54 protein-coding genes (1 of these 54 running past the window's edge) are annotated in these 57,502 nt (G+C 58.8%); 23 read left to right on the top strand and 31 right to left on the bottom strand.

The window, feature by feature from the left end; genetic code table 11:
- Positions 1-84: 84 nt before the first annotated feature.
- The 6 genes from era to lptF all read right to left on the bottom strand — a co-directional run bounded on the left by era (position 85) and on the right by lptF (position 6,881).
- Complete coding sequence (gene era, locus AC19YQ_RS12365; RefSeq protein ID WP_019822047.1) at positions 85-987, bottom strand: GTPase Era; 903 nt, start codon at positions 985-987, stop codon at positions 85-87.
- Positions 980-1,669, bottom strand: coding sequence for a ribonuclease III (gene rnc, locus AC19YQ_RS12360; protein WP_003440162.1), 690 nt, complete (start codon positions 1,667-1,669; stop codon positions 980-982). The genes era and rnc overlap by 8 nt, the downstream gene beginning before the upstream one ends.
- Positions 1,670-1,887: 218 nt before the next feature.
- On the bottom strand, positions 1,888-2,742 hold the full coding sequence (gene lepB / locus AC19YQ_RS12355; RefSeq protein WP_019822043.1) for a signal peptidase I: 855 nt from the start codon (positions 2,740-2,742) through the stop codon (positions 1,888-1,890).
- Between the two features lie 5 nt (positions 2,743-2,747).
- A complete protein-coding gene (lepA, locus tag AC19YQ_RS12350) occupies positions 2,748-4,547 on the bottom strand; it encodes a translation elongation factor 4 (protein ID WP_133076278.1) in 1,800 nt (599 codons plus the stop codon).
- 161 nt (positions 4,548-4,708) lie between these two features.
- Positions 4,709-5,770 (bottom strand): LPS export ABC transporter permease LptG, encoded by a 1,062-nt coding sequence (lptG, locus tag AC19YQ_RS12345; protein ID WP_133076279.1) that lies wholly within the window; start codon positions 5,768-5,770, stop codon positions 4,709-4,711.
- Entirely contained in the window at positions 5,763-6,881 is a 1,119-nt protein-coding gene (gene lptF / locus AC19YQ_RS12340; protein WP_133076463.1) for an LPS export ABC transporter permease LptF, read from the bottom strand. Before lptF ends, lptG begins: the two co-directional genes overlap by 8 nt.
- Positions 6,882-7,190: 309 nt before the next feature.
- Here lptF and AC19YQ_RS12335 point away from each other — a divergent pair, with 309 nt between their 5' ends.
- The 5 genes from AC19YQ_RS12335 (at position 7,191) to rlmF (ending at position 13,718) form a co-directional block, all read left to right on the top strand.
- Entirely contained in the window at positions 7,191-8,681 is a 1,491-nt protein-coding gene (locus AC19YQ_RS12335) for a leucyl aminopeptidase (protein WP_326397407.1), read from the top strand.
- An 83-nt stretch (positions 8,682-8,764) separates the two neighbouring features.
- Positions 8,765-9,193 carry a DNA polymerase III subunit chi gene (locus AC19YQ_RS12330; protein WP_326398991.1) on the top strand — a complete coding sequence of 143 codons (429 nt, stop codon included), beginning with the start codon at positions 8,765-8,767 and terminating at the stop codon, positions 9,191-9,193.
- 7 nt (positions 9,194-9,200) lie between these two features.
- The gene (locus AC19YQ_RS12325; RefSeq protein WP_133076281.1) at positions 9,201-9,584 is read left to right on the top strand and encodes a DNA polymerase III subunit chi; all 384 of its coding nucleotides are present in this window, start codon (positions 9,201-9,203) and stop codon (positions 9,582-9,584) included.
- A 172-nt stretch (positions 9,585-9,756) separates the two neighbouring features.
- On the top strand, positions 9,757-12,603 hold the full coding sequence (locus tag AC19YQ_RS12320; RefSeq protein ID WP_133076282.1) for a valine--tRNA ligase: 2,847 nt from the start codon (positions 9,757-9,759) through the stop codon (positions 12,601-12,603).
- Between the two features lie 98 nt (positions 12,604-12,701).
- Positions 12,702-13,718 (top strand): 23S rRNA (adenine(1618)-N(6))-methyltransferase RlmF, encoded by a 1,017-nt coding sequence (rlmF, locus tag AC19YQ_RS12315; protein ID WP_133076283.1) that lies wholly within the window; start codon positions 12,702-12,704, stop codon positions 13,716-13,718.
- 174 nt (positions 13,719-13,892) lie between these two features.
- On the opposite strand, the gene AC19YQ_RS12310 is transcribed toward rlmF, so the two are convergent.
- Positions 13,893-14,174 (bottom strand): HU family DNA-binding protein, encoded by a 282-nt coding sequence (locus AC19YQ_RS12310; protein ID WP_003440137.1) that lies wholly within the window; start codon positions 14,172-14,174, stop codon positions 13,893-13,895.
- A gap of 386 nt (positions 14,175-14,560) precedes the next feature.
- On the opposite strand from AC19YQ_RS12310, the gene yejK reads away from it, so the two are divergent.
- Both yejK and AC19YQ_RS12300 read left to right on the top strand, forming a co-directional pair.
- Positions 14,561-15,565 (top strand): nucleoid-associated protein YejK, encoded by a 1,005-nt coding sequence (yejK, locus tag AC19YQ_RS12305; protein WP_133076284.1) that lies wholly within the window; start codon positions 14,561-14,563, stop codon positions 15,563-15,565.
- Positions 15,565-15,915: a glutaredoxin family protein gene (locus tag AC19YQ_RS12300; protein WP_133076285.1), complete on the top strand. Its 351-nt coding sequence runs from the start codon at positions 15,565-15,567 to the stop codon at positions 15,913-15,915. The genes yejK and AC19YQ_RS12300 overlap by 1 nt, the downstream gene beginning before the upstream one ends.
- On the opposite strand, the gene AC19YQ_RS12295 is transcribed toward AC19YQ_RS12300, so the two are convergent.
- The 4 genes from AC19YQ_RS12295 to AC19YQ_RS12280 all read right to left on the bottom strand — a co-directional run bounded on the left by AC19YQ_RS12295 (position 15,881) and on the right by AC19YQ_RS12280 (position 18,685).
- Positions 15,881-16,183 (bottom strand): GIY-YIG nuclease family protein, encoded by a 303-nt coding sequence (locus tag AC19YQ_RS12295; protein WP_133076286.1) that lies wholly within the window; start codon positions 16,181-16,183, stop codon positions 15,881-15,883. The two genes, AC19YQ_RS12300 and AC19YQ_RS12295, sit on opposite strands and share 35 nt — an antisense overlap.
- Positions 16,180-16,650 carry a nuclear transport factor 2 family protein gene (locus tag AC19YQ_RS12290; protein ID WP_133076287.1) on the bottom strand — a complete coding sequence of 157 codons (471 nt, stop codon included), beginning with the start codon at positions 16,648-16,650 and terminating at the stop codon, positions 16,180-16,182. The genes AC19YQ_RS12295 and AC19YQ_RS12290 overlap by 4 nt, the downstream gene beginning before the upstream one ends.
- 66 nt (positions 16,651-16,716) lie before the next feature.
- Positions 16,717-18,036 carry a CynX/NimT family MFS transporter gene (locus AC19YQ_RS12285; RefSeq protein WP_326397406.1) on the bottom strand — a complete coding sequence of 440 codons (1,320 nt, stop codon included), beginning with the start codon at positions 18,034-18,036 and terminating at the stop codon, positions 16,717-16,719.
- On the bottom strand, positions 18,026-18,685 hold the full coding sequence (locus AC19YQ_RS12280) for a FadR/GntR family transcriptional regulator (protein WP_133076289.1): 660 nt from the start codon (positions 18,683-18,685) through the stop codon (positions 18,026-18,028). Before AC19YQ_RS12280 ends, AC19YQ_RS12285 begins: the two co-directional genes overlap by 11 nt.
- Positions 18,686-18,848: 163 nt before the next feature.
- On the opposite strand from AC19YQ_RS12280, the gene AC19YQ_RS12275 reads away from it, so the two are divergent.
- Positions 18,849-19,160 (top strand): type II toxin-antitoxin system MqsR family toxin, encoded by a 312-nt coding sequence (locus tag AC19YQ_RS12275; RefSeq protein ID WP_500595191.1) that lies wholly within the window; start codon positions 18,849-18,851, stop codon positions 19,158-19,160.
- Positions 19,157-19,627: a type II toxin-antitoxin system MqsA family antitoxin gene (locus AC19YQ_RS12270; protein WP_133076291.1), complete on the top strand. Its 471-nt coding sequence runs from the start codon at positions 19,157-19,159 to the stop codon at positions 19,625-19,627. Before AC19YQ_RS12275 ends, AC19YQ_RS12270 begins: the two co-directional genes overlap by 4 nt.
- A gap of 40 nt (positions 19,628-19,667) precedes the next feature.
- On the opposite strand, the gene AC19YQ_RS12265 is transcribed toward AC19YQ_RS12270, so the two are convergent.
- The 4 genes from AC19YQ_RS12265 to AC19YQ_RS12250 all read right to left on the bottom strand — a co-directional run bounded on the left by AC19YQ_RS12265 (position 19,668) and on the right by AC19YQ_RS12250 (position 23,828).
- A complete protein-coding gene (locus AC19YQ_RS12265; protein ID WP_133076292.1) occupies positions 19,668-20,432 on the bottom strand; it encodes an amino acid ABC transporter ATP-binding protein in 765 nt (254 codons plus the stop codon).
- 9 nt (positions 20,433-20,441) lie between these two features.
- Entirely contained in the window at positions 20,442-21,539 is a 1,098-nt protein-coding gene (locus AC19YQ_RS12260) for an amino acid ABC transporter permease (protein ID WP_326397403.1), read from the bottom strand.
- A gap of 10 nt (positions 21,540-21,549) precedes the next feature.
- Positions 21,550-22,731, bottom strand: a complete 1,182-nt coding sequence (locus AC19YQ_RS12255; protein WP_133076294.1) for an amino acid ABC transporter permease — start codon at positions 22,729-22,731, stop codon at positions 21,550-21,552.
- A gap of 65 nt (positions 22,732-22,796) precedes the next feature.
- Complete coding sequence (locus AC19YQ_RS12250) at positions 22,797-23,828, bottom strand: amino acid ABC transporter substrate-binding protein (protein WP_133076295.1); 1,032 nt, start codon at positions 23,826-23,828, stop codon at positions 22,797-22,799.
- A 420-nt stretch (positions 23,829-24,248) separates the two neighbouring features.
- Between AC19YQ_RS12250 and AC19YQ_RS12245 the strand changes: the two genes are divergently transcribed.
- Positions 24,249-24,905 carry an alpha/beta hydrolase gene (locus AC19YQ_RS12245; protein WP_133076296.1) on the top strand — a complete coding sequence of 219 codons (657 nt, stop codon included), beginning with the start codon at positions 24,249-24,251 and terminating at the stop codon, positions 24,903-24,905.
- 84 nt (positions 24,906-24,989) lie between these two features.
- On the top strand, positions 24,990-26,492 hold the full coding sequence (gene rhlB / locus AC19YQ_RS12240; protein WP_219261661.1) for an ATP-dependent RNA helicase RhlB: 1,503 nt from the start codon (positions 24,990-24,992) through the stop codon (positions 26,490-26,492).
- A 7-nt stretch (positions 26,493-26,499) separates the two neighbouring features.
- Here rhlB and moaE read toward each other — a convergent pair whose 3' ends face one another.
- From moaE to moaC, 3 genes are read right to left on the bottom strand one after another with little or no spacing between them, the layout of a single operon-like run.
- Positions 26,500-26,949: a molybdopterin synthase catalytic subunit MoaE gene (gene moaE / locus AC19YQ_RS12235; RefSeq protein WP_133076298.1), complete on the bottom strand. Its 450-nt coding sequence runs from the start codon at positions 26,947-26,949 to the stop codon at positions 26,500-26,502.
- A 2-nt stretch (positions 26,950-26,951) separates the two neighbouring features.
- The gene (locus AC19YQ_RS12230) at positions 26,952-27,197 is read right to left on the bottom strand and encodes a MoaD/ThiS family protein (protein WP_326397400.1); all 246 of its coding nucleotides are present in this window, start codon (positions 27,195-27,197) and stop codon (positions 26,952-26,954) included.
- Complete coding sequence (moaC, locus tag AC19YQ_RS12225) at positions 27,194-27,667, bottom strand: cyclic pyranopterin monophosphate synthase MoaC (protein ID WP_326397399.1); 474 nt, start codon at positions 27,665-27,667, stop codon at positions 27,194-27,196. Before moaC ends, AC19YQ_RS12230 begins: the two co-directional genes overlap by 4 nt.
- A gap of 145 nt (positions 27,668-27,812) precedes the next feature.
- Here moaC and AC19YQ_RS12220 point away from each other — a divergent pair, with 145 nt between their 5' ends.
- On the top strand, positions 27,813-28,259 hold the full coding sequence (locus AC19YQ_RS12220) for a DMT family transporter (protein ID WP_133076301.1): 447 nt from the start codon (positions 27,813-27,815) through the stop codon (positions 28,257-28,259).
- Here AC19YQ_RS12220 and AC19YQ_RS12215 read toward each other — a convergent pair.
- From AC19YQ_RS12215 to AC19YQ_RS12205, 3 genes are all read right to left on the bottom strand, one after another.
- A complete protein-coding gene (locus tag AC19YQ_RS12215; protein WP_326397398.1) occupies positions 28,248-29,159 on the bottom strand; it encodes a LysR family transcriptional regulator in 912 nt (303 codons plus the stop codon). The genes AC19YQ_RS12220 and AC19YQ_RS12215 overlap by 12 nt on opposite strands.
- Before the next feature lie 230 nt (positions 29,160-29,389).
- On the bottom strand, positions 29,390-30,784 hold the full coding sequence (locus AC19YQ_RS12210; protein ID WP_133076304.1) for a PhoH family protein: 1,395 nt from the start codon (positions 30,782-30,784) through the stop codon (positions 29,390-29,392).
- Between the two features lie 259 nt (positions 30,785-31,043).
- On the bottom strand, positions 31,044-32,162 hold the full coding sequence (locus AC19YQ_RS12205; protein WP_326397396.1) for a polysaccharide deacetylase family protein: 1,119 nt from the start codon (positions 32,160-32,162) through the stop codon (positions 31,044-31,046).
- A 134-nt stretch (positions 32,163-32,296) separates the two neighbouring features.
- Between AC19YQ_RS12205 and yaaA the strand changes: the two genes are divergently transcribed.
- Positions 32,297-33,076: a peroxide stress protein YaaA gene (gene yaaA / locus AC19YQ_RS12200; RefSeq protein WP_326397395.1), complete on the top strand. Its 780-nt coding sequence runs from the start codon at positions 32,297-32,299 to the stop codon at positions 33,074-33,076.
- 48 nt (positions 33,077-33,124) lie between these two features.
- Here yaaA and AC19YQ_RS12195 read toward each other — a convergent pair whose 3' ends face one another.
- Entirely contained in the window at positions 33,125-35,983 is a 2,859-nt protein-coding gene (locus tag AC19YQ_RS12195) for an RHS repeat domain-containing protein (RefSeq protein ID WP_500595190.1), read from the bottom strand.
- 209 nt (positions 35,984-36,192) lie between these two features.
- Here AC19YQ_RS12195 and AC19YQ_RS12190 point away from each other — a divergent pair, with 209 nt between their 5' ends.
- On the top strand, positions 36,193-36,657 hold the full coding sequence (locus AC19YQ_RS12190; protein WP_133076308.1) for a multidrug transporter: 465 nt from the start codon (positions 36,193-36,195) through the stop codon (positions 36,655-36,657).
- Between the two features lie 10 nt (positions 36,658-36,667).
- Positions 36,668-37,492 carry an SDR family oxidoreductase gene (locus AC19YQ_RS12185; protein ID WP_326397393.1) on the top strand — a complete coding sequence of 275 codons (825 nt, stop codon included), beginning with the start codon at positions 36,668-36,670 and terminating at the stop codon, positions 37,490-37,492.
- Positions 37,493-37,523: 31 nt separating this feature from the next.
- On the opposite strand, the gene AC19YQ_RS12180 is transcribed toward AC19YQ_RS12185, so the two are convergent.
- Positions 37,524-38,408 (bottom strand): LysR family transcriptional regulator, encoded by an 885-nt coding sequence (locus tag AC19YQ_RS12180; RefSeq protein ID WP_500595189.1) that lies wholly within the window; start codon positions 38,406-38,408, stop codon positions 37,524-37,526.
- Positions 38,409-38,517: 109 nt separating this feature from the next.
- Here AC19YQ_RS12180 and AC19YQ_RS12175 point away from each other — a divergent pair, with 109 nt between their 5' ends.
- Positions 38,518-39,741, top strand: a complete 1,224-nt coding sequence (locus AC19YQ_RS12175; RefSeq protein WP_326397391.1) for an MFS transporter — start codon at positions 38,518-38,520, stop codon at positions 39,739-39,741.
- 13 nt (positions 39,742-39,754) lie between these two features.
- Positions 39,755-40,150, top strand: coding sequence for a DUF4440 domain-containing protein (locus AC19YQ_RS12170; protein ID WP_133076312.1), 396 nt, complete (start codon positions 39,755-39,757; stop codon positions 40,148-40,150).
- Between the two features lie 103 nt (positions 40,151-40,253).
- On the opposite strand, the gene AC19YQ_RS12165 is transcribed toward AC19YQ_RS12170, so the two are convergent.
- From AC19YQ_RS12165 to AC19YQ_RS12150, 4 genes are read right to left on the bottom strand one after another with little or no spacing between them, the layout of a single operon-like run.
- Positions 40,254-41,117 carry an efflux RND transporter periplasmic adaptor subunit gene (locus AC19YQ_RS12165; protein ID WP_133076313.1) on the bottom strand — a complete coding sequence of 288 codons (864 nt, stop codon included), beginning with the start codon at positions 41,115-41,117 and terminating at the stop codon, positions 40,254-40,256.
- A gap of 10 nt (positions 41,118-41,127) precedes the next feature.
- Complete coding sequence (locus tag AC19YQ_RS12160; RefSeq protein WP_016781859.1) at positions 41,128-41,328, bottom strand: DUF1656 domain-containing protein; 201 nt, start codon at positions 41,326-41,328, stop codon at positions 41,128-41,130.
- Entirely contained in the window at positions 41,318-43,504 is a 2,187-nt protein-coding gene (locus tag AC19YQ_RS12155) for an FUSC family protein (RefSeq protein ID WP_326397389.1), read from the bottom strand. Before AC19YQ_RS12155 ends, AC19YQ_RS12160 begins: the two co-directional genes overlap by 11 nt.
- 30 nt (positions 43,505-43,534) lie before the next feature.
- Entirely contained in the window at positions 43,535-45,046 is a 1,512-nt protein-coding gene (locus AC19YQ_RS12150) for an efflux transporter outer membrane subunit (protein WP_133076315.1), read from the bottom strand.
- Positions 45,047-45,266: 220 nt separating this feature from the next.
- Here AC19YQ_RS12150 and AC19YQ_RS12145 point away from each other — a divergent pair, with 220 nt between their 5' ends.
- Both AC19YQ_RS12145 and AC19YQ_RS12140 read left to right on the top strand, forming a co-directional pair.
- Positions 45,267-46,199 (top strand): LysR family transcriptional regulator, encoded by a 933-nt coding sequence (locus AC19YQ_RS12145; protein ID WP_133076316.1) that lies wholly within the window; start codon positions 45,267-45,269, stop codon positions 46,197-46,199.
- A gap of 164 nt (positions 46,200-46,363) precedes the next feature.
- On the top strand, positions 46,364-47,353 hold the full coding sequence (locus AC19YQ_RS12140; protein ID WP_133076317.1) for a 2-hydroxyacid dehydrogenase: 990 nt from the start codon (positions 46,364-46,366) through the stop codon (positions 47,351-47,353).
- Between the two features lie 109 nt (positions 47,354-47,462).
- On the opposite strand, the gene AC19YQ_RS12135 is transcribed toward AC19YQ_RS12140, so the two are convergent.
- Complete coding sequence (locus tag AC19YQ_RS12135; RefSeq protein ID WP_219261667.1) at positions 47,463-48,359, bottom strand: DMT family transporter; 897 nt, start codon at positions 48,357-48,359, stop codon at positions 47,463-47,465.
- A 134-nt stretch (positions 48,360-48,493) separates the two neighbouring features.
- Between AC19YQ_RS12135 and AC19YQ_RS12130 the strand changes: the two genes are divergently transcribed.
- A complete protein-coding gene (locus AC19YQ_RS12130; RefSeq protein ID WP_133076319.1) occupies positions 48,494-49,366 on the top strand; it encodes an AraC family transcriptional regulator in 873 nt (290 codons plus the stop codon).
- Positions 49,367-49,420: 54 nt separating this feature from the next.
- On the opposite strand, the gene AC19YQ_RS12125 is transcribed toward AC19YQ_RS12130, so the two are convergent.
- From AC19YQ_RS12125 to AC19YQ_RS12115, 3 genes are all read right to left on the bottom strand, one after another.
- Complete coding sequence (locus tag AC19YQ_RS12125; protein ID WP_133076465.1) at positions 49,421-51,838, bottom strand: TonB-dependent siderophore receptor; 2,418 nt, start codon at positions 51,836-51,838, stop codon at positions 49,421-49,423.
- A 125-nt stretch (positions 51,839-51,963) separates the two neighbouring features.
- Positions 51,964-52,950: a FecR family protein gene (locus tag AC19YQ_RS12120; protein ID WP_326397387.1), complete on the bottom strand. Its 987-nt coding sequence runs from the start codon at positions 52,948-52,950 to the stop codon at positions 51,964-51,966.
- Positions 52,947-53,507, bottom strand: coding sequence for an RNA polymerase sigma factor (locus AC19YQ_RS12115; protein ID WP_133076321.1), 561 nt, complete (start codon positions 53,505-53,507; stop codon positions 52,947-52,949). Before AC19YQ_RS12115 ends, AC19YQ_RS12120 begins: the two co-directional genes overlap by 4 nt.
- A gap of 176 nt (positions 53,508-53,683) precedes the next feature.
- Between AC19YQ_RS12115 and AC19YQ_RS12110 the strand changes: the two genes are divergently transcribed.
- The 3 genes from AC19YQ_RS12110 to fecA all read left to right on the top strand — a co-directional run.
- Positions 53,684-54,172, top strand: a complete 489-nt coding sequence (locus AC19YQ_RS12110) for a sigma-70 family RNA polymerase sigma factor (RefSeq protein WP_133076322.1) — start codon at positions 53,684-53,686, stop codon at positions 54,170-54,172.
- Positions 54,169-55,134: a FecR domain-containing protein gene (locus tag AC19YQ_RS12105; protein WP_500595188.1), complete on the top strand. Its 966-nt coding sequence runs from the start codon at positions 54,169-54,171 to the stop codon at positions 55,132-55,134. The genes AC19YQ_RS12110 and AC19YQ_RS12105 overlap by 4 nt, the downstream gene beginning before the upstream one ends.
- Before the next feature lie 109 nt (positions 55,135-55,243).
- A protein-coding gene (gene fecA, locus AC19YQ_RS12100; protein WP_133076324.1) for a TonB-dependent Fe(3+) dicitrate receptor FecA crosses the window boundary here: on the top strand, positions 55,244-57,502 show its 5' portion. The gene runs 78 nt beyond the window's last position; only the first 2,259 of its 2,337 coding nucleotides appear in the window; the start codon lies at positions 55,244-55,246; its stop codon lies beyond the right edge, outside the window.

The following is a 57,502-nucleotide window of genomic DNA, read 5'->3' as shown; positions in this document are numbered from 1 at the left end:
ATCTCAGAAGGCAAACACTGCCAGGAAGAACAGCACAAAACCAAAGTGGGAGCGGCGGTGCTCCCACAGGGGGTAGTGCCGTGCTTACAGGTCGCCGTAGCCCAGGGAACGCAGGGCGCGTTCGTCGTCGGACCAGCCGCCTTTGACTTTAACCCACAGGTTCAGCATGACCTTGGAGTCGAACAGCAGCTCCATGTCCTTGCGCGCTTCGGTGCCGATGCGCTTGATACGCTCGCCCTTGTCGCCAATGATGATTTTCTTCTGACCGTCACGCTCAACCAGAATCAAGGCATGGATATGCAGGGTTTTGCCCTGCTGCTTGAACTCTTCGATTTCGACAGTGATCTGGTACGGCAGCTCGGCGCCCATCTGGCGCATGATTTTTTCGCGCACCAACTCGGCAGCCAGGAAGCGGCTGCTGCGGTCAGTGATCTGGTCTTCCGGGAAGAAGTGATCGTTTTCCGGCAGGTGATCGGCGATCACGCGCTCCAGGGCTTCAAGGTTGTGACCATGCTGAGCGGAGATCGGAATGATCTGGGCGTTCGGCAGTTGCTCCTGAAGCCAGCTCAGGTGCGGCATCAACTCGGCCTTGTCTTCGATGCGGTCGGTCTTGTTCAGCGCTACGATCAGCGGTCCGGTCACATACTGCACACGCTCCAGCACCATCTGATCTTCGTCGGTCCACTTGGTGCGGTCGACAACGAAGATCACTACGTCGACGTCTTTCAACGCCGCCGAAGCGGTTTTGTTCATGTAGCGGTTAAGGGCCTTTTCGCCGCCCTTGTGCATGCCCGGGGTATCAACGTAGACCGCTTGCACGTTGCCTTCGGTCTTGATGCCCAGCATGTTGTGACGGGTGGTCTGGGGTTTGCGCGAAGTGATCGCCAGCTTTTGACCCAGAATGTGGTTCAGCAGTGTGGATTTACCCACGTTTGGTCGACCAACAATGGCAACGTAGCCACAGCGAGTTGCAGTTGTATCAGTCATGGCCATTCTCCACGCCAAGGGCTATCAGTGCTGCGGCGGCCGCTACCTGTTCGGCAATACGACGACTCACACCCTGACCTCGGCTTTTTTCATTCAATAGGGCAATTTCGCACTCAACGAAGAACGTGCGGCAATGCGGTTCGCCCTGGATATCTACCACTTCGTAACGCGGCAGATCGCAGGCACGCGACTGCAAGAACTCTTGCAGACGGGTCTTTGGATCTTTATTGGTGTCGACCAGGGTCAACGTCTCGAACTCGCTGGCAAGCCAGGCCAGTACACGGTCACGGGCGGCGTCCATGCCCGCATCCAGGTAAATGGCGCCAATCAGCGCTTCAAGGGCATCAGCCAGGATCGATTCGCGGCGAAAACCACCGCTTTTGAGCTCACCCGAGCCCAGGCGCAGGTACTCGCCCAACTCAAAACCACGGGCCAGTACGGCCAGGGTTTCGCCTTTTACCAGGCGTGCGCGCAGACGCGACAACTGGCCTTCTCGGGCCAACGGGAAGCGGTCAAACAGTGCTTCACCGGCAACAAAATTGAGAATGGCATCACCCAGGAACTCAAGGCGCTCGTTATTGCGCCCCGCGAAACTGCGGTGTGTCAGGGCCAGAATCATCAGTTCCTGGTCTTTGAAGGTGTAGCCGAGCTGACGCTCTAAACGTTCTAAAGAAAAACTCACGATTTACCCACGCTGAGTTCGTGGCCGAATGTCACCACCGGACCGATATTAGGGATCAGTGATGTTCGTTTATCGCATAGCAAATGGACAGGGAACAGGCTGTTCGCCGCCGTCACACTTAACGCTTTGTTCAAATCCACATCCTGAATACTCAGGCATACGACTTATTCGTACACCTGAAAAGCATTCGGCGCTGTTATTAACAGCGCCGTTTTTGGCTACTTGATCAGACCAACCCGCGAGAAGTTCGGCAGGTTGCTCGCCTTGGGCTCCGGCCAGCTCATCCAAACAGCGAAGGCCTTGCCGACAATGTTCTTGTCGGGGACCATGCCCAGCTCGTCTTTGGGAATGTTCGGATCATCCCAGTAACGGCTGTCGTTCGAATTGTCGCGATTGTCGCCCATCATGAAGTAATGCCCGGCCGGAACCGTCCACTCCTTGTCAGGCGGCGCACGATAGCGGCTCATTTCCTTGCGGATCATGTGCTCGACTTCGCCCAGCTTCTCTTTGTACAACTCGGCACTGCCCAGGGTGCCAGCTTCGACACCCACCAATTGCTCGGCTACCGGCTTGTCGTTGACATAGAGATGCTTGTCGCTGGTGTAGCGAATCTTGTCGCCCGGCAGACCCACTACACGCTTGATGTAGTTGACTGTCGGATCGCTTGGGTAACGAAACACCATCACATCGCCCCGCTTCGGATCACCCACTTCGATGATTTTCGTGTCCAGTACCGGCAAGCGGATCCCGTACGAAAATTTATTCACCAAAATGAAGTCGCCCACATCCAGGGTCGGCTTCATCGAACCGGACGGGATCTGGAACGGCTCAACCAGAAACGAACGCAGCACCAGTACGATGAACAACACCGGGAAGAACGACTTGCCGTATTCAACCAGCAGCGGTTCCTTGTTGAGCTTTTCGACTACCTGCATATCAACCGGAGTAACACTGGCTTGATAGTTGGCAATGGCCTTGCGCCGGCGAGGAGCCAGGAAGACCAAATCGAGCAGCGCCAGCAAACCGCACACGGCAACAGCAATGACCAGCAACAGCGGGAAATTTAGTGACATAGGACCTAGCTATCCAACCTGAGCACTGCAAGGAAGGCTTCTTGTGGAATTTCCACGTTACCCACTTGCTTCATGCGTTTTTTACCGGCTTTCTGCTTTTCCAACAGCTTGCGCTTACGGCTAACGTCACCACCGTAGCATTTGGCCAGTACGTTTTTTCGGAGCGCTTTAACAGACGAGCGCGCAATGATTTGGCCGCCAATAGCAGCCTGAATTGCCACATCGAACATCTGACGCGGAATCAGCTCTTTCATCTTCTCGGTCAACGCACGCCCTTTGTAGTGAGCGTTGTCGCGGTGAACAATCAGTGCCAGAGCATCAACTTTCTCGCCGTTGATCAGTACATCGAGCTTGACCAGATTGGCCGACTGATAACGGTTGAAATGGTAATCAAGCGAAGCATAGCCGCGACTGGTGGATTTGAGACGGTCGAAGAAGTCCAGAACCACTTCGTTCATCGGCAAATCGTAGGTCACTTGCACCTGAGAACCCAGGAACAACATGTCGTGCTGAACGCCGCGCTTTTCAATGCACAGGGTAATGACGTTACCCAGGTGCTCTTGAGGCACAAGGATATTGGCGCGCACGATTGGCTCGCGAATGTCTTCAATCGAAGAGACGTCTGGTAGCTTGGACGGGTTGTCGACGTAAATCGTTTCGCCCGTCTTGAGCAGCAGTTCGAAAATTACGGTTGGGGCCGTGGTGATCAGGTCCAGGTCGTACTCGCGCTCAAGGCGCTCCTGGATGATCTCCATGTGCAACATGCCCAGGAAGCCGCAACGGAAGCCGAAGCCCAGTGCATCGGAGCTTTCCGGGGTGTACTGCAGCGACGAATCGTTCAGCGTGAGCTTTTGCAGGGCTTCGCGGAAGTCTTCGAAGTCGTCAGAGCTGACCGGGAACAGACCCGCGTAAACCTGAGGCTGGATACGCTTGAAACCTGGCAGTACGTCGACGTCAGGCGTCGTGCTCAAGGTCAGGGTATCGCCCACTGGCGCACCGTGAATGTCCTTGATGCCGGCAATGATGAAGCCTACTTCACCGGCCTTCAGGTCAGTGGTAGCCGTGTGCTTGGGGTTGAACACACCCACGCTGTCTACCAGGTGCATCTTGCCGGTGGACTTGACCAGGATCTTGTCGCCCTTTTTCACGCGGCCGTGGCGCACGCGAACCAGGGACACAACGCCCAGGTAGTTGTCGAACCAGGAGTCGATGATCAACGCTTGCAGCGGATCTTCGTAGTTACCGGTTGGCGCAGGAATGGTGTGCACCAGGCGCTCAAGCACTTCGTCGACGCCCAGGCCGGTTTTGGCGCTGCAGGTCACGGCATCAGTGGCATCAATGCCAATGATTTTTTCGATTTCTTCCTTCACGCGATCAGGATCGGCCTGCGGCAGGTCGATCTTGTTCAGCACCGGCATGACCTCAAGGCCCTGCTCGATGGCGGTGTAGCAGTTGGCAACGGACTGGGCTTCTACGCCCTGCCCCGCATCGACTACCAGCAAGGCACCTTCACAGGCTGCCAGGGAACGGCTGACTTCGTAGGTGAAGTCGACGTGTCCCGGCGTATCAATGAAGTTCAATTGATAGGTAATGCCGTCTTTGGCCGTGTAATACAAGGTGACGCTGTGGGCCTTGATAGTGATCCCGCGCTCACGCTCGAGGTCCATGGAGTCCAGTACCTGGGCTTCCATTTCGCGGGCACTCAGGCCACCGCACATCTGGATGAAGCGATCGGCCAGCGTCGACTTGCCATGGTCAATGTGGGCGATGATGGAGAAATTGCGGATATGACTCAAATCACTCACGGGTCAACACTCAAAAAAGTCGCAGGCAGACTGCCCGCCGAAAAATAGCCGGGAATTGTACCTGATCCTCTCGCCAAGCGTCACGTTCACAGGCCAATGGACACCTACAAAAAAGCCCCTATCGCGAGATAGAGGCTCTTGATTGACTCAATGACCGCTCATCAACCCGCCCGGCGTAACAGCCAGAAACCGGCCAGAGCACAGATGGCAGCCGGCACCAGCACCGCGAACAGCGGCGAGAAACCGAACACCAGGCTCAATGGCCCCAACAGGTCTTGCGCGATCTTGAAGACGAATCCGACCAGCACCCCGGTAAATACCCGCTGACCCAGAGTAACAGAGCGCAACGGGCCGAAGATGAAGGATATGGCCATCAACACCAGCGCAGCCGTTACCAGCGGCTGCAACACCTTGACCCAAAAGGCCAGCCAGTAACGGCCATTATTCAGCCCCTGATCCTTGAGGTAATGGATGTAGCTCCACAAACCCGCGATCGACAGCGACTCGGGAGCCATGACCACGGTATTGAGCAACTGCGGGCTCAATGACACATCCCAGCGCTCTTCAGGGGTCTTTACAACTTCAGTGCTGTTACCGTGAAAAAGCGTGGTGCTCACGTCGCTCAACTGCCAGTTACCCTGGTCGAACTGCGCCTTTTTGGCGAAGCTGGCCGACTGCATCTGGTGATCTTTGTCAAAACGATACCGGGTCACGCCGTAAAGCAGGCCATTGGGCTGAACAGCGTTGATGTGGATGAACTCGTCACCCTGACGATGCCACAGACCGTGCTTGGAGCTTTGGGAATCACCGCCACCCTGCGCCAGCGCGCGATTGGCCTGAGCGATGTTCTCGGTGGCCGGAACCACGTACTCGCCAATCAGCACGCCCGCCAGCATCAGCACCAGCATCGGCTTCATGACGGCCCAGACAATGCGCCCCAGGGACACGCCCGCAGCACGCATGATGGTCAGCTCACTGTTGCTGGCAAGGCCACCCAGGCCAATCAGACAGCCAATCAACGCTGCCATCGGCAGCATTTCATACAAGCGGCGCGGCGCGGTCAGCATGACAAAACTGAACACATCCAGGATGGTGTAGCTGCTGCTGATACTGCGCATCTCATCGATCAACGCAAACAGCAGCGCCAGACCCAGAATAATCCCCAGCACGGCCAAAATCGCAAATAACACACTGCTACCAATGTAGCGGTCGAGCTTAACCACGGGCCATCTCCTCGGCACTACGGCGACTTGCCAGTTTCAAGCGCAGCGGCTCCCAATACATCAGCCCCAGGCCAATGACCAGGAACAGGCCATGCACCCACCACAAGCCCAGCGCCAACGGGATTTTGCCGCCTTCAAGCAGGCCTCGCCCCCAGGTCAGCATGCTGAGGTAGCCCATATAAAGCAGAATGGCCGGCAACAGCTTGAGGAAGCGCCCCTGGCGAGGATTGACCCGCGACAACGGCACCGCGATCAGGGTCACGATAAATACCAGCAGCGGGAAAGCTATACGCCATTGCAACTCGGCGACCGCACGGGGTGCCGGATTGCCGATAAGGTCCGGAGTCGGGATGGCGTCACGATCGGTCACATCATTGCTGACTTCCGGTTTTGGCAGCAATACACCGTAGGTGTCGTACTTGATAGCACGGTAATCGGCCTGCCCCGGATTGCCGTCATAGCGATAGCCATCGTCCAGAATCAACCAGCGACTGCCGTCAGGACGAATCTCCTGGCGACCCTTTTGCGCCAGCAGCACAGAAATACTGCGGTCCGCAGCATCCTCTCCGAGCTTCTTCTGAGTAATGAAGACGCCGGACAAAAGGCTACGGTTATTGCTCAGTTCTTCGGTGTAAGTCACCCGCGTGCCGTCACTCAAGGACTGAAAACGACCAGCCTCCAGGGTGTCGAACTCGGTCAGGGCATCTTGCTTATTGAGCAACAGCTGAAATTCATTGGCGCCCTGGGGTGCCAGGCTCAGGCTGAGCCAGGCCACGATCAGGGCAATCAGCGCAGCAGGAGCCATAGTGATGGCCAGCAAGCGCTGACGACTCATGCCGGTGGCCGACAGAACGGTCATTTCGCTTTCAAGGTACAAGCGACCGTAGGACAGCAGAATACCCAGAAACAGCCCCAGCGGCAGGATCAGCTGCATGAAGCCTGGCAGGCGGAACCCCATGATCAGGAACAATGACCCCGGATCCAGGGCACCCGAGGCGGCCTGAGCGAGATACTTGATGAAACGACCGCTCATGATGATGACCAGCAGCACAGCGCTGACAGCGCTCAATGTAAGCAGGACTTCGCGGGATAGATAACGGAAGACGATCAAACCAGACACTCCAGGGTCGTCAGGCTAAGGCGGCCAAACAAACAGCATAACGAGTCGGCCCATACCTCATCATAGATGAGACGGGCCGTCTAAAAAGATGGCGCATTATCCTGTGAATGACCGCCCCTGTCACTGCGCAGTCTTGAAAGTACCCCGCTGGCCAAATACCGGGGTTGTCAGGCTCCTGCGGCGGGGTTCAAACTGCCCGCCTTGACGCCAGCCTTAATCACAGGTGAAGCGCTTCATCTATCAAGCAAGCAAACAGCACTGTTTGTGCGCATGTTGACCATTTGATTCAGGGACCCCGACATGGAACTGGTTGTAAAAAGCGTTAGCCCAGAAACGTTGAAAACCGCCACTCTGGTGGTCGCCATCGGCGAAGGCCGCAAGCTGGGCCCTACCGCCACCATCATCGACGAACTCACCGGCGGCGCCATCAGCGCAGTACTCAAGCGCGGGGATCTGGCGGGTAAAACCGGTCAAAGCCTGCTGCTGCACAGCCTGCCCAACCTCAAGGCCGAGCGCGTGCTGCTGCTGGGCACCGGCAAGGATGACGAGCTGGGCGACCGCCCGTTCCGTAAAATCATCAGCGGCGCACTGGGCGTATTAAAAGGCCTGGGCGGCAGCGATGCGGTGTTTGCTCTCGACGAACTGGTGGTCAAGGGTCGTGACAGCTACAGCAAAAACCGCCTGCTGGCAGAAACCCTGATCGACGGCGGATACACCTTCGACCGTTTCAAAAGCCAGAAAGCCGAACCTCGTGCCCTGAAGAAAATCACCCTGCTGACCATTAAAGCAGCACAGGCTGAAGTTCAGCGCGCCGTGTCCCACGCCCAGGCGATCGCTTCGGGCATGTCATTCACCCGCGATCTGGGCAATCTGCCACCCAATATCTGCCATCCGATTTTCCTGGCCGAACAGGCCAAGGATCTGGGCAAGGAATTCAAAGGCCTGAAAGTCGAGATTCTTGATGAGAAGAAAATCAAGGATCTGGGCATGGGCGCGTTCTATGCCGTAGGCCAGGGCAGTGACCAGCCACCTCGCCTGATCGTAATGAACTACGCAGGCGGCAAGAAATCCGAAAAACCGTACGTACTGGTCGGCAAGGGCATTACGTTCGACACCGGCGGCATCAGCCTCAAGCCGGGCGCCGGCATGGATGAAATGAAGTACGACATGGGCGGTGCTGCCAGCGTGTTCGGCACACTGCGCGCCGTACTGGAACTGAAACTGCCGATCAACCTGGTATGCATCCTGGCGTGCGCCGAGAACATGCCGAGCGGCGGTGCTGCACGCCCGGGCGACATCGTGACCACCATGAGCGGCCAGACGGTCGAAATCCTCAACACCGACGCCGAAGGCCGCCTGGTGTTGTGCGATGCACTGACCTACGCCGAGCGCTTCAAGCCTCAGGCCGTGATCGACATCGCCACCCTGACCGGCGCCTGCATGGTTGCGCTGGGCGCTCACACCTCCGGCCTGATGGGCAACAACGACGAGTTGATCGGCCAACTGCTGGAAGCCGGCAAACTGGCAGACGACCGTGCATGGCAACTGCCGTTGTTCGACGAGTACCAGGAACAGCTGGACAGCCCGTTCGCCGACATGGCCAACATCGGCGGTCCCAAAGGTGGCGCCATTACCGCAGGCTGCTTCCTGTCGCGCTTCGCCAAGGCCTATAACTGGGCTCACCTGGATATCGCCGGCACGGCATGGGTCAGCGGCGGCAAGGACAAGGGTGCCAGTGGCCGCCCTGTACCCCTGCTGACTCAATACCTGCTCGATCGCGCCAACGCTTGAAGCTGACAATCGAAGGCTGCGCCGCCTGACGGCGGCGCGGTCCCGATTCAGGAACCGCAATGACCCCGGAACCCAACACCGAGTTGACCAAGGTCGACTTTTATATCCTGCCCAGCGCCGAACCTTCCGCGCGGCTGGATTTCGCCTGCAAACTCACCGAAAAGGCCTGGCGTCTGGGCCACAGGGTGTATTTACACTGCACCGACAGCGCTCAACGTCAGGATCTGGATGAACGCCTGTGGCGCTTCAAGGGCGAAAGCTTCGTGCCCCACAGCAACACCGAAGACGAACCCGACGGCGTCGTTGTCATGGGCTGCACAGAAGCACCGCCAAGCCATCAGGACTTACTGATCAACCTGGACCTCAAAGTCCCCGAATTCTTCAAACGCTTCGCCCGCGTGGCTGAAGTGGTGGTCGAAGACCCCACCGTCCGACTGGCCGCACGGGAGAGTTTCCGCTTCTACCGTGAACAGGGCTATCCTCTGCAAGACCACAAGCTACAACGACTCTGAGCACACGATGGACACCTCCAATTCGCCGCAAAAAGCTGCACACCTGCTCGATGATCTTGAGTCCATTCGCAAGCTGCTCGGCGATGAGGGCCTGCAACCGCCGCTGCTGACCGAGATGGTGGGCGGTGAAGACGCGCAGATTCCATTGTTGTCTGAAGTCATCAGCGAAGAACCCGAGCCCGAGCAAATACCGCTGGTCGGCATTACCCCGGCACCCGTGGCAGAAAAAGCCCCGGACGCACTGCTGGTGCATCTGGACAAAGAGCTGCGCACGGCAGCCCAGGCCATCATGCAGGACGTGATCAACGACTTCGCCCCGCACATCGAAACCGAGATCAAACGCCGCCTCGATGCGCATATGGAGCGCTTGCTCGCACAACATCAAAGCTGACCCTGTGGGCGCGGGCTTGCTCGCGATTGCAGCGCCTTGATGAACCAGATGCACCCCGTCGCCCGTATCGCGAGCCAGCCCGCTCCCACAACAGCAATAGGTTCCCCGCGCAGTCCCACCCCGCTATACTTGTCGGCTTTCCTGAATTAATGCCAATAGGGTCCCGCCGCGCATGGATAAGACCTACCAGCCGCACGCCATTGAAACTTCCTGGTACAAAACCTGGGAAGAAGAGAATTATTTTGCCCCGCAAGGCGCGGGCGACCCGTACACCATCATGATCCCGCCGCCGAACGTCACCGGCAGCTTGCACATGGGTCACGGTTTCAACAACGCGATCATGGACGCCCTGATCCGTTTCCGCCGCATGCAGGGTCGCAACACCCTGTGGCAGCCGGGCACCGACCATGCGGGTATCGCCACCCAGATGCTGGTTGAGCGTCAGATCGAAGCACAAGGTCTGAACCGCCACGACCTGGGTCGCGAAAAATTCCTCGATAAAATCTGGGAATGGAAAGACCAGTCCGGCGGCAATATCAGCCGTCAGATCCGTCGCCTTGGCTCGTCCGTAGACTGGAGCCGCGAACGCTTCACCATGGATGACGGCCTGTCAGAAGCCGTGAAAGAAGCCTTCGTACGCCTGCACGAAGACGGCCTGATCTATCGCGGCAAGCGCCTGGTCAACTGGGACACCAAGCTGCACACCGCCATTTCCGACCTTGAAGTGGAAAACCACGACGAGAAAGGTTTCCTGTGGAACCTGCGCTACCCGCTGGCTGACGGCGCAACGACCGCAGAAGGTCTGGACTACCTGGTGGTTGCTACCACCCGTCCGGAAACCATGCTGGGCGACGCCGCTGTTGCCGTTAACCCGGAAGACGAACGCTACAAGGCCCTGATCGGCAAGTTCGTCGAGCTGCCACTGGTTGGCCGTCGTATCCCGATCATCGCGGACGACTACTGCGACCCTGAATTCGGCACCGGTTGCGTGAAGATCACCCCGGCCCACGATTTCAACGACTACGAAGTCGGCAAGCGCCACAACCTGCCGCTGCTGAACATCTTCGACAAAAACGCCAAAGTGCTGGCTGCTGCCCAGGTGTTCAACCTCGACGGCAAGCTCAACGAAACCGTCGACGGCACCCTGCCGGCCAAATACGCCGGCCTGGACCGCTTCGAAGCGCGCAAGCAAATCGTTGCTGATTTTGACGAAGCAGGCCTGCTGGTCAGCGTTGACGATCACGCCCTGAAAGTACCGAAAGGCGACCGCTCCGGCACCATCATCGAGCCGTGGCTGACGGACCAGTGGTACGTATCGACCAAGCCTCTGGCAGAACCAGCCATTGCAGCCGTGGAAGACGGGCGCATCGCGTTTGTGCCTAAACAGTACGAAAACATGTACTTTTCGTGGATGCGCGACATCCAGGACTGGTGCATCAGCCGCCAGCTGTGGTGGGGCCATCGTATCCCGGCCTGGTACGACGAGTCGGGCAAGGTCTATGTAGGCCGCGACGAAGCTGAAGTCCGCGCCAAAAACAACCTGGGCCCGGACGTTGCGCTGCAACAGGACAACGACGTACTCGACACCTGGTTCAGTTCGGGCCTGTGGACGTTCTCCACCCTGGGCTGGCCGGAAAAAACCGACGCGCTGAAAACCTTCCACTCCACTGACGTGCTGGTGACGGGCTTCGACATCATTTTCTTCTGGGTTGCCCGGATGATCATGCTCACCATGCACCTGGTGAAAAACGAAGACGGCACCCCGCAAGTTCCGTTCAAGACCGTGTATGTACACGGCCTGGTACGTGACGGTCAGGGCCAGAAGATGTCCAAGTCCAAGGGCAACGTCCTGGACCCGCTGGACATCATCGACGGCATTGAACTCGAAGACCTGGTGGCCAAACGCACCACCGGCCTGATGCAGCCAAAACTGCTGAAGAAAATCGAGAAACAGACCCGCGACGAATTCGCAGACGGCATCGCCAGCTATGGCACCGACGCCTTGCGCTTCACCTTCTGCTCGCTGGCATCTACCGGTCGCGACATCAAGTTCGACATGGGCCGCGTTGAAGGCTATCGCAACTTCTGCAACAAAATCTGGAACGCCGCACGTTACGTGCTGGACAAGGGCGAGGACTGCGGCCAGAACGGCGAAGCCTACGAGCTGTCACTGGCCGACCGCTGGATCATCTCGCAACTGCAGCGCACCGAAGCCGAAGTGACCCGTCACCTCGACCAGTTCCGTTTCGACCTGGCCGCACAAGCGCTGTACGAGTTCATCTGGAACCAGTACTGCGACTGGTACCTGGAACTGTCCAAGCCTGTGCTGTGGGACGAAAACGCTCCGGTAGAACGTCAGCGCGGCACCCGTCGCACGCTGGTTCGTGTACTGGAAGTTGCCTTGCGTCTGGCGCATCCGTTCATGCCGTTCATCACCGAAGAGATCTGGCAGCGCATCGCGCCGCTGGCCGGCGTTGAAGGCAAGACCATCATGCTGCAACCGTGGCCAGTGGCCAACGAAGCACGCATCGACCAGGCGGCCGAAGACGATATCGAATGGCTCAAGGGCTTGATGCTCGGCACGCGTAACATCCGTGGCGAAATGAACATCGGCCCGGGCAAGCCATTGCAGCTCTACCTGAAAAACGTCAGCAGCGAAGACCAGCGCCGTCTGACCGAGAACGATGCCTTGCTCAAAAAGCTGGCTAAACTCGAATCGATCACCGTGCTGCAAGACGGCGCCGAAGCACCTTTGTCCGCTACCGCTCTGGTAGGCGAGATGGAAGTGCTGGTGCCGATGGCCGGCCTGATCGACAAAGATGCAGAGTTGGCGCGCCTGGACAAGGAAATCCAGCGCTTGCACGGCGAAGTTGCGCGAGTGGGCGGCAAATTGTCGAATGCCGCGTTCGTTGACAAGGCCCCGGCCGAAGTCATCGAAAAAGAACGTGCCAAATTGGCCGAAGCCGAACAGGCCTTGAGCAAATTGGCAGACCAGCACGCGCGGATTTCCAGCCTGTAATAACGCTGCGCACCTGATCGCGGGCAAGACCGCTCCCGCAGGGTTCAACTCTGCAGGAACGGGCTTGCCCGCGATTGCTTTTGTGGAATGAATTGAACATGACTACCCCACGCACTTCCAAAGCAACACGCCACAAGCCCAAGGCTGCCAGCGATGCCAAACCGGTCGAGCCGCGCGTCAAGCCCAGCCTGCACCCGCGCAACCGCCACCAGGGCCGCTACGACTTCCCACAGCTGATTTCGGTGTGCCCGGAACTGGCCGAATTCGTGATCATCAACCCGTACGGCAAGGAAAGCATCGACTTCGCCAACCCGAGTGCCGTGCGCGTATTCAACCGTGCCCTGCTCAAGGCGTTCTACGGCATTGCTCACTGGGATATCCCGGCCGACTACCTGTGCCCGCCCGTACCGGGTCGCGCTGACTACGTGCACTTCCTGGCCGACCTGCTGGCCACCATGAACGACGGCGAGATCCCTCGCGGGCAAAACGTTCGCGTGCTGGATATCGGCATGGGTGCCAACTGCGTCTACCCGCTGATCGGCCACAGCGACTATCGCTGGCAGTTCCTGGGTACGGAAGTCGACCCGACTGCCGTTAAAGCGGCCAAGGCGATTGTGCAGTCCAACGGTCTGAACAAAGCCATCAGCCTGCGCCTGCAGCCTAATCCGCAGAAAATCCTGCTGGACGTGCTGGAAAGCAGCGAACGTTTCGACCTGACCATGTGCAACCCGCCGTTCCACGCCTCGCTGGACGAAGCCACACGCGGCAGTGAGCGTAAATGGCGCGCACTGGGCAAGGCAGATCCAAAGCGCAAGCTGCCGGTTCTGAACTTTGGTGGCCAGGCGGCCGAATTGTGGTGTGAAGGCGGCGAACAGCGCTTTGTCACGCAACTGATCCGCGAAAGCGTCCACGTTGCGCGTCAAATCCTGTGGTTCAGCGTGCTGGTGTCCAAGGCTTCCAACTTGCCAGCCATCCAGACCGCGCTGAAAAAAGCCGGCGCACGGGAAAGCCAGGTCGTGGAAATGTCCCAGGGCAACAAGCAAAGCCGCTTTGTGGCCTGGACCTTCCATGACAAGGACCAGCAGCAGATGTGGCGCGAGAAGAACTGGAAGTAAGCCCCGCGCAATCCTGTAGTCGCTGCCGAAGGCTGCGATAAGAGCTGAGGGGCCCTGAGAAAGCGGGGCCGCTTCGCAGCCCATCGCAGCCTCGTGCCTCGACAGCGACTACACAAATTGCGGGCATAAAAAAACCGCGCTTCGGAGTGATCCGAAGCGCGGCTTTTTTAATGCTTACTTGTTAACAGCGTCAGTCAGGCCTTTGGCCACAACGAGCTTGATAACTTTTTTGGCAGCGATTTCGATGGCAGCGCCAGTCGAAGGGTTACGGCCAGTACGGGCAGGACGCTCGGTCACTTTCAGTTTGCCAATACCTGGCAGAGTGATTTCGCCGCCATTTTCCAATTGATCAGCAACGATCTGAGCCAGTTGGTCCAGAGCGTTACGCGCGGTAGTTTTCGGCGCGTCGATGGCTTCAGCGATATCAGCGATCAGTTGGTCTTTAGTAATAGCCATTGAGATGTTCCTTCCCTATCAAATTCATTTGGTTTGCAGAGTGCAATGTCAGCCATCGAGCCAGATCTCAAGGGTCTGGCACACCCGCCAGCTTTCACGACGAATCGCGGATGTAGATAGCTAAAACGGGGTTTGGTTCGACCTGACACATGCTGAATGCACGCTTTACGCCGTTTCCGAGCGCAAGACCGGGCAAAACTAGCACAGAGACGGTTAAATATCCGCCTCTACCTGGGCTTTTGGTCAGCTTTATCGCCTTAAAACCGTAAAAAAGCCGTCCCGGGTGGTCTCAAGCCCCCCAAACACCGACCCAGCGCTCAGGTGCGGTACACTTGGCGCCTTTGCGGGGTGCGCCCCCTGTCCTCTCATTACTCGCCGAGAAGCCCATGCCGATCCGTCATTGCATCGTCCATTTGATTGACAAAAAACCCGACGGTACGCCCGCTGTTCTCCATGCCCGCGACTCTGAACTGGCCGCGTCTCAAGCCATCGAGAACATGCTCGCGGACCTCAACGAAAGCTACAACGCCAAGCAAGGCAAAGCATGGGGCCTTTTCCATGCTGAATCCGGCGCGCATCCGTTCAGCGGCTGGCTCAAGGAGTACCTGGACGGCGGCAAAGACTTCACCGCATTCAGCCGCGTGGCCGTCGAGCATCTGCAGAAGCTGATGGAAGAGTCCAACCTTTCAGTCGGTGGTCACGTACTGTTTGCCCATTACCAGCAAGGCATGACCGACTACCTGGCGATCGCCCTGCTGCATCACAGCGATGGCGTGGCGGTGACCTCGGATCTGGACGTGACCCCATCGCGTCACCTGGACCTTGGCCAACTGCACCTGGCGGCACGGATCAACATTTCCGAGTGGCAAAACAACAAGCAGTCCAAGCAGTACATTTCGTTTATCAAAGGCAAAAACGGCAAGAAAGTTTCGGAGTACTTCCGCGACTTTATCGGCTGCCAGGAAGGCGTCGACGGACCAGGCGAAACCCGGACCCTGCTCAAGGCCTTCAGCGACTTCGTTGAAAGCGAAGACCTGCCCGAAGAGTCCGCCCGCGAAAAAACCAAGACCCTGGTCGACTACGCCAGCAGCCAGGCCAAAATCGGCGAACCGATGGGTCTGGCCGAATTGTCCGAGCTGATCGACGAAGAGCGTCCGAAAGCCTTCTACGACCATATCCGCAACAAGGACTACGGCCTTTCTCCCGAGATCCCGGCAGACAAACGCACCCTGAACCAGTTCCGCCGCTTCACCGGGCGCGCTGAGGGCCTGTCTATCAGCTTTGAAGCCCACCTGCTGGGCTCCAAGGTAGAGTTCGACGAAGAAGCCGGCACGCTGGTGATCAAGGGCTTGCCGACCCAACTGCTAGACCAGCTCAAGCGCAGCAAATAATGCTCAACGGTATTTTGAAGAAAGTCCTGTTTGTTCTGGTGGTGGTGGTCATCTTCCAGAACTGGGGCAAGATCGAGCGTGTACTCAATCCCTCGGGTGTCGTCTCCGAGCAAACCCGGGCCAGCGCCCGTGTGGTGCTGTACTCCACGCAATGGTGTGGCTACTGCAAGGCGACGCGCCGGTTTCTGGATGAGAAAGGCATCCCGTTCAAGGAGTTTGATATCGAGAAAGACGCGGTCGCCCGCCAGGCTTACGAAGCGCTGGGCGGACGCGGAATTCCGATACTGGACGTGAACGGCACGCTGATAAGGGACTTCAAGCCGGATGCGATACTGGCGGCATTGAAATAACCCCTTGCGCCTGACTTTGCACCAGGCATTCCTTGGCGCTCTTCCTGAGCTTTTTGATCAGTCGTTCCTGGCGCAAGGCTTCGCCCCTGTCAGGCCAGGATTCGACATACACCAAGGCCACTGCCGGGCTTGAAGCAAAAAAGCGTGCGCCCTTACCGCTTTGATGTTTGGCAAAACGGCGCACCGGGTCATCGCTGATCCCGCAGTACAGAGCGCCATTGGCGGCCCGCACCAGATAAACGAACCACGGTTTTTCGCTCACTTTCAACGGCTGCCCTGAAAGGCCTTGAGTCCTTTTTGCGCCTGAGCCCTGATGGCGTTCTTCACCAGCGGCGTCCACCCCAGCAACAAGCCCTTGGTGCCCAATGCCTGACGCGACCAGCGCCACAGGTCAAAGTGATCGTGGTGCTCGCAAATCTTGCCGTCGCGAAACACAAACTGCGCCTGAATATCATTGACCACCGTGGCCCCGGTCTGGCCAAACACGTAGGTTGCCACCCAGTGTGCGCTGCCGCGCTGCCCCTGAGCCTGGACCTGATCGAAAGTCAGGCTGAAATCCTTGGCCCGCGAGGTCAGCATGCGCCACATGTCTGCGGCATCCTGGCCACGCAATTCACCAAAAACCGGATCGCTGAACAAGACGTCATCGGTGTAGCAGGCCGCCATCGCTTGTGCATCGAGCTGCTGGAAGGCCTGGTAGAAACGAGTGATCAATGCTTGATGGTCTTGGCTCATGGCAGGGTCCGTGCGGGTCAGTAATCCGTGCACGATAATCTGCCATGAACAGAAACACTATGGCCCTCAGATTTTCTCGCTCTGCACATTCACATACAGGGAACGTCCCGCGCCGAGCCCGGCGACGATAGCCCCCAGGCCCACCACGGCAAAAATCCAGCCCACAGCACTCCAGCCGCCCGTGACCTCATGCACGATCCCGACCGCCAGCGGCCCCATGGAGGCCACGGTGTAACCAATACCCTGGGCCATGCCAGACAGGTTGGCCGCAACATGAGCGTCCCGCGAACGCAATACGATAAGCGTCAACGCCAGGCTGAACGTACCGCCCTGCCCCAGGCCCAGCACAATCGCCCAGCCCCACAAGCCCTCGATGGGGGCATACAGGCAGCCGAACAGCCCGGCCAGGGTCATGCTCATGACCAGCACAATGGCCAGCCGCTGATCTTTGCCCCGCGTGGCCAGCCAGGGCGCTGTCAGTGCAGTCAGCAATTGCACGATGACCGAGCCCGACATCACCAGCCCGGCCTGGGTCGGGGTCAAACCGCGCCCGATCAGAATGGAGGGCAACCAGCCAAAAACGATATAGGACAACGAGGACTGCAAGCCCATGTAAAGCGTCACTTGCCAGGCCAGCGGATCACGCAGCAGGCCACTCACCCGATAAGCAACATTGTGTGAGCCCTGACGCTTGCCCACTTGGGGCAGCCAGAAAATGGCCGCAACCAGAGCCGGCAAGGCCCAGAAGCCGAGTCCCAGTGCCCAGCTCTGACCCAACGACTCGCTCAGTGGTACCGTCGCGCCCGCCGCCAGTGCCGCGCCCAGGCACAAGGCCATGGTGTAGACACCGGTCATGGTCCCGGCATGCCCTGCGAAATCACGCTTGATAATGCCCGGCAACAGCACGCCGATGATGCCAATGCTGGCGCCCGCCAGAATGCTCCCGGCAAACAGCCCTGCCTCCCCCAGGCAACTGCGCAGAACGATGCCGCCGCCCAGTGCCACCAGAATTCCCAGTACCACCCGCTCAGTACCAAAACGCCGGGCCAGAATCGGTGCCAAAGGCGCGAACAGTCCCAGGCAAAGCACCGGCAAAGTGGTCAATAAACCGGCCTGCGCTGCCGACAGCCCCAGGCTGTCCGACACTTCTCCCAGCAGCGGCGCCATGCTCGACAATGCCGGACGCAGGTTCAGCGCCACCAGTACCAGGCCCAATAGCAGCAACCACGGCCTCAGCACGACCGGGGGCGTTTGCTGCACCTGTTCGTCGTCTATCTCAGCATCGATCAGCAACGCTTCCAGCTCATCCAGATGACGAGCGGGCTCGGCGCTGGCATTGGCGACTGACAAAGGTTGAGTCATGGCGTGCTCCGGCTCAGGGTTCATTGATCAACGTCCGGCATAACGCCATGGCCCGTTGCGGGTTTTGTTGTTCTACGGCTTCGAGTAGCTCGACGTGCAGGTCGAACACCAATTGACGCCTGGGATGAACATCCATCGTCTTGCGCAAATGGTTGGTCACAACGCTGGAGGTGTAGCGATACAGCTCGCTCAAGGCCGGGTTGTGTGCGGCATCTATCAGCCGCTGGTGAAACACCAGGTCGCAACAAATATAGGTATCGAGCTCACCGTGATAGTGCTCGCCACTTGCATCGAGCGCCTGATGCAGCAGCCGCAAGTCCTCGTCCGTACGACGCAAGGCCGCCAGGCCAACGGCTTCAACCTCAAGGATGTGCCGCATCTCCCGACCCTGCTCCATTGAGCAGGATGACAAGGCACGCAACGTGTCCATCGGGTCGACTCGCCCTCGCAGATAACTACCATCGCCCTGACGGATTTCGATCAGCCCGGCGAATGCCAGCACGCGCATGGCTTCACGCACGGTGTTACGGCTGATGTTCAGTTGCGCCGCAAGCTCCGGCTCGGTCGGCAAACGCTGCCCCACCGCCCAGGTGCCGTTGTTTATTCGCGCACGCAGTTGCTCAAGCGCCTGGTCAACCAGGGAACGTTTTATCAGTGGAGAAGCGTCTGTCATTGAATTCACCTTTTCATCCAATCATAGGATGAATTTTCCGACATGTTAGCGAGACGTCTTCACATCGGCAATCAACTACAGATTAAGTGCCCCAAAAAAATGCTGATTGAGCATTGAATCGACAACCCTTAAAGGGTATTTTAAAAAATCGAGGCTGCCTCTTATGGAAAAGAAAACACCTCACTACAACCTCCAGTGCATTCAAGCCGACGCACAACGGCTTGGCGCTGTAGCGTTTACCAAAAGCGCCCTGGATGGCGGACGAACCATGGGCCTGACCCTGGCGCAAATGCAGCGGGTCATTGCTTCTTTAGAACGCCGGGCGCTGTACAAATCGATGTCGACCCACTCAGACCACAAGGTCTGGCAAGACGTCTATCACGCACAGGCCTACGGTTTGGCTATTTATATCAAGGTGACTTATCGCCCGAGTGGAGGGCCGCCAGTCATCGCTTTCAAGGAAAAAGACCTATGAGCAAACATGACTGTTACGCCTGCGGGGCCCCCAATGCGATGCACGCCTTCAAAGGGCGTAGCTTCAATGTGAATTTCAAGCAAATGAACCGGATGGTGCACAGCCTGAGCGGCCATGAATGCACGGAGTGCGCAGAGGTCGAGTTCGATGCTCCCAGTGCAGAGCGTTATGCCCGGGCAGGAGATGAACTGATTGAAGATGCCAAGCAGGTGATAGCTGATGAGATGAAGCGCATTCGGCGCAAACTACATTTCACTCAAAAAAGTGCTGTGCAACTGCTGTCGGGGGGTGGCCACAATGCGTTCAGCCGTTATGAACGTGCCGAGGTCGAACCACCGAAACCCTTGTTTGTGCTGATGCGCTTGCTGGATCGCCATCCCGAACTGGTTCGGGAATTACAGGCCATCAATGAGTGCACCGATATCAATGCGCTGCTGGTGCAAAAACAACAGCAGCGACACGAATAGCCTGTAGCCGCAGCCTTGGGCTGCGGCTACAGCGGTTGAATCAATGCAAAATCTGATTCAGGAACAATTTGGTCCGGTCATTTTGCGGGTTGTCGAAGAAGTCATTCGGGGCAGCCTCTTCCACGATTTCGCCCTTGTCCATAAAGATCACCCGGTTGGCCACTGTGCGGGCAAAGCCCATTTCGTGGGTCACGCAGAGCATGGTCATGCCGTCTTCGGCCAAGCCGATCATGGTGTCCAACACCTCTTTCACCATCTCCGGATCGAGCGCTGAAGTCGGCTCATCGAACAGCATGATTTTTGGTTTCATGCACAACGCCCGGGCAATCGCCACACGCTGTTGCTGGCCGCCCGACAACTGCCCCGGAAACTTGTGCGCCTGCTCCGGAATTCGAACCCGCTCCAGATAATGCATGGCAATTTCTTCAGCCTGGCGCCGGGGCATCTTGCGCACCCACATCGGCGCCAGCGTGCAGTTCTGCAGAATGGTCAGGTGCGGAAACAGGTTGAAGTGCTGAAACACCATGCCCACTTCGCGCCGTACCGTCTCGATCTGCTTGATGTCGTTGGTCAACTCAACCCCGTCAACCACGATGCGCCCCTGCTGGTGCTCTTCGAGGCGATTGAGGCAGCGAATGGTCGTCGACTTGCCGGAGCCCGAAGGCCCGCACAACACAATGCGCTCGCCTGGCTGGACGTTCAGGTTGATGTCCTTGAGCACATGGAACTGGCCGTACCACTTGTTGACGCCCTGCATCTGAATAATGCCTTCGGCGCTTGCAGGCTTTTTGATTGCTTCACTCATGTCGCACTCCTAACGCTTGTGGCCAGTGTCCAGCTTGTGCTCCAGATGCATGGAGTAGCGGGACATACCAAAACAGAAAATCCAGAACACCAACGCTGCAAATACATAGCCTTCAGTAGCCATGCCCAGCCATTTCGGGTCGGCGGCGGCTTGCTTGACGCTGTTGAGCAGATCGAACAGACCGATGATGATCACCAGGCTGGTGTCCTTGAACAGGGCAATAAAGGTGTTGACGATGCCGGGGATCACCAGTTTGAGGGCTTGCGGCAAAATCACCAGGCCCATGCTGCGCCAGTAACCCAGGCCCATCGCCGCAGCCGCTTCGTATTGTCCTTTGGGAATGGCTTGCAGGCCTCCGCGTACCACTTCAGCCACATACGCCGACTGAAACAGGATCACGCCGATCAAGGCACGCAGCAGCTTGTCGAAGTTCATGCCCTCAGGCAGAAACAACGGCAACATCACCGAGGACATGAACAGCACGGTAATCAGAGGAACGCCGCGCCAGAACTCGATGAAGGTCACGCACACCACACGAATGGCGGGCATGTCCGAACGTCGGCCCAACGCCAGCAAAATCCCCAATGGCAAGGCACCGGCAATGCCCACGGTGGCAATGACCAGCGTCAGCATCAGGCCGCCCCACTGGCTCGTGGCCACGTTGCTCAGGCCCCAGTAGCCGCCATGCAACAAGGTGAATGCCAGAATCGGGTAGACCACCAAAAAGCCCAGTCCCCAGATGGCCTTGTGCTTGAAGCGCGAGATAAACAACGGCGCGGCGCCCACCACGGCAAGCCACACGGTCAGGTCTACACGCCAGCGCAGTCCGGTCGGGTAGTAGCCATACATGAACTGGCCAAAACGCTGCTGGATAAACACCCAGCAGGCGCCTTCCTTGGTGCAGTCCGCCTGGGTGCTGCCGACCCAGTTGGCGTCAAGGATCGCCCAGCTCAACAGCGGCGGCACGATCAGCCAGATCAGGTAAAAGGCAAACAGGGTGAGCAAGGTGTTGAGCCAATTGGAAAACAGATTGGCCCGCGCCCAGGCAACGATACCGATGCGGTTGCCCGGCGGCGGCATGTCGGGTTTAAAAACATGAGTTGTCATAGTCCCGTCCTCATCGCTCGATCAGCGCAATACGCGTGTTGTACCAATTCATCAGCAGCGAAATGCTGATACTGATGGCCAGGTACACGCTCATGGTGATGGCAATGACTTCAATCGCTTGCCCGGTCTGGTTAAGCACCGTGCCTGCAAACAGTGAAACCATTTCCGGATAACCGATGCCCGCCGCCAGCGACGAGTTTTTCACCAGGTTCAGGTATTGGCTGGTCAGTGGCGGAATAATCACCCGCAGTGCTTGCGGAATAATCACCTTGCGCAGTGTTGGCCCCGGACGCAGACCCAGCGAGCGGGCAGCCTCGGTCTGGCCATGGCTGACCGACTTGATCCCCGAACGTACGATTTCAGCAATGAAAGCCGCGGTGTACACCGTCAATGCAATGGTCAGCGCCAGCAGCTCCGGAATCAGCACCCAGCCGCCAACAAAGTTGAAACCCTTGAGCTCTGGCATTTCCCAGTGCACCGGAGTGCCGAACAACACAATGCTCAAGCCCGGAATCACCAGCATCAGAGCCAGCCCGACCCAGAACTTGTGAAACGGTACGCCGGTCTCTTCGAAGCGCTTGTTGGCCCGGCGAACCATCAGCACCACGGCTGCAATCGCCAGCACCACACTGCCCACAAAGGGCCAGAAGGCCTCGGTACCAACAGCTGCAGGCATGTTCAGGCCGCGGCTGCTCATATAAAAGGTGTCGGCAAAGTTGTGGCTGTTGCGTGGCCCCGGCATGGTCAGAAAGACCGCGAAGTACCAGAAGAGGATTTGCAGCAGAGGCGGGATATTGCGGAAGATCTCGACATACACCGTGGCCAGCTTGCTGATCATCCAGTTCGACGACAGGCGCGCGACACCGATGATAAAGCCCAGAACCGTCGCCAGGACAATACCGATGACCGACACCAGCAATGTGTTCAGCAAACCGATCAGAAAAACCCGGGCATAACTGTCGGACTCGGTGTAATCGATCAAATGCTGCGCAATGCCAAAACCGGCACTGCGTTCCAGAAAGTCAAAACCCGAAGTAATGCCGCGATGCTGCAGGTTGGTCTGGGTGTTGTTGAACAGATACCAGCCCATGAACACCACCAGCGCAACGGTGATGAGCTGAAATAACCACGCACGCACACGTGGATCGCCGAGGCTGAGCCTTGGCTTGGGTGCGCCGACTTTAATTTGCATGAAGTGCCCCTAAAAATGGATCAGACAACATCACCCGGCAGTTGGCCTGCCGGGTGAAAGGGCTATCAGCGCACAGGTGGTGCGTATTGAATGCCGCCGTTATTCCACAGAGCGTTCAGCCCGCGGTCGATGGCCAAAGGGGTATTTTTGCCGAGGTTTTTCTCGAAGACTTCGCCGTAGTTACCGACCTGGCTGACAATCTGTACTACCCAGTCTTTTGGCAGTTTCAGGTCTTTGCCATATTCGCCGTCAGCACCCAGCAAACGGGCCACATCAGGGTTTTTGGTCGACTTGGCTTCAGCCAGGACGTTTTTGGAGGTGATGCCCGCCTCTTCAGCATTGAGCATGGCGAACAGAGTCCACTTCACAATGCTGAACCAGTCTTCGTCGCCCTTGCGCACGACAGGGCCCAGCGGCTCCTTGGAGATGGTTTCAGGCAATACGACGTAGTCGCTCGGGTTCGCCAGTTTGCTGCGCTGTGCGTACAACTGCGACTTGTCGGAGGTCAACACGTCGCAACGGCCGCTTTCCAGCGACTTGGCGCTTTCATCGGAGGTATCGAAAGTGATTGGGGTGTATTTGAGGTTGTTACCGCGGAAGTAATCCGACACGTTCAACTCGGTGGTGGTACCGGCCTGGATACAGATGGTTGCACCGTCCAGCTCCTTGGCACTTTTAACCCCCAGCTTTTTGTTGACCAAAAAACCGATGCCGTCGTAATAAGTCACGCCTGCGAACACCATGCCCATGCCCGCATCACGGGAGCTGGTCCAGGTGGTGTTGCGCGACAGCACGTCCACTTCGCCCGATTGCAGCGCGGTGAAACGCTCCTTGGCGTTCAACTGGCTGAACTTGACCTTGGTTGCATCGCCAAATACAGCGGCGGCCACTGCTCGGCAAATGTCTGCATCAATACCCTGAATCTTGCCAGTGGCATCCGGCACCGAGAAACCCGGCAATCCGTCACTGACACCACATTGCACAAACCCTTTCTTTTTAACGCTGTCCAGGGTTGCGCCTGCGTGGGCAAAACCACTGGCACTGAGTAACACGATGGCTGCGGTGGCCAGAGCCAGGGTGGATTTCAACTGCTTCATTCAAACCTCCAGTGATGCTTTTGTTGTGTTTGAACAAGACCCGCCGCCCCCTTGTGAGGCACTGTTGACCCGTGTTGGCTTTTTATTGGGTCAAGCGGCATAAGTCTTGAGCGATGGGTGCATCGCACGAACCGTCAAACTGAAGCGCTCACTTGAGCTGTTGAATTCCTTGTCTAACTTCAACCTCGGGATTTTTGCTGTCCCCCCACCGGCAGTAGCCTGTTAGTGTTACCGCCGAAGGTGAGCGCATTCACGTCCCTGTCCACAAAGCAAAGCGCGTACCACTCCTGCTGCTTAAGTAAGTTCAGTAGGTAATGCAGGAAAAAACGTTCAAGCAAGCGACATTTTCTGTAACTTTTAACCGATCAAGCACATTTGTAGCGCACCCGGTTTGCGCACATGCACAACGATGGAGCAGTCATGACCCAACCTCTTGTCATCCAACCCCAAAAGACCGCAGACGCCTGTGTTATCTGGCTCCACGGTCTGGGTGCCGACCGCTATGACTTCATGCCGGTGGCCGAAATACTGCAACAGTCGTTGCTGACCACACGCTTCGTATTGCCACAGGCACCGACCCGCGCGGTGACCATTAATGGCGGTTATGCCATGCCGAGCTGGTACGACATCAAGGCCATGAGCCCTGCCCGTTCCATCAGCGAAGAAGAGCTGGAAGAGTCGGCCGACATGGTCATTCAACTGATCGAGGCCCAGCGCCAGAGCGGTATCGACTCCAACCGGATTTTTCTGGCCGGTTTCTCCCAAGGCGGCGCCGTGGTCTTGCACACCGCCTACCTGAAATGGCAGGGACCATTGGGTGGCGTACTTGCCCTCTCCACTTATGCCCCGACCTTCAGCGAAACCCTGCCATTGTCAGCCAGCCAGCAACGCATCCCGGCGCTCTGCTTGCATGGGCAGTACGACGAAGTAGTCCAAAACGCTATGGGCCGTACGGCTTATGAGCGCTTAAAAGCCGCAGGTGTGGCGGTTACATGGCAGGAATACCCAATGGGCCATGAAGTGTTACCCGAAGAAATTCGCGACATCGGTACCTGGCTGGCGAAACGCCTGGGCTAAAACCGAAACATCCTGTCGCTCACTACGCCGAGCACCCGACTTGCATTACACTGCCCGGCGTACACTCCTTAACCAACTGATGAGATGACCGTGCTCAAAGCACTCAAAAAAATATTCGGTAAAAGCGAGGCTGAGCCGCTCGCGCCAGCATCCATCGCACCTGTGAGCAACCCCGGCCCGCGAACCGACGCGCAACAGTCTGGCCGTGCTGCTCCTGCTCCTGTTCCAGCCGCTGCGCCGGTGAGCACTCCTGACGCACAACCTGCTGCTGAACAACCACGCCTCGAAAAACCAAAAGCTGCAAAACCACGGCGTGAAGTAGCGCCCAAGCCACCGGTCATTCCATGGAAACTCGAAGATTTTGCGGTCGAGCCACAAGAAGGCAAAGTCCGGTTCCACGATTTCAAGCTCACCCCCGAGCTGATGCACGCCATTCAAGACCTGGGCTTTCCGTACTGCACGCCGATCCAGGCTGAAGTGCTGGGCTATACCCTGAGCGGTCGCGACGCCATTGGCCGCGCCCAGACCGGTACGGGTAAAACCGCTGCATTCCTGATCTCGATCATCAGCCAGCTGACCCAGACCCCGCCGCCCAAAGAACGTTACATGGGCGAGCCGCGCGCACTGATCATCGCGCCGACCCGCGAGCTGGTGGTGCAAATCGCCAAGGACGCCGCCGACCTGACCAAATACACCGACCTCAACGTCATGACGTTCGTGGGCGGTATGGACTTCGACAAGCAGCTTAAGCAGCTTGAAGCGCGTCATTGCGACATCCTGGTCGCCACGCCGGGCCGCCTGCTGGACTTCAACCAGCGCGGCGAAGTGCATCTGGACATGGTCGAGGTGATGGTGCTCGACGAAGCCGACCGCATGCTGGATATGGGCTTCATCCCGCAAGTACGTCAGATCATTCGTCAAACGCCGCCGAAAGCCGAGCGCCAGACGCTGCTGTTCTCTGCGACCTTTACCGAGGACGTGATGAACCTGGCCAAGCAATGGACCACCGACCCTGCCATCGTCGAAATCGAGGCGGTCAATGTCGCCAGCGACATGGTTGAGCAGCACGTGTATGCCGTTGCCGGTGCCGACAAGTACAAACTGTTGTTCAATCTGGTGAACGACAATGGCTGGGAGCGGGTCATCGTCTTCGCCAACCGCAAGGACGAAGTACGCCGCATTGAGGAACGCCTGGTGCGTGATGGCATCAACGCCGCCCAACTGTCGGGGGACGTGCCGCAGCACAAACGTATCAAGACCCTCGAAGGCTTTCGCGAAGGCAAGATTCGCGTACTGGTGGCCACCGACGTGGCAGGACGCGGGATTCACATTGACGGCATCAGCCATGTGATCAACTTCACCCTGCCCGAAATGCCCGACGACTACGTACACCGCATTGGTCGTACTGGCCGTGCAGGCGCCAGCGGCGTTTCCATCAGCTTTGCCGGTGAGGACGACTCGTATCAACTGCCGTCGATCGAAGCCTTGCTGGGCCGCAAAATCAGCTGCGAAACACCACCGACCGAACTGCTGCGCCCTGTTGTACGGGCCGTGCGCAAGCCCCACGATCCGGCGTCAATCGCCTAGGCAGCGACTACTTCCAGCGATCCGCCGCCGCTTCATCGCTGGCCCGCCCTTCAACCCAGCGCGGGCCGTCATTGGTCTGTTCTTTTTTCCAGAACGGGGCACGGGTCTTCAGGTAGTCCATCACAAATGCACAGGCATCAAATGCCGCCTGGCGATGGGCACTCGCCACACCTACAAACACAATGGGCTCACCCGGCTCCAGCGCTCCCACCCGGTGCAGCACTTCAAGCCTGAGCAAGGGCCAACGCTGCCCGGCCTCATTCATGATGTTGGTCAGCGCCTTTTCAGTCATCCCCGGATAGTGCTCCAGAAACATCCCCGCCACGTCACGCCCGTCATTGAAGTCGCGCACATAACCGACAAAACTCACCACCGCCCCCACGCCCATATCGGCCGCGTGCAACGCGTTGACTTCGGCGCCCGGGTCAAAGGCTGCCGCTTGCACCCGAATCGCCATGTTCAGCCTCCGGTCACAGGCGGAAAGAACGCGACTTCATCGCCATCTGCCACCCCTTCATCCAGCTTGCACAGCTCCTCGTTGCGCGCACACATCAGGTTGGACTCAGCCAATACCTGCCAGGCACCCCCGCGTTGCGTCAGGTGCGCGCGCAACGCGTCGATGGAGGTGAATTCACCTTCCACTGATTCGCCATCCAGCCCCAGGGCTTCACGGTAGCGGGCAAAAAACACCACGTTGAGCTTCATGACAGGTCAGCCTGAAAGTGCCCGCTCGTGCCGCCGAGCTTTTCCAGCACACCCACGTTTTCGATGGTCATGCCGCGATCCACGGCCTTGCACATGTCATAGATCGTCAGTGCCGCAACACTGGCGGCAGTCAGGGCTTCCATCTCGACACCGGTCTGCCCGGACAATTTGCAACGCGCCACGATCAACACGGCATCGCTGCCACGGGCGCTGAGTTCAACCTTGACGCTGGTGAGCATCAGGGGATGGCACAGCGGGATCAAATCCGAGGTTTTCTTCGCCGCCTGTATCCCGGCAATGCGCGCCACCGCGAACACATCACCCTTGGGGTGACCGCCACTGACGATCATTTCCAGGGTTTCAGGGCGCATGCGCACCACCGCTTGTGCCACGGCCTCACGGGAAGTCACTGCTTTATCGGTGACATCGACCATGTTGGCGCGGCCTTGGGAATCTAAGTGTGTCAGCACAGGGGGTACTCCAGACAGGAGACTCGATTGTAAACCCGAGTTTCAGTGGAAGGCCATCGACCCCGCGAATACCGCGCATCAGAACATCGAATTGGCCGCCCACGACCATTCGCCGTACAACGGTTGAAACTCTGGAGAAGCCCTTATGCCACTTTTTATAGCCATTACCCTGAGCCTGCTGGCCGGTGCTGCGGTGCCCCTGCAGGCAGGCAGCAACGCACGACTGGGCCTGATGCTGGGGCATCCCTTTTGGGCCACCGTGATCTCACTGCTGGTGAGTGGTATCGCGATTGCGCTGGTGATGCTGATCGTCAAAGTGCCACGGCCCAACCTCGAGGCCTTGATCACCGGTCCCTGGTGGATCTGGCTGGGCGGGCTGGCCGGGGTGTTTTACATCACGGTGGCTCTGATCACCGTACCGCGACTGGGTGCGCTGAATTTCATCATGGCAGTGGTAGTGGGCCAGCTGATCATTTCACTGCTCATCGATTATTTCGGACTGCTGGGCTTGCCTAAAAACACACCTGGCCTGCAAAAACTGCTCGGGGTCAGCGTGGTCCTGGCAGGGTTTTTCATTGCATCACGGGGCTGAGGGCGGGCTCACCTGCCGGATCAGATCTCGCAGCCAGCGATGGGCCGGGTCTTCATTGAAACGTTGATGCCAGACCTGCACATAGTTGAACGGCGCCACCGTCATGGGCGGCGCCCGCGCTATCAGGGTGTCGCCATATGACAGGTTGTCCAGCGTACGGGTGGCCACCGTGAGAATCAGGTCAGTGTCGGCAATCATCCCTGGCGCCGCGCCCCAATGAGGGACGTTGACCGCAACCCGTCGATGCAGGCCCTGGGCGCGCAATACGTTGTCGACCTCGCCCTGTGTGTTGCCATCCGTCGACACCAACAGATGCGGGCGAGCCAGATAACTCTCCAGATCGAGCACGGCATTGTCCGCAAGCGAGCGACGATCGAGCAGGCACGTGAAGGTTTCTTCAAACAGCACATCGCTGGAAACATCCGCCGGCAACCCCGCAAAAACCCCCAGGGCCAGGTCGATCTTGCCTTGTTCGATCTGCTCCAGCATGCCCAGGCGGCTGTCCTGGACCACCACAAGCGAGGTATCAGGGGCCTTGGCCCGCAATTGCACCAGCAATTTTGGCAACACAATAGCGGCGCCGTAATCGGACATCGCCACGCGAAAGGTGCGCTGTGAGTCGGCGGGCACAAAATCGATGGACTGGCCGAGCAGCGCTTCGATCTGTCCAAGGATCGCCTTGAGCGGTGCCTGAAGATTTTGCGCCAACGCGCTCAGCACCACGTCGTTGCCCTGACGAATCAACAACGGGTCATCGAGCAACACCCTGAGTTTGCTCAGCGAATGACTGATGGCTGGCTGACTCAGGTGCAAACGGACACCGGTGCGGGTCACGTGTTTTTCCGTGAGCAGCGCATCGAGCACCACCAGCAGATTCAAATCAATATTGCGCAGTAACACCCCGACGCTCCTGTCTTGGTCAACTCCAGGGCAGCGCGGCATTACCAGATTCAACAAGACCCAAGGGCCCGGCGCGCAACCTCCGCCAGCTTACCTTACAAAACCGGGTTACCAGACATGTAGCCAAAACAACGGCGGGAGCGGGCTTGCTCGCGATGAAGACGGCGCGGTGCAATCTGAAACACCGCGCCACTTTCATCGCGAGCAAGCCCGCTCCCACCTTCAAACGGTTACAAATGAGATTCGGCGTATTCGGCCAGAATCGAACGTGGCACCCCTTGCAGCGCGATGTGCACGCCGTTGGGGAAGTCTTTGAAACGCTCCGTCAGGTAGGTCAGCCCCGAACTGGTGGCTGACAGGTACGGTGTATCGATCTGTGCCAGGTTGCCCAGGCACACCACTTTGGAACCGGCGCCCGCACGGGTGATGATGGTTTTCATCTGGTGCGGTGTCAGGTTTTGACACTCATCGATCAAAATCAGGCTTTGCTGGAAGCTGCGACCGCGAATGTAGTTCAGGGATTTGAACTGCAACGGCACTTTACTCAGGATGTAGTCGACGCTGCCGTGGGTGTTTTCGTCATCCATGTGCAGAGCTTCGAGGTTGTCGGTAATGGCCCCCAGCCAAGGTTCCATTTTCTCGGCTTCGGTGCCTGGCAAAAAGCCGATTTCCTGATCCAGGCCCTGCACGCTGCGGGTACAGATAATCCGCCGGTAGCGCTTGCTGACCATGGTTTGTTCAATCGCCGCCGCCAGCGCCAGGATGGTCTTGCCCGAACCCGCCGCACCCGACAGGTTGACCAGATGAATATCCGGGTCAAGCAAGGCAAACAGCGCCAGCCCCTGGTAAATATCCCGTGGTTTCAAACCCCAGGCTTCCTGATGCAGCAACGGCTCCTGATGCATGTCCAGAATCAGCAACTGGTCCTTGCGCACCTCTTTGATCCAGCCGACAAAGCCCTGCTCATCGATGATGAATTCATTGATATGCACCGCCGGCAGGTTTTCGTTCATCTGCACCTGATGCCAGGTACGGCCATGCCCCTGACGGGTTTCGACTTTGTTGACCCGGTCCCAGAAAGAGCCGGTCATGGTGTGATAACCGCGCGACAACATCGACACGTCGTCAACCAGTTGGTCGGTGCTGTAATCCTCGGACTCGATCCCGCAGGCCCGGGCCTTGAGGCGCATGTTGATGTCTTTGGTGACCAGCACCACGCGCAACTTCGGCTCACGGGCGTGCAGGTCAATCAACTGGTTGATGATGATGTTGTCGTTGAGGTTTTCAGGCAACAGCGCGTTGGGTTCCCGGCGCTTGCTCATCATGATCGACAGAAAGCCCTTGGGTGCGCCTTTGCCTCGCTGGATCGGCACACCCTTTTCGACATCCTCAGGGCTGGCAACCCCCAGCAACTGGTCAATCAAACGGATGGCCTGACGGCACTCGGCTGCCACCAGTAACTTGCCGGTCTTGAGCTTGTCGAGTTCTTCGAGCACCGTCATCGGGATCGCGACGTGGTGTTCCTCGAAGTTAAGCAGTGCGTTTGGATCGTGAATCAGAACATTGGTATCGAGTACATAAAGGATTGGCTGGTTGGAAGAAGGAGTGCGTCCGTGATCATCCATACTCGGTCACCTTTGTGGGAGCCAGTCGACGCAATACCACAACAGTGCTGCGCCTCGAAGTGACTGCCGTATACCCTGCCCGATGGGTCTTGGAAGACGCCACCTGTGTCGCAGGTTTCGGCCGTCTGTCTTCGTAATACTCCTAAATGTGTGACAAAAAAAAGCTTTTTTAGCGATAACACACTTTATTTTTTTGAGTGACGAATCGCCTTGGCGAATGCCTTAAGCAGGGCTAAAGTCATATATTAACTGCATGTTTCTACAGCACTTCGCAGTCTTCCCAACCCAGCCCGCTCTGTGCCGTCGCCTTGAGTAACCAGGGCAACGCGGTACGAATTTTGTCTTGGGTGTCGTGAAACTTGATCACGCCATGACGCCACAGCAGCATCAGACTCAACACCCGCTGTGCCGACTCCTCGCCACTCAGGTTGGCCGCCATGTCCTGGGCATCAATATCCCACAGCGACACCTGCAAGCCCTGCCTCTGGAAAAACGCCCCGCTATCTGCCCGCCGCTGCCCGTAGGGCGGGCGAAACTGTGCCAGATAGTTGTGCGGCACAACCTGCTTGACCAGGTCAACGCTGCGTAAAATCGAGTCCTGCCACTCTTGCCAATGACTGTGGGAGCGATACTCCCAGCCCTGCACACCCACGCACTGCCCCTTGTACAGTGCTTGCAGCGCCCGCTCACCGCCTTTGTCCAGTCGTACTTGCAGGCTGTTACCCAACACAAAAAACCTCGCACTCAGGGACTGCTTGCGCAAGTAGTCGGTCAACCAGTCGGTGGTACCCGGCAATTGGGAGGGACCACTGTCGAAGGTCAGTACAAACAGCCGATCATGCATCCCGACGCCGTTACTTTCCTGCTCGCCGAACAGCTCGATTTCACTGCTGATTTGCGGGAACAGCGCGGCCTTGCGCAGTTGCTCATCCAGATAACGCCGGTGAAACTCACGGCTTGGCTCAGCCCAGGCCGCATAAAACGAGTCATCGGCCACTGCAAACTTGCCCGCCTGCTCGCGCAAGCTGTCCATGCCGTCAACGTAATAGCAAAACGAGGCATCCTGATCACAGCTTTGCTGGGCAACGTTGTAGTTGGCCAACAGCCGCTGCCACATCCGCTTGCGCACATGATTGATGGCATCCTGGTTGATGTTTTTCAGACCCAGGCGCTGTTTCAGTGCGTTTTCATCCAGCACCTCGCTGGCCAGCAAGGCATGGGCGAAGGCAAGAATTTCGGCCCTTGAGGCCACATCGAACAAGGCCGGGCTGATCAACTGCTCGGGCCAGGCGCTGCGACCCAGCGTCGCCGGTTCATTGGGTGCTGCAACAGCCCCCAGGCACACCAGCCAGGCCGAGAAAAAAAGAGCAATGCGCACGGGTCAATCTCCCTGTGAAAACTGGCAGCACTATAGCGGCTACAGGATTTTGTATTTGCCCTCTATCAACGTCATAGGTGGAGTCAAACCGCCCAACCCCCTAGAATCCCCCGACGCTTAAAGGAGACGAACTCATGCTGATGGTGATTTCACCCGCTAAAACCCTCGATTACGAAACGCCGCCCGCCACAGCACGTTTCACCCAGCCACAGTATCTGGACCACTCCCAGGAACTGATCGAACAATTGCGCGAACTGAGCCCGCAACAGATTGGCGAGCTGATGCACTTGTCCGACAAGCTTTCGGGCCTCAATGCGGCGCGCTTCGGCAGCTGGACTCCCGCCTTCACCCCCGAAAATGCCAAGCAGGCACTGCTGGCCTTCAAGGGTGATGTGTACACCGGCCTCAATGCCGTCGACTTCAGCGAAGCGGATTTTGACTACGCGCAAACCCATCTGCGCATGCTCTCCGGGCTGTATGGCCTGCTGCGCCCGCTGGACCTGATGATGCCGTATCGCCTGGAGATGGGCACCAAGCTGGCCAATGCCCGGGGCAAGGATTTGTACGCGTTCTGGGGCACGCAAATCAGCGAATGGCTCAACGAGGCCCTGGCCGAACAGGCCGATGACGTCGTGCTCAACCTGGCGTCCAACGAGTATTTCTCGGCGGTCAAAAAGTCGGCTTTGAACGCACGCATCATCAATACCGAGTTCAAGGATCTGAAAAACGGCCAGCACAAGATCATCAGCTTTTATGCGAAAAAAGCCCGCGGCATGATGAGCCGGTTTGTGATCAAGGAGCGCATCAACAACCCGGATCACCTCAAGCAGTTCGATGAGCAGGGCTATCGCTTTAGCGCTGAACAGTCCAGGCCTGATCTGTTGGTGTTTTTGCGCGACCACGCCCCACAATGACGGACGCGGTGCAGCCAGCCAATGCTGACTGCACCCGCCTCACTGACGTCACTGCAAACCGTAGTGAACATTCATGTAACTTGAGTAATGTTTCATGCGGTCATTCACATAACTGGCAGGCAAGTTATTGAATACTTTTTCCTTGCCCGACTTCATGTACAACATGCCCCGATATTTATCTTCAATTGAAAACAACTGTTCAAAGAGCGGCGACTTGCCTGTTCGGCTCCGGGCTTTGGCGTTGTCATCATATTCCTTGATTAGTTTTCTACGCTTATCGCTGACACCTCCCGTGATCGCTAACACAGGGAACGACATTTCGCTGTTGCCCCTCAATGTTGCATCATCCAATCGAAACGCAGGATCTGCGTCCCTGCCTGCTGTTTCTGCCGTATTGCCTATTCTGAATTCCCCGACATCGGCGGTATGCACCATGGGAAAGTTTGGCCACGGATCAACAATCACCAGTTTTTCATCGCTCATCTGGCGACGGTCGCCGATCACCACAAAAGCATGATCAACGCCCTGAGCATTAACGCGAAATACCGGTTGCTCGGTTTTGGTGCTGGCCAGCAGGCTAAAGGCAATTTCCGAGTGTTCACCGCAATTACCGGTCCGGCATTGAATATAAGCGCTCGTACCCTGTTTAAACTGACGCTGCTGGAGAAAGTCTGCCGGATCCCTACGTGATCGCCACAAATCAACAAATTGATTGGGCGAACCTTCAATCAACAGGGTTTTAGTGATCAGGTTAGTCGCATGCCCCTGTTTGAAAGAGTTGTACATTTCAGAACTCAACTCTCGTGTCTTGCTGCTGGGTTTTACTTCGCCCCGACCGGCATCATGTACCTTCCAGGCAGGCTTGACCTGCGGCCCCTCAAGGTCGATCGCTTTCTTTTGCTCTTTGGTCAAGTTACTGACGTCAATGCGTACGGCACCATCACCGTCCATGAAGGTTATCGGGTTGCCTCCAACAAACGCATAGATATTAGGCCCATCCAGATAACCCTTGGGATCAGGGTTGACCCATCGCTGTAGCCAGGGCATGTAATAGCGAAGCCCGTAATAATAAAGCCCCGTTGCATCCCGCTCCTTGCCCGAGTAACACAACGTGCGATAGCTGCTTTCGCTCGAATCTCCTCTCTCACTGAACGCCGTGGTGCCAAACGGATGATAGGTTTCGCGACTGACTACCTTGGCCTGGCTGTCCAGTTCAAGGGTGCAAGAGCCCAGAAGATCGCCAAGAGAGTAGCGATATTGTCGATTGGCTAGCCCTTTGGGGGGTGAGTCTTTCCAGTGCAACACCTGCACACTGTTGCGACCCGCCTGCGCGCTGATCACGTACAAGGTTTCGCCGGTGGCGTTGTTGATGCGAACTTCCAGCCCCGGCAGATAGCGAGTCTCGCTGATGACGGTACGGACATTGGTTTGTACCGAACGGATCTTGCGCTGACGCAAGCCGTCAACATCGTAAATATAATGCTCGCGGTCATCGAGTCCCGACTCGCGCTCAACCGGTCTGACTTCGCTTAGCTGATTGCGCAGATTCCACCCCAGAGCCCGCGCATTATCCAGAGATCGCAGATTGCCGCACGGATCAAAACCTACCTCAATCTCGTCTTGCGTGGGTGCCTGTCCATTGTGTTCGGCCAGGCACCGATTGCTGTATTTTCCAGCCGTCAGCACGCGCCCATGCCTTTGCGGCCCCTGGTGAACCAGTTCCAGTAAATTGCCTCCCCCGTCGTAACGGTAGGCTTGATGGTATGAGGCCACTGCCTGAGGATCCGCAATCTGGTCTGGCCCACGGTTGTCACTTCCGGCCTCCCACCCCGTGGCCTCGACCAGTTGGTAAAGGCTGTCGTAGGTGTAGTGGTTGATCGGCTCGATGCGCTGGTTGGCGAAATGACGAACCGCCAAGGCCTTGTCCTCGATACTCAGGATATTGCCGACCGGGTCATGGACGTAGTTCAAATCCTGCAAGGGTTGTTGCTGTGGCAGGCTGGCGTACAGACGTAAAAGCCGGCCTGTTCGAGGCGCGTAATCAAACAGGCTGACAACACCATTGCCAGCGGTTTGACCCGTGACCTCACCTTGGGCGTTGTAATGAATATCGCGCACCAGCACTTTCGGCTCGGCCTCCTTGAGGCGCAACCGGGTCTGGCGCAGTTGACCGTCCACGTTGTGATCAAACTGCTGCTGGTTGCCCTGGGCATCGGTTTGCATCACAAGCTCACCCAAGGCGTTGAAGACCATCTGCGTGGTGGCGCCCTCCCCGGACTCAAGCAGCTCATCGCGATCACTCAGTGGCTCTGGCCAGTGCGGCGGCTCCAGCGCCCGCAAAAAATACTGTTGTTGTGCAAGCAACGCCCCTTTGATTGAGAAGTGACTGAAATGACAGGTGCCTGCCGGGCTATCGAGGCGGATTACCTGGCCATACTGGTTACGCCCGGCAAAAGCCCCATCCGCCGCGCCGTACACGTAACGCGCAATGCAGGATTCAGAGCTGTTCAACGCCTGTTCAAAAACAGCCGTGGGACGCAGCAATTCGTCGTACTCGACCTTTTGCTGACTCCAGCGCCCGTCCCAACTGTGCAGCACCTGCCCGAGCTCACCGGTCAGATTGACCCGCACACCGGCATCCACGCTGCGCGAGGTCAACAGCACTCCCGACAGGGAATACATATTCTCAAGGTTGCTCGGGGTCGATGGATCCTCTGCCCGCAACGCCCATAACCGCGGATCCCATTGCGCCGCAGCCCTGCCCACTGCATCGAACTTGATTCGACTGACACGCGCCTCCGCAACCGTGCTGCTGGCAGCACTGCAATAAGCGACCGAGCGCACCGTCCGGCCTTGCGGGTCCGAAACAGCCAGGGTGGGCGTATAACGATCCTGATCCAACATCATCACTACTCGCAGGCGGGAAGTTATCGATAGTTAATCCTCGGGGCTGCCGCGCTGCGACTGTCAACTATGACAGTTACGACTAACGGCATTGCCCCGGCTCAGGTAAGGTTGTGAGTTAAATCGTCCGTAAACCCGGGCCTGGGCCTAAACTGGGTAGTGAGCCTGGGCGAATCCGCTACGCGTCCACAGTCGTATAACGAGACCTTGCAATGCTTATCGGCGTGTTACTGATCATCACCTGGCTTGTCCTGCTGCTGCGCTATCCGGCCAAGGCCTTGCCGGTTTCGTTGGCGGCAGTGTTCGGGCTTGCGGTAGTCGCAGCCTCGGTAGCGTGGCTGGACAGCCGCGAAAATGCGCAACTGGCACGCCTGGAGCTGCGTATCGTCTATGACCCCGCGCAATGCCCGGCAGACCGGCCATTGCAGCTGACCCTGAAAAACAGCAATGACGTACCACTGGTCGAACTCGGCTGGCGCATTGCTGCCTATGCTCCGGGCGATACCGTCAACCTTGCCGACAACCTCTATACCGCCCCTCGCTACCGCGGCCCCGGAGAACTGCAGGCGGGTGCAAGCTGGCAGGATTGCTTGCCGATGCCGCCCCTGCGTGCCGGTTATCGTCCACAAACCCTGGAATTCCGGGCCGAACGCCTGCAGGGCAGTTTTTCCAACTAAGGATTTTTCCATGCTGCGTGTTTTGATCACCGGTTGCTCCAGTGGTATTGGTCGCGCCCTGGCCGACGCCTTCAAGGCAGCGGGTCATGAGGTGTGGGCCAGCGCCCGCAAGCCTGAAGATGTGGCCCTACTGGCAGCGGCGGGATTTAACGCGGTCCTGCTGGACGTGAACGCCCCTCAGGCGCTGGCACAGCTGGCAGAACGCCTGACACGAGACGGTGGCGGGCTGGACGTACTGATCAATAACGCAGGTTTCGGCGCCATGGGTCCGTTGCTCGATGGCGGCGTCGAGGGCTTGCAACAGCAGTTTGAAACCAATGTGTTTTCAGTGGTCGGTGTCACCCGTGCCCTGTTTGCGGCGCTACGCCGCAGCAAGGGCCTGGTGGTCAATATCGGCAGTGTCTCCGGTGTACTGGTGACCCCATTTGCGGGAGCCTATTGCGCCTCAAAAGCCGCCGTTCATGCATTGAGCGATGCTCTGCGCATGGAGCTGGCACCTTTTGCCATTCGCGTACTGGAAGTGCAGCCTGGCGCTATCGACACCCACTTTGCCAAAAATGCCAGTGCCCAGGCCGAACAGTTAATCGACCAGCAGTCCGCCTGGTGGCCCGTGCGTGAGGGTATTCGCGCCCGGGCAAAAGCCTCGCAAGACAACCCCACCCCGGTAACAGACTTCGCTCAAGCGGTGCTCAAGGCCGTACAAAAACCTTCCCCGCCGATAGTGCTGCGTTACGGCAATGGCAGCCGTGCCATGCCGTTGCTGGCGGCACTGGTGCCCCGCAGGCTGCTGCACAAAATCCTGATGAAACGCTTTGGGCTGAACGCATCGTTGTGATGTCCAGGCACTTGTGGGAGCGAAACCACGTTCACGTATGGGCCTTCATGAAATCGATAAATACCCGCACTTTCAGCGGTAGATGACGGGTGTCAGGGTAAAGCGCATAAACCCCCTGGCGGGTCAGTTGCCAGCCGGGCAGCAGCCGCACCAGTCGCCCGGCCCGCAAGTCCTCCTCGACCAGCCAGTCGGGCAAGATCGCCACACCCTGCCCCGTCAAGGCAAAAGCCTGCAGTACCGATGAGTTTTGCGCTTTGATCCGCGCCCGCGAAGGGTTGGGCTGGTAAGGCCTGACCAGGCCACTGCTCAACTCGGTAATGTTCAATTCCCCTACCCGACCATGCTCCAGCCACGGCGTTTGCTCCAGGGCCTGCACGCTGTTGATGGGCGCCACGCTGGCGACAAAGGACGGGGACGCCACGGGCACAATCTCGAACGTACTCAACTGCACGGCACGATGACTGGAATCAAGAACCCGGCCCAGTCTCAAGGCCACATCGAAACGCTCCGAGATCAGATCCGCGTGGGTCGACGATGTCGACAAATGCACATTGAGATCGGGGTGCACGGTGCGAAACAGCTCAAGCGCCGGCACGACCTTGGCCAGCGCATACTCCACCGTGGTGGTGATACGCAGGGTGCCCTTGAGTTGGGTGTGTTCGCTGCGGGCTTCGTCAATCGCCAGCCTGGCCGCCTGCAGCATGCTCAGGCAATGCACATAAAAACGCTCACCGGCCTCGGTGAGGGCCAGCCTTCGGGTGTTGCGCGTCAGCAAGGTCACACCCAGTTCGGCCTCGAGCCGCTTGATATTGAAACTGACCACAGCACGGGTTTGTCCCAGCAGATCTGCGGCCGCCGTCAGAGAACCAGCCTCGACAACGGCTTTGAAGGTGTCGAATCGATCGAGGCTAACCATGCAACATTCCACCTATTGTCAAAATATTTTTGACAATCTAGCAGCGAGCGGACGGTTCCTCCACACGCAAAAGCTGCTTACTGTGCGGCCTCCAGTCAAGGAGCCGACCATGGCCTACCGCAACAAAATCGCAGGGGTGTATCTACTGGGCTTTGCGCTGGACCTGGTCAACATGTTCGCCGCCTCGATTGCCTACCCGGACATCAGCCAGGAGCTGCAGGCTTCAGTCACTCAGCTGGCGTGGATCGGCAATGCCTACATGCTCGGGCTGATCCTGATCATCGTGCCCAGTGTCTGGCTGACACAGCGGGTGGGGGAAAAACGCCTGATCGTACTTTCCCTGCTGCTGTTCAGTGTGGCGTCGTGGTGCGTGGCCCGGGCGGCTTCGATCGAGGCACTGATTGGCTGGCGCCTGCTTCAGGGGCTCGGTGGCGGACTGCTGATACCGGTCGGTCAGGCCATGGCCTATCGGCACTTTCCGATCCGTGACCGGGCGCGCCTGACCTCGGTGATCTTGCTGGTAGCCCTGCTGGTGCCCGCACTCTCGCCAGCTCTGGGGGGCTGGATGGTCGAAGCGATGTCCTGGCGCTGGGTGTTTTACGCCAATCTGCCGCTGGCCCTGCTCACCCTGCTGCTGGCCGGTTATTGGCTAAAATCCGAACCACGCCTGCAAAACCCGCCTCCTCTGGATTATCAACGAGTACGGGCGGGCGCCATCGGCATGGGCCGCTTGCTCAAAGGCCCGTTGCTGCAAGTGGCGATGCTTGCCTATCTGTTTATTCCCGGCATTTTTATCGGCACGCAACTGGTGAGTATTTTGTATTTGCACCAACTGGGTTTCAGCGCCACGCAAACCGGTGCGCTGATGCTGCCCTGGGCGCTGGCGTCGGCGCTGGGCATTACATTGAGCCGTTACCAGTTCAACCGCCTTGGCCCCAAACCCTTGTTGCTGCTGGGCATGAGCGCACAAGCCGTGGGCATTGCCCTGTTGATCCAGATCGATGCTTCCAGCACCTGGCTGCCAATGGCGCTGTACGCACTGATGGGATTTGGCGGCAGCCTGAGCAGCAGTACCGCGCAGAACACGGCATTTATCGACATCTCGCCCGAGCACATGGGTCATGCCAGCGCACTCTTCAATATCAACCGTCAGTTGAGTTTTCTGCTTGGCCCGGCGCTGATGATGGTCCTGTTTGGTGCATTGACCGTGATCACCTCGACGCACCACGCCTTTGCCCTATGCTTTGCCATCGGGTGCGCATTGACGCTGGTGCCGCTTATTCCCGTTCTACGCCTCGATACACCCCGCGTGCTTGCCTTGCTCGCACCCTGACCTGGAGATCCTGATGACTGATTATGCGAGCTACTTCGACCTTGTAACCGAAACCCACGTCGAGATTGAAGGCTGGTTTTCCGGGCTGGAGCCCGGCGTGTTGCCAGTTCTACTGGGACGTTTTTCGCCGCAGTTTTCGATGATTGCACCCAGCGGCACAGTGCTGGATATCGATGGCGTTGAAGCACTGTTTGAACAACTGCGCGGTGCGCGCCCGGGCCTGAACATCACCCTAAGCGAGTTCAAGGGTATTGCCCTGCACGCGGGCGGTGCAGTGGTCAGTTACCGCGAGCTGCAGGAAGAGCATAACGGCAACCGCACCGACCGCCGCGCCACCGTGGTATTTGAGAAAGACGCCAGCGGCAAGGTACTGTGGCGGCATTTGCACGAGACGTTTTGCGCGGTTTGAACCCCGGTCTCGATCGTGTGGGAGCGGGCTTGCTCGCGATGCAGTCACTGCGCAGTTTCAGTTAAACGGCGTCGTGGCCATCGCGGGCAAGCCCGCTCCCACATTACTCGGCCTTGCCCTGATCCACGATCACCGTACACGTCGTACCCGCTGCCAGCAGGAAACCTTCCGGGATTTCATCGATGTGGATGCGCACCGGCACCCGCTGCGCCAGGCGCACCCAGTTGAACGTAGGGTTTACGTCCGCCACCAGTTCACGGCTCTCGGGGTTGTCGCGGTCGTAGATGCCGCGGGAGATGCTCTCGACGTGGCCTTTCAACACTTCACCGCTCATCATTTGCAGATCGGCTTTGTCGCCCACGCGGATGTGCGGCAGCTTGGTTTCTTCAAAAAAGCCATACACCCAGAACGAATCCTGGTCGATCACGGCCATTTTCGGATCCCCAACCCGTGCATAGTCACCGCGATGCACATTGAGGTTAGTCACGTAGCCGTCGACGGTGGCCAACACTTTGGTGCGCTTGAGATCGAGCTGCGCAGCGTCCAGTTGAGCCAGGGCGTGCTGATAATCGGCCAGGGCCGAGTCGGCGATGTTGCTGGCGTCGTCACGGTTTTCGCGGGAGATCACCAGACTGTCCATGTCGGCCCGGCGATGGGCGTTGACCTTGCGCATTTCCCAGGTCGCCTTGCGGGATGCCACCAGGGACTGTGCCTGCCTGACCACGATCTGGTAATGCTCGGGGTCGATTTCCAGCAGCACGTCGCCCTTTTTCACCCACTGGTTATCCTTGACCGGCACGCCGACCACATAGCCGTTGACGTCGGCCGCAACGTTGATGATATCGGCCCGCACCCGTCCATCACGGGTCCACGGGGTGTTCATGTAATGTTCCCACAGGGTTCGGCCGATCCATATCGCAAGGGCCAAAACCAGCAAGGTGGCGAGCAGGCTGAAGAACTTTTTCATCGGATCGGTCTCAACGGTAAACAGTGAGCGCCATGGCGCCAAAAAGACAGGCAAACAGGCTCAAACGCAGCAGCGCCGGGTGCCAGAAGAAGCGGTACAGGTCGTAGCCGGAAAACAGTCGGTCAAAGCCCCATGCCAACCCCGCCGCGATAAAAAACATCAGGGTCATGGTGGGCATGTAGACGCCGTGGAAGGCGATTTCACGAGGCATGTTCTAGTCCTTGCGGCTGGGCGTAGGCGGCCAGCGGCGATTGCGGGTCGAGCAGTGAAGTACGGATAAAGTGCAGGTAGCTTTGCACCCGGACCAGCGCCGAGGTGTCGAAGTTGCGGGCAAACGGTTCGTCGGTGGATTGCACCCGGCCAATGGCGTGGTCGACGGCAATCAGCGCACGCTCCAGGTTGCTCTCGCTGGGGGCGATAAACAGCCGGACCAGTGCCCGGCCCATCACCCGAATGGCCTGACGCCACGGCTGGGCCGGGGCGTAAGCCGGGTGAACCGGCAAAATCGCCTGCTCTTTACGCAACTCGATAATCGCGTGGCCGACTTCCAGCACCACAAACATCCAGCGCAACAGTTCACGCTGTACCTGGGGTTTGCCGGCGGCCAGGCCATAGGCCTGGTGCATCAGGTCGCGGGTACGACTTTCCAGGCTGGAGCTCAGGCCACGCAACTTGCCGCTGATGGCGTACACCACTTGCTCGCGCAGGTCCTGCTCCAGACGGCTCCACAACCAACGGCTGTTGGGCGGCAAAATAATTGCCCCCGCAGCAGCGCAGACCAGCATGCCCAGCACCATTGCGATGTAGTCATTGATGAACTGGTACGGGTTGTAGATCGTCAGGTTGTCGGGGACCGAACCGATGCTGAAAAAAATCAGCAGGCCCAGGCCGACCCCGGCGTAATTGGCCCGCGAAGTCAGGAACGAACCAAAAACAATCACCGGCGTCAGCACCAGGCACAGCAGCGGGAAGCCGTCGATGTTGGGGAGTACGAAGAACATTTCGACAAAACCCACCAGCGCCCCGATAAAGGTGCCGCAAGCCATCTGAAACGCCATGCGCTTGGGGTTTGGCGTGGCGGCAGACAAGCCCACGGTGGCGGCAGCGACCAGGGTCATGGTGGCGCCGCTGGGCCAGGCGGTCATTACCCAGTAGGTGCCGAGCACCACCAGAATGAACGCGGCCCTGATCCCCGAGGCAGCGGCAGACCACCAGTTGGTTTGCGAGATAAAGGGCTGATCCCAGCGCTCCCGTTCGTGGGTGTGATCGGCCAGCGAGGCGTGGGTCAGTGCATAGTTGTGCAAGTCATCGACAAAACGGAACAACAGCTCGTAAGCCGTATTGAAGTCCAGAAGGTCCGATGAGCCGGGCTCACTTTCCAGGAACTTCACCCGCAGTGCACGGACGTGCCCCGGCAGGCTCGCCTTGAACACATCCAGTTGCTCGGCCAGCAAGGCCGCATCTTTATCGGTCATCGAGCGATCGGAGTAGGTGTCGAGCAATTGAGCGAGCATTTCCAGCTCGGGCTCAATGGCCGACACCACGTCCACCACGCCACGGCTGCGCAAACGTGCGAGCAACTGGTGCAGGGCATTGAAGCGCGTGGTGATGGCCATGAACTCGCTGTTCAGGCGGCTCAGGCGGCCACTGCGACGACGCATGTGCGGGTCTTCAAACACCGTTACGCTGCGCATGCCTTCCAGCCCTACGCTCTCAGCGATAAAGCGCACATTACTGGCTTCATAAGCCTCCTGGGAGGACTGGCCGCGCAAGCCTTCGGCAACGAAACCGGCGAACACACCAAAGCGCTTATACAGCGCGTCATGCATGGCCGCGCCTGCGGTTTTAGGCAAAATGGCAGCGCTGACCACCGTGGCACACAGGATGCCCAGCGAGATCTCGAGCACCCGCCACACCGCAGCCATGAAGGCCCCTTCAGGATGCGCCAGCGCAGGCAGGCCAACCATAGCCGCGGTGTAGCCGGCCAGCACAAAACCATAGGCGCGAAAGTTGCGGCAACGGGCTGCACCGGCCGAGCAGATACCTACCCAGATCGCCATCGCACCGAGAAACAACACGGTGTTTTGTGCAAATAAGGCGATCAGCGCGACCATCACTGCCGAGCCGGTCAGGGTGCCCAAAAACCGGTAAAAGCTTTTGGCGAACACCTGGCCACTTTGCGGCTGCATCACGATAAACACGGTGATCATCGCCGTGCGCGGTTGCGGCAGCTCAAGACGCATGGCCAGCCACAGGGTCAGGAAGGCCGCGACCAGCACTTTGAAAATATGCACCCAGGTCACGCCATCACTGCGTGCCCAGTCAAAAAAGCCACGGCGCCATTCCAGGGAATACAGCCAGCGTACCGGGGCGGGCAAGTGGTTCATCTACAGGCTCTCAAAATGGCCATCGGGGGGTTAGTGATTGAACAGCGCCATGACGGCCGGGGGTTTGTCGGGGACATAGCGATCATCCCTGGGGACATCAAAACCTGCCCCAAGGCCGCCACCCAGAGCAGTTACCAGCTCGGCATGGGCACTCAGGCGGGCCGCCTGGACCTGCTGCTCGATCTGCTGCTGCTTGAACAGCAGGGTTTGGGCATTCAGTACGTTGAGGTAGTCGGTCAGCCCGCGCTGGAACGCGACCACGGCGATGTCATAGGTTTTCTGTGCCACTTGCACCGACTCGGCGGCGAAGACCTGCTGTTTTTCCATCGATTCGCGCTTGATCAACTGATCTGAAATACCCTTGAGCGCTGTCACCAGCGTCTGGTTGTACTTGGCCACGGCCATGTCGTAACCACCGGACGCCACGCCCAGTTCCGAGCGCAGACGGCCGCCGTCAAAAATCGGCAGCGAAATCGCCGGACCGACGTTGTAGTTGAGTTTCTTGCCGGTCAAAAAGCCCAGCGCGCTCCCCCCGGTGGCCATGAAACCGATGCTGCCAACCAGGTCCACGTTGGGGTAGAAGCCGGCATGGGCGACATCGATGCCTCGGGCCTGCGCCGCCACTTCCCAGCGGCTGGCGACCACGTCCGGACGTTGGCCCAGCAATTGCGCAGGCAAGGCCGATGGCAGCTTGAGTGCCGTGTTCAAGGCAAGGGTCGGACGTTTCAGCCGTGCGCCCTCGCCCGGACCTTTGCCGGCCAGCGCCGCCAACTGGTTGCGGGTCAGGGCGATTTCTTCTTCCCGGGCGTCAATCTGGCGATGGATCTCGGGCAGCGGCGCTTGCGCCTGACTGACTTCAAAATGTGTACCGATGCCGCCGTCCAGACGCTTTTGCGCCAGATCGAGGATCTGCTCCTGCTGATGCAGGGTCGATTCGATGATGTCGAGCTGGGCGTAATGCAGGGACAGCTGGATATAGGCGCGAACCACATTGTTCTGCAGTTCGAGCTGGGCCTGACGGGCCTCTGCTGCACTCATGTGCGCCATGTCAAGGGCCTGCTCGGTGGCATTGCTTTCACGGCCCCACAGGTCCAGCGCAAAGCTAAAGCCCAGTGCGGCGTTGTTGTCCCAGGTCGTGGAGTTGTCCAGCGCGCCGGGGCCATAGAACTGGTCCGACGGCCAGTTGTGCCGCTTGAGGGTCGACTCACCGTTGATTTGCAATGACTCGGCCGACTCGGCAACCCCCGCCATCGCCCTGGCCTGGCGTACTCGGGCAGCAGCCATTGCCAGGGTTGGACTACCCTGAACAGCCAGACTGACCCACTCATCCAGTTGCGGGTCGCCGTAAGCGTGCCACCATTGGGCTTTGGGCCAGTTTGCGTCTTTCGCGGCGCTTTGAATCGCCTCGTCGGTGGCCAGGGCATTGGCTGGCAACATCGTGCCCTTGGGCGCAATACCACCAAAACCGATGCAGCCATTTAATGCTAACGATAAAGCCAGAACACTGAGGGCTTTAAGCTCTCTGCTGATGCGACGCTGCACTGCTGCAAATTCCTGAAAAGGAGGGGGGGTTCTTGAGATAGAGAAGTCTATGGCTTGGCAGGCACCACGATAAGCGGGCATAAATGTGAATCTTTATTACCGTTCTTGGGATAATCCGTTAGTCGAATGAAAACCGGCCAGTAATGTCCGAAACTTCATGTCACAATTTGTTGATGTGTAATCGGTTGCTGTCCCCTATATCGCCCCTTGAGAGCACTTCATGGACACTTTGCAAAACATGCGCGCCTTCAGTTGCGTGGCCGAAGCCGGAAGTTTCACGGCTGCTGCCGTCATGCTGGACACAACCACTGCCAACGTCTCGCGCGCGGTCTCCAACCTTGAGGCCCACCTGCAAACACGTCTGCTTAACCGCACCACCCGCCGCATCGCCCTGACCGAAGCCGGCAAGCGTTACTTGCTGCGCTGCGAGCAAATCCTGGCTTACGTCGAGGAAGCCGAAGCCGAGGCCAGCGACGCCCACTCGCGCCCTGCCGGCCAGTTGAAAGTGCATACCATGACCGGTATCGGCCAGCACTTTGTGATCGACGCCATTGCCCGCTATCGCAAGACTCACCCGGATGTGACCTTCGACCTGACCTTGGCCAATCGCGTGCCGGACTTACTCAATGAGGGTTACGACGTCTCCATCGTGCTGGCCAGTGAGCTACCGGATTCGGGCTTTGTGTCCCAGCGCCTGGGCATCACCTACAGCATCGTCTGCGCATCGCCCGGTTACGTGAAAGCCAACGGCACCGCAACCACACCCAGTGACCTGCTCAACCACGCCTGCCTGCGCCTGGTCAGCCCGGTGATTGCACTGGACAAATGGGTGTTCGAAGGGCCGGAAGGCCAGGAAATGGTCCTGATCAACTCCTCGCCGTTTCTGGTCAACTCAGCCGATGCGATGAAAACCGCGATCACCAGCGGCATGGGTGTGGGCGTATTGCCGGTCTATGCCGCCATCGAGGGCCTGCGCAACGGCACACTGGTGCGCATGCTGCCCAAGTACCGCTCCCAGGAACTGAACCTGTACGCCATCTACCCGTCGCGCCAGTACCTGGATGCCAAGATCAAGACCTGGGTCGAGTACTTGCGCGGCTCGCTGCCGGAAATTTTGACCGCACACCAGACTGAGCTGACCACCTACAGCTAACCCTGTAGACGCTGCCGGGGGCTGCGAGAGGATCTTCACTGGCTCCGGAAAACGGGCTGCTACGCAGCCCTTCGCAGCCTTCGGCAGCGACTACAGGGATTGGCGCAAGTCGGGCGGGAATGTTAGCGTGCTTACATTCCCGACAGCCGATGAGCCTTGTTCCGATGAGCCTTTCCAGCACAAAGAAAACCGTACTCGCCTTCAGCCGCGTCACCCCCGAGATGATCGAGCGCCTGCAACAGGACTTCAACGTCATTGCCCCCAACCCCAAGCTGGGGGATATCAACGCACAGTTCGATGAGGCCCTGCCCCACGCCCACGGATTGATCGGCGTCGGCCGCAAGCTGGGACGCAAGCAGCTGGAAAACGCCACACAGCTGGAAGTGGTGTCCAGCGTGTCGGTGGGCTACGACAACTACGATGTCGACTATTTCAACGAGCGCGGCATCATGCTCACCAACACCCCGGACGTCCTCACTGAAAGCACGGCTGACTTGGGTTTTACCCTGATCATGAGCAGCGCCCGCCGGGTCGCGGAGCTGGACGCCTGGACCAAGGCCGGCCAGTGGCAGGCCAGTGTTCCGCCGGCCTTGTTCGGCAGCGATGTGTACGGTAAAACCCTGGGAATCGTCGGCATGGGCAATATCGGCGCAGCGGTTGCTCGCCGGGGACGGTTGGGTTTCAACATGCCCATCCTGTACAGCGGCAACAGCCGCAAGACCGAGCTTGAGCAAGAGCTGGGCGCTCAGTTTCGCAGCCTGGACCAACTGCTGGCCGAGGCGGATTTCGTCTGCCTGGTGGTGCCGCTCAGCGAGAAGACCAAACACTTGATCAGCCATCGCGAACTGGGCCTGATGAAGAAAAGTGCGATTCTGGTGAACATCTCCCGTGGCCCGGTGGTCGACGAGCCGGCCCTGATCGAAGCCCTGCAAAACGGCACCATCCGTGGCGCGGGCCTGGACGTTTACGAGAAGGAGCCCCTGAGCGATTCACCGCTGTTCCAGCTCAAGAATGCCGTAACCCTGCCCCACATCGGCTCGGCCACCCATGAAACCCGTGAGGCGATGGCCAACCGTGCGCTGGCCAACCTGCGCAGCGCCCTGCTGGGTGATCGCCCGCAAGACCTGGTCAACCCGCAGGTGTTCAAGGGCTGACACTGGGCCTGTTGTGGGAGCGGGCTTGCTCGCGATGGCAGCGACGCGGTGTATCAGTCACACCTCGGCGATCCGATCGCGAGCAAGCCCGCTCCCACAGGGGGGAGGCTCACGCCAGCTTGGCGTTCAGTGCCACCGGTTTGGGCTTGCGAAACACCAGCACGTTGCCCAGCATCACCAGCACCAGCCCGGCCAAAGCCGGAGCCGTCCACTGATAGCCCTCTGCAAAGGCCGACACATTCAGCGCCACCAGCGGGAACAACACCGTGCAATACGCCGCGCGTTCCGGGCCCATGCGCCCGACCAGCGTCAGGTACGCGGTAAAACCGATCACCGACCCCGGTATCACCAGATACAGCAACGACCCGACATAACGCGCGTTCCATTCCATGTCGAACGGGATACCCCTGAACACGCAGTACACCGCCAGCATGCTGGCGCCATAGAGCATGCCCCAGGCATTGGTCGTCAGCGGCTTGAGGCCAGCCTTCTGTTGCAAGCTCGACAGCATGTTGCCCGCCGAAAAACACAGGGTGCCGATCAACGCCAGGCCCAGCCCGAGCAAAATCTGCGGCGTCGCCGTATGCCCGCTTAATTCCGGCCAGAACAACAAACCCAGTCCGAGCATCCCCAGAGCACCACCGGCAATGACGTTACGGGCGACTTTCTGCTTGAAGAAAATCCGCGCATTCAGCGCGTTCCACAACGTTGCAGTGGAAAACACCACCGCGATCAACCCCGTTGTCACCCACTGGCTGGCGGTCAGAAAACACATGAAATTGACGCAAAACAAACACAGCCCCTGAGCCAGGCATATCAGATGCCCGCGCCTGTTCATCACCTGCAATTTGCGGCTGAGCAGCAGCACAACAAATAGCACCAGCGCCGCCAGGCCAAAGCGATACACGATGGACACCGGAATCGCCACCACTCCCAGTTGCAGCTTCAGGGCGATCCACGTGGTCCCCCAGATCAGCACGGTCAACACATACAAAAAAAGATTCATGGCGCACTCCAGACAATGGCTTTCAGTCTGTGCCCGAGCCTGTGCGCGCACTTGCAGATTCTTGCGCTTTTGTTGGCCCGGGGCTGGCAGCCCGGGCGCTACGGAGTAGGATGCAAGGCGTTGGAGAACTGACCATGCACACACTGCACACCCTACAAGTCTTTCAAGCCATGGGCCGCTCGCCCAATGCGCGCCTGGAGAACAGTGCCGAACTGGGTGACGGCATGTCTGCGGCCATGTGGAGCAATCACCACGACACCCGGGATTATGAAGCACCGACCCACCACACGTTGTCGTGCTACATCTCCGGCGGCACTGGCACTTTTCGTCGTGAGACACCCGGCGCCAGAGGCGCACCGGGCAAGTTATGCGTGCTGCCCGCCGGGCATCAATCGGCCTGGATCATCAATGGCGAAATTCGCCTGGCCCATGTCTATGTCAGCCAGGAGCAGTTTGCGCTGAGCTGCATCACCCTGCTCGACCGCGAACCACGGGAACTGCAACTGCGTGAAATCACCTTTCAGGATGACGAGCAGCAGACCCGGCGTTTTCACCAACTGATTGGCATGAACTGGAACGAACCCGGCGAACGCCTGCTGACCAGCAGCCTGGCGGGCGCCCTGCTCGACCATGCGGTGCTGACACAAGTGGGCTTGCGTGACGGGTTGCAACTCAAGGGCGGGCTGGCGGCCTATCAACGGCGCCAACTGGTCGACTACATCGAACACCAGTTGGCCGAGCCCCTGAGCATCGGCCAACTGGCGGCCCAGTGTGCGCTGTCGCCTTATCACTTTGCGCGCATGTTCCGCGAAAGCTTCGGCGTGCCGCCCCACCAGTACCTGTTGGCCCGCCGCCTGGCGCGCGCCCGCGACTTGCTGCGCCACAGCGCCCTGGCACTGGGCGACGTGGCACTGGCCTGCGGCTTTGCCAGCGCCAGCCACTTCGCCAACCGTTTCAAGCAAAGCCTGGGCAGTACACCGGGGGAGTATCGAGTGGCGTTCAGGTAACGTTGAGGGAGCAAGCTTGCTCCCTCAACGAGTCATACCCACAGGTTCCGGCCCTTAAAACTCCAGCGTGCTGGAGAATGTCATTTGCCGCGCATCCCCGATCGAGACGAAGGTCCGGCTGGCCGCCGAGGTGTAGTAAGTGCGGTCGAAAAGGTTTTTGACGTTGACCTGGAATTTGACCTTCTGCCCTTCGATCCGGGTGTCATAGGTGGCGAAGGCATCGGCCACGGTGTAGCCCGGCAGGTCGAAGTCGTTCAGGGCATCCCCCGCCCGCTCGCCCACATAGCGGGCACCGGCACCCACCCGTAATTTGTCACCGCCCACGATGTTGCCAAAGTCATACACCGCCGACACCGAGCCGCTGTTTTTGGCCACGTTCTGCAATCGCATGCCTTCGTATTTAGTGTCCTTGGTCACTTCGGCATCGGTGTAGGCGTAACTGCCGATCAGGCTCCACTGCTCGCTCAACTGGCCGCTCACGTCCAGTTCCAGCCCTCGCGATCGAACTTCACCGGCAGCCGAATACACGGTATTGCGGCCCTCGGTGGTGGAAACCAGTACGTTGCGCTTCTGGATGTCGAACAGCGCAACGCTGCCGGTGATACGCCCGGGAAGATCGAGCTTGGCGCCCAGTTCCCAGGATTTTGACTCCTCCGGCGCAATGGCCGAATCCAGTACCACGCCCCCTGTCAGCGGCGCGATGGTGGAGTTGGGTTTGAACGATTCGGTGTAGCTGCCATAGAACGACAGTTCATCGGTGTAGCGATAAACCAGTCCGGCACGGGGGATCCATTTCACGCCATTGGTGTCAGTGTTGGCCTTGAACGGAATGGCCTTGCCTGCCAGTTGGTCGTACTTCTGAAAACGTGCCCCGGCTACCAGAATCCATTGGTCGGTGAGGTGGATGGAGTCCTGGGCAAAGAGCGAGTCACTGCGCAGCAAGTCGGTCTGGTTGCTGTCACTGGCGCTCACGGTGGTACCGGCAACTTCCTTGCCATACACCGGGTTTTCATAGTTGAACACGGACTGGCTGTCCTGGCGGATCAGCTCGGCGCGGTAGATCTTGCGGTATTCATCATCCACGCCAAACACCAGGTCATGCTGCATCCCCGCCGCCTGGACCTTGCCCTGCAGGCTGAAGGTCGAGAAGCGGTCGGTGGTGAGTGCGCCTTGGGTGCCGTCCATTTTACGGGTCAGGGTGCCATTGGAGTTGACCTCAGTGACGCGCACCTGACTGGCATCGTAGGTCTCACGATTCCAGCTGTAGCCGAAATGGGCTTTCCAGTCGTCGTTGAGGTCGTGATCGACTTCGAGACGGTACAGGTCAGAGCGCCCTTCCATATTGTTGAACGGCTCATCCAGTCGGCGCGTGGCCGGAATATCCAGCGGATGATTGGTGGCCGGGTTGATCGCCGTACCGCGATCAAAAGGCGTCAAGAATTCCCGATGTTCGTATGCCAGCAACACCTGCGTGTTGTCGCCATACCAGGCCAGAGACGGTGCAATCAGCGTCTCGCGGTGCACACCGAAGTTGCGCCAGTAATCTTCGTCCTGATGGTCGATGATCATCCGGTAAGCCAGCCCCGAATCACCCAGCGGGCCGGTGCTGTCCAGGCTGCCACCACTGCCGTTTTTGCCCGAGCCATAGGTTGAGCCACGTACCGTCAGTGCGTTGTACTGCTCAAACTGCGGTTTTTTGCTGACCACGTTGACCACACCGCCCGGGTCTTGAATCCCGTAGAGCAACGAGGCCGGCCCCTTGAGCACTTCGACCCGCTCAGTGGTGGCATTCATCGCCCGCCCCTGCACCAGCGGCATGCCATCGCGCATGATCGAACCGTCGCGGTTGTCGCCAAAACCGCGCTTCATCACCGAGTCCTGGGTGCTGCCCAGCGTATTGCCCTGGGTGATGCCGCTGACGTTGTTCAGCGCGTCATCCAGATTGCGCGGCGCCTGATCGCGAATCACCTGGGCGGCAACCACGTTGATGGTTTGCGGGACTTCCATGGACGAGCCCGTGCCGCGCATGACCGAAGTGGTGGCCGGTGGCTGGTAGCTGGTGTCGGTTGAGGCCAGCGAGGTGATGCTGGTGGCCCCCAGGTTCAGGGCGCCTGCCGTGGGCTGGGGTTCGAGGGCGAAGGTGTTGGCGTCGGTACGGCGCACATTGAAGCCCGACTGCGCGAGTAACTGCTGCAAGGCCTGATCAGCACTCATGCGGCCCTTGATGGCGGGAGCCTGCAGGCCGAAAGGGGCTTCGTCGGTATAGACCACGCTGAGACCGGTCAAACGTGAGAAGTCGTTCAGGGCCTGGGGCAGCGGTTTGGCCGGCTGGTTGAAATCGAACAACGCGCTGGCCTGCTGCTGCGCAACCTCGGCGGCCATCGCGACGTAAAGCGGGTTGAGTGCCAACCCGGTCATCACTAAAGCAGAAGCCCCCAACCACTGTTTCACCGAACTTGCCCTGGACTTCATGCTCATGACCTGTGTGTCGACCTGATACGGAATACGAATTTTTCGCATTTTCAAGCACTACACGGATGCGGCCGGGGGATACCTCACCTGATGCTGAAAAAAAATTTCGGATGTGGGAGCGGGCATCAACGCAACACAATCAGCCCAAGCACGCTGTGCTGCTCGAACCCGAGCACGCCCTGCAACGAATTGAGCACCGCCTGCGGGTCCTGGCTGGGAAAGCTGCCGCTGATCCGCCTGGCGCCCAACTGGCTGTTGAGCAACACGATCTGACCGGGGTAATAGCGCTTCAGGTCTGCCACGACGTCGACCAGCGGCGTTTTGTAGTAGGTCAGCCAGCCCGAGCGCCAACCCAGCTGGGCCTCACTGTCGACACGATGCACCGCATCGGTCACTCCAGCGTCGTAGGCCATTTGCTGATCGGCGATCAGAATCTGCTGCGCAGCGTCCTTGCTCGCCTTGACCCCTACCCGCCCGGACAGCACCGTGACTTGCGCGCCACCGGGTTGCAGGCGCACCTCGAACTCGGTACCCAGCACCCGCGCTTCGCCGCCCTCGGCATCAACGACAAAGGGATCACCGGTGTGGGTGACGTGAAAAAAGGCCACGCCGCGGCGCAACTCGACATGCCGTTCGCCAGCGCTGAAGTTCACCGCGATGGCGCTGTCGGCATCGAGCGTGACCCTGGATTGATCGGCCAAAATTACGGTGCGTACTTGCCCCGGCGCGCTCACATAATCAGCGCCCAGATCATCCAGCCATCGCGCTGGCTGCCAACCGGCAAACACGCCGACCACCATCAGCAAACACGCAGCAATGGCCAGACCGCCGGACCAGTGGCTGACGCGGCTGCGTCGGGAAGTGCTCATCGCTGACAGATAACGCTGCATGACCCGTGCTTCTTCGGCCGCCAGGGTGCTGCCCGCCACTTCGCTCAACTCCCACACCACTTGCGCCTGGGCGTAGGCCTCGGCGTGGGCAGGATCGGCCTGCAGCCAGCGGCTGAATGTGGCCTGGTCACCGCTATCGGGCTGATTGTGCAGCACACTGAGCCACGCCAGTGCGGTGCGCTCTTGCTCGGGGGTGACGGAAACTTTCGAACGACTGATCACAACGCTGTCTCTGATGGCGGCTCACGCAGACTGGCCTTGCAGGCCTCCAGGGCGCGCATCATATGTTTTTCGACGGCACTTTGGGACAGGCCCATGACCTTGGCGATCTCGGCATAGGTACGACCGTGAATCCGGTTGAGCAAGAAGATATGCCGCGTGCGCTCAGGCAGGCTGCGCAAGGCGGCCTCGACCTGACGCAAATCATTGCCCGCCTCCAGCGCCGCCTGGGGCTCGCAACCGTTGGCGTCCGGCTCGGGCTGCCAGTGATGGTTGATCCGCTCGCGCGTACCTTCGCTGCGCAAGTGGTCGATGGCGATGTTGCCCGCGCAACGCAGCAAATAGGTGCTGAGTTCTTCGACTTGCACCAGGGGCCGCCGCCAGAAACGCAGAAACAAATCCTGAACCAGATCGGCAGCCGTTGCCCGGCATCCGACGCGACGGCTCACCAGCGCTTCCATTTGCGGACGCTGGGATAAAAACACCTGCAGAAAATGCGCACGTCCTTGGCGGGCTTCGCGGGTGGGACCATTCTCAGGTTCGGGTGGGATCATGGACATCGGCGCGCAGGTTAAAAGGAAAGCGATACTAATGATAAATATTCTCATATGCAAAAGCAGATGACGGGGTGCGCTGCTGTCATTGATCAGTGGTGATTGCTCAATGCAATCAGGCACCACTACAATGCGAACAATTCTTGTTCTCTAAAGCGTTTTCAGCGCAGCTGGAGTGGTCGTTGTCGCAGTCAAACACCGTCGAGGTTCTGTATCAGGACCACCACAGCTGGCTCACGGGCTGGTTGCGGCGCAAGCTGGGTTGCCCGCAAAGCGCCGCCGACCTGGCCCAGGACACGTTCATGCGGCTGCTGACCGCCCGCGAAACCCCGACCCTGGCCGAGCCCCGGGCTTTTTTGACGGTTGTTGCCAAGCGTGTGTTGTTCAATCACTACCGCCGCCAGGATCTGGAGCGCGCCTATCTGCAGGCGCTGGCCCAAATGCCGGAACAGGTGGTCCCCAGCGAAGAAGAACGGGCAATCATCCTGCAAACCCTGATGGAACTGGATCAGTTGCTCGACGGTTTGCCCTCCCCGGTCAAGCGCGCCTTTCTGCTGGCCCAGATCGACGGCCTGAGCCACGCCGAAATCGGCGCCCGGCTGGGCATTTCGGTCGCCACCGTCAAACGCCATCTAAGCAAGGCGGCCCTGCGCTGCTACTTCGCCCTGTGAACGGCGCCTTCCCCCAGGCACCCGACATTGGTTCGGCTGTCGCCGAGCAGGCCGTGAACTGGCTGTTCGAAATGCAGGACGGCGAGCTCAGTCCACGGCGCCAGCAGGCATGGCAGCAATGGCTGCAGGCCCACAGCGAACACGAGCGGGCGTGGGAGCATATTCAACGGATCAACCAGCGTTTGCGCGGCTTGTCGTCACCACTGGCCCATGCCGCCTTGAATGCACCCAAAGGCACCAGCCGCCGTCAGGCCCTGAAACTGTTGCTGTTGTTGGGCGCCGGTTCTGCGCTGACCTACGGCTTGCGCGATCAATTGCCCATCACCCCGCTGCTGGCGGACTTCAGCAGCCCGGTGGGCCAGCGCCGCGCGCTGCAATTGCACGATGGCAGCCAGATCCAGCTCAACACGGCCAGTTCGGTTGATGTGAGGCTTGACGGTCAACAGCGGGTGATTCGCTTGCTCGAAGGCGAGATGCTGCTGACCGCAGCCCAGGATCCGCGTCCCTTGCAGGTACTTACCGCCCACGGCGCCCTGCAGCCCCAGGCCGCACGCTTGAATGTGCGCCAGTTCAGCGATCGCACGGAGGTCGCCGTATTTGATGGCCGGGTTGCCCTCACCCCAACGGCGCATTCGGGTAGCCCGCTGTGGATCGAGCCCCACCAGCAACTGAGCTTCAATCGCCTGGACTGGAAGCCGCCGCGCCCACTGGATGCGGGGAGCGGTGCCTGGACCGACGGCATGCTGGTTGCCGCCCACATGCGCCTGGCCGACTTTCTGGCCGAGCTGGGACGCTATCGTCGGGGCCAGCTCAACTGTGACCCGAACGTCGCCGACTTGCTGATTTCAGGCACCTATCCGGTAGACAACAACGAGCGCGTGCTGGACCTGCTGGCGGTCAGCCTGCCGGTGCGGATCAAGCGCTTTACCCGGTATTGGGTGACGGTCGAAGCAAAGGCCTGATAACGCCCACACAGGGGCAATTTAAATTTCAAACACTGTGAGCTGATTTCAAATCTGGCGTGACAGAGAAGGCAAGCCACTTCGCTTTTCATCTTCTCAGGATCCTTTCATGCCTGCTCAGCCCTTGCGTCTCATGTCCCTGACCCGTTTGCTATTGGGTGCCAGTTTGAGTTTCAGCGTTCTGCCGATGGCATTGGCCGACGCCAAGGCCTATCACATCGCCCCCTCATCGCTGGAAAACGCCCTGAACCAGTTCGGTCGTGAAGCCGGGGTGCTGATTTCCTTCAGTTCAACCGCCGCCAGCGGTATTCAGAGCAAGGGCCTGGAAGGCACCTACGACCCCGAGCAAGGCTTGCACGCCTTGCTCGAAGGCACCGGCCTGCAAGCCCGTGCCGAAGGCCAGGGCGCGTTCAGCCTGCAACCGGTGACCGCCTCCACAGCGCCGGCAAGCATTGAGCTGGGCGCTTCCAGCGTGGTCGGCGACTGGCTGGGAGACGCGGCGCAGACCAATGTATTCGAACACCCCGGCGCCCGTGACGTGATTCGCCGCGAAGACTTCGAACGCCAGGGCGCGACCACTGCCCGGGAAGTGCTCAATCGCATTCCCGGCGTCAACGCCCCGGAAAACAACGGTACTGGCAGCCATGATATGGCCCTCAACTTCGGTATTCGCGGGCTCAATCCACGGCTGGCGACCCGTTCGACCGTGTTGATGGACGGCATCCCCGTGCCCTTCGCGCCCTACGGTCAGCCGCAGTTGTCGTTTGCCCCGATCAGCATGGGCAACATGGATGCGGTCGACGTGGTTCGCGGCGGCGGTGCAGTGCGTTATGGCCCGCAAAACGTAGGCGGTATCGTCAATTTCGTGACTCGTGCCATTCCTGACGAACCTACCGTCAAGGCGGGTTTCCAGACCGAGACCAGCCCGTCGTCCACACAGGATGGCTTCAAGAAAACCGCCAACCTGCTGGCCGGTGGTACCGCTGACAATGGCCTGGGCGGCGCCTTGCTGTACTCCGGTACCCGCGGCGGTGACTGGCGCGAACACAGCGACACGCGCATCGACGACTTGATCCTCAAAGGCAATTACCAGATCGACGAAGCCAACAGCCTGAACGCCATGGCCCAGTACTACGATGGCGAAGCCGATATGCCCGGCGGCCTGAGCACAGCAGCCTACAAGGCTGACCCGTATCAATCGACCCGCCCGAACGACAAGTTCTGGGGCCGCCGCACACTGGTCAACTTCGGTTATCGCTACCAGGAAGACCGCCGTGAATTCACGGTCAACAGCTTCTTCACCAAAACCCTGCGCAGCGGTTACCTGGACCAGGGCACCTTTCTCTCGCTGTCACCACGGGAATACTGGGTTCGGGGGATCGAAACACGCATAGCCCAGGGCTTTGATCTGGGCAACACCAGCCACGAAGTGGGCGCGGGCTATCGCTATATCAACGAAGCCGGCCATGAACTGCGCTACCGCACGCCCATTGCAGCCAACCAGCTGCCTACCACCAATAGCCGCAATGACCGCGACACCCGGGGCGCCACCGAGGCCCATGCGTTCTTTATCGACGACAAGATCGACATCGGCAAGTGGACGTTCACCCCCGGCATTCGCTACGAAATGATTGAACAGCAGCAAACCAACCTGCTGACCCACGTCAAATACAAGGGCGACTACAACACTCCGCTGCCTGCCTTGAACGTGATGTACCACGTGACAGACAGCTGGAATCTCTACGCCAATACCGAAGGTTCTTTCGGCAGCGTGCAGTACAGCCAGATGCCCAACCGCGTCACCGGCGGCGAAGTAAAACCGGAAAAAGCCCGCACCTGGGAAATCGGCACACGCTATGACAATGGCAACCTGCGCGCGGAGATCGGCGCATTTCTCATCAACTTCAACAATCAGTACGACAGCAACCAGACCACCGATACGGTGATCGCCCGGGGCAAGACACGGCACCAGGGCATCGAGGCCAGCATCAATTACGCGCTGGATGGCCTGAGCCCGGTACTGGCGGGTTTCGACGTATACGCCACCTACGCCTATGTTGACGCGACCATCCGCGAAGATGGGCCGAACAAAGGCAATCGTGTGCCGTTCTCCTCGAAAAACAAAGGCAGCATCGGAGTCGGTTATACCGAAGGCCAATGGAAAGCCAATCTGGACAGTACCTTCCAGAGCAACCAGTTCGCCGACAACGCCAACACACGTGCCGAAAGCGCTGACGGCAGCACCGGTCTAATCCCCGGTTACATGGTGTTCAACAGCCGCGTGGGCTATGACTTCGGTCATCAACTGTCTGACCTGAACGTGGCGGTGGGCGTCAAAAACATCCTCAATCACGAGTACTACACACGC

This window comes from Pseudomonas sp. MF06569, assembly GCF_059862735.1.
This window is presented reverse-complemented; position numbering and strand designations above follow the sequence as displayed.

Excerpts from the sequence above, each read along its gene's own strand:
- era (WP_019822047.1), bottom strand. The coding sequence starts at position 987 with ATGACTGATACAACTGCAACTCGCTGTGGCTACGTTGCCATTGTTGGT.
- lepB (WP_019822043.1), bottom strand. The coding sequence starts at position 2,742 with ATGTCACTAAATTTCCCGCTGTTGCTGGTCATTGCTGTTGCCGTGTGC.
- AC19YQ_RS12335 (WP_326397407.1), top strand. The coding sequence starts at position 7,191 with ATGGAACTGGTTGTAAAAAGCGTTAGCCCAGAAACGTTGAAAACCGCC.
- AC19YQ_RS12325 (WP_133076281.1), top strand. The coding sequence starts at position 9,201 with ATGGACACCTCCAATTCGCCGCAAAAAGCTGCACACCTGCTCGATGAT.
- AC19YQ_RS12320 (WP_133076282.1), top strand. The coding sequence starts at position 9,757 with ATGGATAAGACCTACCAGCCGCACGCCATTGAAACTTCCTGGTACAAA.
- rlmF (WP_133076283.1), top strand. The coding sequence starts at position 12,702 with ATGACTACCCCACGCACTTCCAAAGCAACACGCCACAAGCCCAAGGCT.
- AC19YQ_RS12310 (WP_003440137.1), bottom strand. The coding sequence starts at position 14,174 with ATGGCTATTACTAAAGACCAACTGATCGCTGATATCGCTGAAGCCATC.
- yejK (WP_133076284.1), top strand. The coding sequence starts at position 14,561 with ATGCCGATCCGTCATTGCATCGTCCATTTGATTGACAAAAAACCCGAC.
- AC19YQ_RS12300 (WP_133076285.1), top strand. The coding sequence starts at position 15,565 with ATGCTCAACGGTATTTTGAAGAAAGTCCTGTTTGTTCTGGTGGTGGTG.
- AC19YQ_RS12290 (WP_133076287.1), bottom strand. The coding sequence starts at position 16,650 with ATGAGCCAAGACCATCAAGCATTGATCACTCGTTTCTACCAGGCCTTC.
- AC19YQ_RS12285 (WP_326397406.1), bottom strand. The coding sequence starts at position 18,036 with ATGAACCCTGAGCCGGAGCACGCCATGACTCAACCTTTGTCAGTCGCC.
- AC19YQ_RS12280 (WP_133076289.1), bottom strand. The coding sequence starts at position 18,685 with ATGACAGACGCTTCTCCACTGATAAAACGTTCCCTGGTTGACCAGGCG.
- AC19YQ_RS12275 (WP_500595191.1), top strand. The coding sequence starts at position 18,849 with ATGGAAAAGAAAACACCTCACTACAACCTCCAGTGCATTCAAGCCGAC.
- AC19YQ_RS12270 (WP_133076291.1), top strand. The coding sequence starts at position 19,157 with ATGAGCAAACATGACTGTTACGCCTGCGGGGCCCCCAATGCGATGCAC.
- AC19YQ_RS12265 (WP_133076292.1), bottom strand. The coding sequence starts at position 20,432 with ATGAGTGAAGCAATCAAAAAGCCTGCAAGCGCCGAAGGCATTATTCAG.
- AC19YQ_RS12260 (WP_326397403.1), bottom strand. The coding sequence starts at position 21,539 with ATGACAACTCATGTTTTTAAACCCGACATGCCGCCGCCGGGCAACCGC.
- AC19YQ_RS12255 (WP_133076294.1), bottom strand. The coding sequence starts at position 22,731 with ATGCAAATTAAAGTCGGCGCACCCAAGCCAAGGCTCAGCCTCGGCGAT.
- AC19YQ_RS12250 (WP_133076295.1), bottom strand. The coding sequence starts at position 23,828 with ATGAAGCAGTTGAAATCCACCCTGGCTCTGGCCACCGCAGCCATCGTG.
- AC19YQ_RS12245 (WP_133076296.1), top strand. The coding sequence starts at position 24,249 with ATGACCCAACCTCTTGTCATCCAACCCCAAAAGACCGCAGACGCCTGT.
- rhlB (WP_219261661.1), top strand. The coding sequence starts at position 24,990 with ATGACCGTGCTCAAAGCACTCAAAAAAATATTCGGTAAAAGCGAGGCT.
- moaE (WP_133076298.1), bottom strand. The coding sequence starts at position 26,949 with ATGGCGATTCGGGTGCAAGCGGCAGCCTTTGACCCGGGCGCCGAAGTC.
- AC19YQ_RS12230 (WP_326397400.1), bottom strand. The coding sequence starts at position 27,197 with ATGAAGCTCAACGTGGTGTTTTTTGCCCGCTACCGTGAAGCCCTGGGG.
- AC19YQ_RS12220 (WP_133076301.1), top strand. The coding sequence starts at position 27,813 with ATGCCACTTTTTATAGCCATTACCCTGAGCCTGCTGGCCGGTGCTGCG.
- AC19YQ_RS12210 (WP_133076304.1), bottom strand. The coding sequence starts at position 30,784 with ATGGATGATCACGGACGCACTCCTTCTTCCAACCAGCCAATCCTTTAT.
- yaaA (WP_326397395.1), top strand. The coding sequence starts at position 32,297 with ATGCTGATGGTGATTTCACCCGCTAAAACCCTCGATTACGAAACGCCG.
- AC19YQ_RS12195 (WP_500595190.1), bottom strand. The coding sequence starts at position 35,983 with ATGATGTTGGATCAGGATCGTTATACGCCCACCCTGGCTGTTTCGGAC.
- AC19YQ_RS12190 (WP_133076308.1), top strand. The coding sequence starts at position 36,193 with ATGCTTATCGGCGTGTTACTGATCATCACCTGGCTTGTCCTGCTGCTG.
- AC19YQ_RS12185 (WP_326397393.1), top strand. The coding sequence starts at position 36,668 with ATGCTGCGTGTTTTGATCACCGGTTGCTCCAGTGGTATTGGTCGCGCC.
- AC19YQ_RS12180 (WP_500595189.1), bottom strand. The coding sequence starts at position 38,408 with ATGGTTAGCCTCGATCGATTCGACACCTTCAAAGCCGTTGTCGAGGCT.
- AC19YQ_RS12175 (WP_326397391.1), top strand. The coding sequence starts at position 38,518 with ATGGCCTACCGCAACAAAATCGCAGGGGTGTATCTACTGGGCTTTGCG.
- AC19YQ_RS12170 (WP_133076312.1), top strand. The coding sequence starts at position 39,755 with ATGACTGATTATGCGAGCTACTTCGACCTTGTAACCGAAACCCACGTC.
- AC19YQ_RS12165 (WP_133076313.1), bottom strand. The coding sequence starts at position 41,117 with ATGAAAAAGTTCTTCAGCCTGCTCGCCACCTTGCTGGTTTTGGCCCTT.
- AC19YQ_RS12160 (WP_016781859.1), bottom strand. The coding sequence starts at position 41,328 with ATGCCTCGTGAAATCGCCTTCCACGGCGTCTACATGCCCACCATGACC.
- AC19YQ_RS12155 (WP_326397389.1), bottom strand. The coding sequence starts at position 43,504 with ATGAACCACTTGCCCGCCCCGGTACGCTGGCTGTATTCCCTGGAATGG.
- AC19YQ_RS12145 (WP_133076316.1), top strand. The coding sequence starts at position 45,267 with ATGGACACTTTGCAAAACATGCGCGCCTTCAGTTGCGTGGCCGAAGCC.
- AC19YQ_RS12140 (WP_133076317.1), top strand. The coding sequence starts at position 46,364 with ATGAGCCTTTCCAGCACAAAGAAAACCGTACTCGCCTTCAGCCGCGTC.
- AC19YQ_RS12135 (WP_219261667.1), bottom strand. The coding sequence starts at position 48,359 with ATGAATCTTTTTTTGTATGTGTTGACCGTGCTGATCTGGGGGACCACG.
- AC19YQ_RS12130 (WP_133076319.1), top strand. The coding sequence starts at position 48,494 with ATGCACACACTGCACACCCTACAAGTCTTTCAAGCCATGGGCCGCTCG.
- AC19YQ_RS12125 (WP_133076465.1), bottom strand. The coding sequence starts at position 51,838 with ATGAAGTCCAGGGCAAGTTCGGTGAAACAGTGGTTGGGGGCTTCTGCT.
- AC19YQ_RS12115 (WP_133076321.1), bottom strand. The coding sequence starts at position 53,507 with ATGTCCATGATCCCACCCGAACCTGAGAATGGTCCCACCCGCGAAGCC.